This is a genomic window from Flintibacter muris (assembly GCF_943192995.1).
GTDB lineage: Bacteria > Bacillota > Clostridia > Oscillospirales > Oscillospiraceae > Lawsonibacter > Lawsonibacter muris.
In genome coordinates this window covers 1-45,550 of sequence record NZ_CALPCP010000028.1, presented here as the reverse complement: position 1 = coordinate 45,550, position 45,550 = coordinate 1, and the positions used below count along the sequence as shown (strand labels likewise).

Genomic DNA, 45,550 nt, shown 5'->3' with positions numbered 1-45,550 from the left:
GCTCGCATACCTGCGTCTCTCATTTTTCTGTATCATACCCTCATTATAGCACCTTTTTATCTATTGGTACAGCTTCTCAGTTCTGCATCAGCTCATCCCGGTGCATCTCACCCCAGGCCAGTACAAACTTCAACTGACGGATTGCTTCCATCTGTGGTCATTATAGTGAAAACCTTTTATCCCGTCAAGACAAGACACGGCCCTCCGAATATTTCGGAGGGCCACAGACTTATCCTTTTTTCTTGGAAGCCTCCCGCATACGGGCGCCGTGGTCCAGCAGGCGCTTGCGGAGCCGGAGGTTTTCCGGGGTACACTCCAGCAGCTCATCGTCAGCCAAAAACTCCAGGCACTGCTCCAGGGAGAGCTGGCGGGGGGTAACCAGACGCAGGGCCTCGTCGGAGCCGGAGGCACGCATGTTGGTCAGCTGCTTCTTTTTGCACACGTTGACGGAGATGTCCTCCGCCTTGGGACACTCACCCACGATCATACCGCCGTAGACGGGGGTTCCGGCACCGATAAACAGCGCGCCCCGCTCCTGGGCGTTGAACAGGCCGTAAGTCACCGCCTCGCCTGTCTCAAAGGCCACCAGGGAGCCGGTGGACCGGCGGCTGATCTCCCCCTTGACAGGGGCGTAGGAGTCAAAGACAGAGGCCATGATACCCTCGCCCTTGGTGTCGGTCAAAAATTCGCTGCGGTAGCCGAACAGGCCGCGGGAAGGGACCAGGAAGTCAATTTTCATCCGGTCGCCCACCGGGTTCATCTCCAGCAGGTCACCCTTGCGGGAACCGATCTTTTCCATAACCGCACCCACACAGTCGGCGGGCACGTCTACCACCAGCCGCTCCAGGGGCTCGCACTTTACACCGTCGATCTCCTTGTACAGTACGCGGGGGGGAGACACCTGGAGTTCATAGCCTTCCCGGCGCATAGTCTCAATGAGGATGGACAGAGACATCTCGCCCCGGCCCGCCACATTGAAGGAGTCGGTGGAGCCCTCCACCTCAGATACCTTCAGGGACACATCCTTCAGCGTCTCCCGGAACAGCCGGTCCCGAAGCTGACGGCTGGTAACATACTTGCCCTCCCGCCCGGCAAAGGGGGAGTCATTGACAGAAAAGGTCATCTCAATGGTGGGGGCAGAAATCTGGACAAACTCAATGGGCTCCACCGCGTCAGGGGCGCAGACGGTATCGCCAATGGTGACGTCGCCAATGCCGCTCATGGCCACAATGCTGCCGGCCTCCGCCTCCTGGACGGGGACCTTGGCCAGGCCGTCAAACTGGTACAGGGCGGTGGCCTTGGCCTTCTGGGGGGCGGCGTCTGGATCGTGGTAGTTGCACACCGCGATCTCCTGGTTCTGCTTCACCCGGCCCCGCTCAATGCGTCCAATGGCGATACGGCCTACAAACTCGTTGTAGTCAATGGAGGACACCAGCATCTGGAAGGGGGCCTCCAGGTCCACCTCGGGGGCAGGGATATAGTCAATGATGGTATCAAAGAGGGGCTTTAAGTCGCTGCCCGCCACGTCGGGCTGGACAGAGGCAGTACCCTGACGGCCGGAACAGAACAGCATGGGGGAGTCCAGCTGTTCGTCGGTGGCATCCAGATCCAGCAGCAGCTCCAGGCACTCGTCTATCACTTCGTAAACCCGTTGGTCGGGACGGTCGATCTTATTCACCACCACAATCACCCGGTGGCCCAGCTCCAGCGCTTTGGACAGCACAAACCGGGTCTGGGGCATGGGACCCTCAGCGGCGTCAACCAAAAGGATAACTCCGTTTACCATCTTCAAAATCCGCTCCACCTCGCCGCCGAAGTCGGCGTGGCCCGGGGTGTCCACAATGTTGATCTTCACATCACCGTACTGCACGGCGGTGTTCTTGGCGGTGATGGTAATGCCCCGCTCCCGCTCCAGGTCCCCCGAGTCCATCACCCGGTCGGCTACGGCCTGGTTCTCCCGGTAGACACCGGACTGCTTGAGCATCTCGTCCACCAGGGTGGTCTTGCCGTGGTCCACGTGGGCGATGATAGCGATATTTCTTAATTTCTCATTTTTCATGGGAATGGCACCTCAAATCTGTGGATTTCTCAATAAGCCAAAGCATTATACCCCCATCTCCCCAAAAAATCAACACAAGCCGCAAAAAAACACATACAAAGGGAACCTTTTTTCCCTTTGTACGTCTGTATAATATAGTAGTAGGGGGGAAGTGCCCCAATGGCGGCAGATCGGGACACTCGAACAAATTTTTGATATTTCTCTTGACAATTTCGAACAAATGTTGTATATTCCTGATTATAGCAATCATCAGCTCTGCTGCCACATGCAGGGGCAGCCACAGGCCGGACATAGTAATAGTCCGGTTTTTGGGACAGCTTTTGGTCTAAACTTACCCTATCATTAAAAATATGGAGGGGACATCTATGAAGACCATATACCATAAAACATCTAATGTTTTTCCCTGTTCCGGGAACATTATCAACCTGGATGAGCTCCGCCGCCAGCATACCCTGACCCAGAAAGACAGTCTGGCCCGCCAGCCCGAAGAGGAACAGTGGATTTTGGAGGAGGAGCCCGCCTTCCGCCCGGTGGTGCTCACCCTGACCCCGGAGGAGCGTCGCCGGGCCCGCCGGGAACGGCAGGCCTGGAGGCTGGACGCCTGCGCCAGCGTGGCTGTTGTCCTTATGACGCTGGCCTTCGCCCTGCGGATGCTGCTGTAACCACAATATCTTGGGCTATTTGTCACTTTATACACAATTTTGAAAAAGAACGCCGTATATTTTTATGCGGCGTTTAAATTTTGTACACTTTTTTTGTGAACTTTTTGTTTCAAGGCGAAAAAAGGGGTTGACTGTAGACGGGAAAACATGTATATTATTGTTACCATTTTGTAACTCTTATTTCATAATTGTCATTTTTCCCTCGGAACAAGAGGTGATTTCCATGAACCAATCTCAGGATCAGAGCTGGACTGCCCGCCTTCCCGTTGTGGGGCAGGAGCAGCCCAAGGGGCACAACCCGACTATAGCGCCCCAACAGGCCCAGCCTCCGGTCCAGGCCCCCGCCGATACGGACTGGCGGGCGGAGTTTAAGCTCTATGTCAAAGGTATGCGGGAGTGGGCTCGTATCCATTTCCGCCGCTGGGCCCATCTGTTCCACGGCGCCGCCGCCGGTACGCTGGCGGTGGGACCCGTCTCCTTTCTACTGGTAGCCGGGGCTTTGGGCACCGCCCTCACGCTTACCACCCTCTACTCCACCAGCTACGCCGTCATTGTGGACGGCCAGGAGGTGGGCGTGGTAGCCGACCAGAGTGTGGTAGACCAAGCCATCCGGACGGTGGAAACCCGGGGCAGCCAGTTGCTGGGCTACGATTACCAGGTGGACAGCAACATTGATTACAGCTTTGCCCTCACCCTGAAAAGCGACCTGAGCCGGGAGCAGGACATCAGCAACTACTTCTACGGACAGCTCAATGAGCTCAGCGACCAGCTGCGGGCCTATCAGGTCATGCTGGGCGGTCAGGTTGTGGGCGTGGTGAAGGACGAGACTGCCCTGAATACCATGCTGGACGGCATTAAGGCGGAATATGTCACTGATGCCACAACCTCCGTGGAATTTGTGGAGGACCTGTCCGTTAGCCCCGTCTACGCGGTGGACAATTTGATGAGCGTAGGCCAGATCGAGGAGGCCCTGAAGGCCAACACCACCGGCGAGACCACCTACACCGTGGTCAAGGGTGACACCTACAACGGCATTGCCTACCGCAACGACATGTCCCTCAGTGACCTGATGGAGCTCAATCCCCAGGCCAATATTAACCGGCTGATGGTGGGCGACGTACTAAACGTAAAGGAGATTGTCCCCGCCCTTTCCGTTCAGACCACAGAGCACATAACCTATACTGAGGCAATCGCCTGCCCGGTGGAGGAAGTCAAGGACGACTCCATGTATAAGGGCGACTCCAAGGTCATCACCCAGGGCGAGGAGGGGGAGGCCCAGGTTCAGGCTGACGTGATTTACGTCAACGGCTATGAGCGGGAGCGCACAGTGACGGATACCCTTACCCTTCGGGAGCCCACCACTACGGTGAAGGCCGTGGGGACCAAGGAGAAGCCCAAGACCGCCTCCAAGGGCACCTATATCTGGCCTGTCAGCAGCCACCGCATCAATTCTTACTTCGGCGGACGGAGAATTTTTGGCAGCTACAGCTACCACTCCGGAATCGACATCCACGCCACCTATGGTGAAGCTGTCCACGCCGCGGACGGCGGCACGGTCATCAAGGCCGGTTATAACGGCAGCTATGGCAATCTGGTTGTGATCCGCCACGACAACGGCGTTGAAACCTACTACGCCCACAACTCCAGTCTGGTGGTTTCTGTGGGTCAGAAGGTTTACCAGGGCCAGACCATCGCCAAGGCTGGCTCCACCGGCCGCTCCACTGGCGTACACTGCCACTTTGAGGTCCGCGTTGGCGGCACCGCAGTGAACCCGCTGAATTATCTGAGATAAACAGGAAATACCCCCGGCCAATGGCCGGGGGTGCCCTTTGTCCTGAAAGAAGATTCACCAAACCATGTGTTCAGGGCTCAAAGCTTAAAACCCTCCGTATTTTATCAGTAGAAAATACGGAGGGTTTAATTATTTATATTTTAGGCAGCCCATACACATAAAATCGTGTCGATGGCAAAATCAATAATCAATAGGCCAGCTTTTCCTCCAGCCAGGTTTTCAGCTGGCTGATGGGCACACGGACCTGGTCCATGGTGTCACGGTTGCGGATAGTGACGGCGTTGTCGGCCTCTTCGGTGTCGGAGCCCACGGTCTGGAAATCCACGGTGACGCAGTAGGGGGTACCGATCTCGTCCTGGCGGCGGTAGCGCTTGCCGATGGAGCCGGCATCGTCAAAGTCCACCATAAAGTATTTGGACAGCTCGGCCTGGATTTCCCGGGCCTTGTCGCTCAGCTTCTTGGACAGGGGCAGCACAGCGCATTTGAAGGGGGCCAGGGCGGGGTGGAAGTGGAGGACGGTGCGGACATCATTCTTGGCCTCATCAACCACTTCCTCGTCGTAAGCTTCACACAGGAAGGCCAACGTCACCCGATCGGCGCCCAGGGAGGGCTCAATCACATAGGGGATATAGTGCTCGCCCGACTCCTGGTCAAAGTAGGTCTGGTCCTTGCCAGAGGTGGTCTGGTGGGCCTTCAGATCAAAGTCGGTGCGGCTGGCCACCCCCCACAGCTCACCCCAGTCGGTGAAGGGGAAGGCAAACTCAAAGTCGGTGGTGGCGTTGGAGTAGTGGCTGAGCTCCTCGGGCTCGTGATCCCGCAGGCGCAGGTCCTCGTCCTTCATGCCCAGGCCCAGCAGCCACTCGTGGCAGAACTTTTTCCAGTAGGCAAACCATTCCAGCTCGGTGCCCGGCTTGCAGAAGAACTCCAGCTCCATCTGCTCAAACTCACGGGTACGGAAGGTGAAGTTGCCTGGAGTGATCTCGTTGCGGAAAGACTTGCCGATCTGGCACACGCCAAAGGGCAGTTTTCTCCTGGTGGTGCGCTGGACGTTCTGGAAGTTGACAAAGATGCCCTGGGCGGTCTCGGGGCGGAGGTAGACGGTGTTCTTGGCGTCCTCAGTGACCCCCTGGAAGGTCTTGAACATCAGGTTAAACTGGCGGATTTCGGTCCAGTTGAACTTGCCGCAGGAGGGGCAGACAATCTGGTGTTCGTCAATAAACTCCTTCATCTGGGCCTGACTCATAGCGTCCACGCTGTGGCCCAGGTCAAAGCTGTTCTCCTGGCACCAGTCCTCAATCACCTTGTCGGCACGGAAGCGCTCATGGCACTCCTTGCAGTCCATCAGCGGGTCGGAAAAACCGCCCACATGGCCGCTGGCCACCCACACCTGGGGGTTCATTAAAATGGCGGCGTCCAGGCCCACGTTGTAGGGGTTCTCCTGGACGAATTTCTTCCACCAGGCCTTCTTGATGTTGTTTTTCAGCTCCACCCCCAGAGGGCCGTAGTCCCAAGTGTTGGCCAGGCCGCCGTAAATCTCCGAGCCGGCAAAGATGAAGCCCCGGCCCTTGCACAGGGCCACAATTTTTTCCATGGTCTTTTCGCTGTTTTTCATGTTGGATAAGCTCCTTTTCATTTATTCTGGGTCAATTGTGTGGAAAATTCGTTTTAATCCTCCGTTTTCGTACAGAAACTCAAGCTGTAACGTCAGATAGGTCAAGTCTCCGCCGGAGGTCAGCTCGTAGTCCACTGCAAAGCCGCTGCCGTCCTTGTACTCGAAAAACATCACCTCATGGTGGTACTCATACTGGGGCTTGAAGCTGCAAGGGACGCCGTATTCGTCAAACACGTCGAAGTCGTTTATCTCCAGTGTGCCCTGGATGCACTCCCGGATTTCCTCCGTGTTGTCCCACTCCATCTTGTCCACGCAGGAGGGCAGGTCCTCGTACCGCTTCTCGTGGAGGACGTGGCAGATGTTTTTTACCACCTCAATGGCCTGTTCTTTGTGCTGATCGGTCATCAAATCACCCCTTTCCAAACAAAAACGCCCCGAGCCGCTTCGGCTCAGGGCGAACAAAATTTGTCCGTGGTTCCACCTGAATTTCCCCATTGGGGACACTCCTGCCCGGTAACGGCGGGGGCCGGCAGGGCATTTCCTCCCCGCGCTCCAGGGGGCCTTCCCACCGCGCCTTTGGAGGATTTTCACCAGCCATCCTCTCTCTGCCGCCCGGCTGCGGGGTACTGTTCCCTGTCTTCACTTTATGTTTCCCTATTGTATGCCAGCCTTTCGCCCCTGTCAAGGGGATTTTTGCAATTTTCAGGAATTTTTCGCCCGGACATAGTAAGTAGCTCCGTTTTGGCATACCTCGTTCAGCCGTCCGGTGTCCACCAGGTACTCAATAAAGAATCGGACATTCCGCTCAAAGCGCAGGGAGCGGGGGGGCTTGTGGGTGAAGAGCTTGTAGAGGACGCAGGCCGCCTCGTCGATCTGGCTGGCGGTCATGGGCCGGTCCACCAGGGCCAGGATCTCATCCGCCCGGCGGTGGACCAGGGCCTGGTTGGCGTCAATGAGTGCCCCAATTTCCTCGCCAGAGCAGACACCCCGGTGGGCCATGATATAGGCCTCACAGTCCAGGCGGCGCAGCTTTTCCCGGCTGGCCAGAGCCATCTGCTGGCTCAGGTTGTAGGGCAGTTTGGCCCCCAGCATCTCAGAGCTGAGCAGGGCGTCGGCGGTGTAGCACACGTTGTCCGGGGTGATGGTACAGACATGCCCGGCGGAGTGCCCCGGCGTGTGGACAATTTGGAAACGGGCTCCCCAGGCGTCGAAGGGGCCGTCTGACATGGGGAGAAAGAGGTCGGGCTCGTGGATCATACAGGAGGACTCCCGCTCCACCGTGCCCGGGGAGAGGGTGAGGAAGTAGCACTTTAAATTGAGCAGAGAGGCGCACATCCCCGCCTCCGGGTAGGTGAGAGCAACTTCTGTGTTGTACTTCTCCTGAAAATACCGGCTGTTGGCGCAGTGGTCCACATGGGCGTGGGAGCACAGCACGCCCACCGGCGTCAGCCCGGCGGAGCGCAGTGTCTCCTCAATATCCTCCCGCTCCTGGAGCAGGCCGGTGTCCAGCAGGACACAGCGGCTGTCATCCAGCTTATACAGCGGGATATACTCAATCCCCTCAAGCACCCAGGTGTTTCCTTTTACTTGTGTCAGATTCATGAAAATACCTCCTGGATAGCACTAAAAGCCTCCCTTTGCAAGGGAGGGAGACCACCGCCAAAGGCGGTGGTGGAAGGTTTCCCCCTATCGAGACGTATCTGCTTCTATAGGAGAAAACCCTCAGTCAGTCTACGGCTGACAGCCCCCATTGCGAAGGGGGCCTCTTGCGCTGCGGCGGGATGGGAGAGCCCTACAGCTCCCGCTGCTTCAAATACACCATCAGCACCGCCACGTCCGCCGGGGACACGCCGGACACCCGGCCCGCCTGGCCCAGGCTTCGGGGGCGGATGGCGGCCAGCTTCTGCCTTGCCTCCAGCCGCAGGCCCTCAATAGACAGGTAGTCGATATCCTCCGGCATAGGCCGCTCCTCCAGCCGTTTGACCTCCTCCACCTGGCGCAGCTGGCGGTCGATATAGCCGGCGTACTTGATGGTGATCTCCGCCTCGTTGGCCACGGCGGGGGGCAGAGCGGGGCGGTCGGGGTCGAAGGGGGCCAAATCGGCGTAGTTCAGCCGGGGGCGGCGGAGCAGGTCGGCCAGCCGAGCCCCATCCTTCACCGGGGGCTCCCCCCGCTCCTCCAGCAGGGCGGTAAGCTCGGGAGTGGGCGGCGTGCCAGTGTGTTCCAGACGGCGGACCTCCCGGTCCACGGCGGCATATTTTTCCTGCACCGCCTCATATTGTGCCCGGGAAATCAGCCCCAATTCATAGCCGGCGGGGGTGAGCCGCCGGTCGGCGTTGTCCTGGCGGTGGAGCAGGCGGTACTCGGTGCGGGAGGTCATCATGCGGTAGGGCTCATTGGTGCCCTTGGTGACCAGGTCGTCAATGAGCACGCCGATGTACCCCTGGTCCCGGCGGAGGACAAAGGGCGGTTTGCCCTGTGTCTTCAAAGCGGCGTTCACCCCGGCTACAAAGCCCTGGACGGCGGCCTCCTCATAGCCAGAGGAGCCGTTGAACTGCCCTGCCCCGTACAGGCCGGAGACGGCTTTTACCTCCAGGGTGGCCTCCAGCTGGGTGGGGTCCACGCAGTCATATTCAATGGCGTAGGCACAGCGGGTCATCTCAGCCCGCTCCAGGCCGGGGATGGTGTGGAGCATTTCAATCTGCACCTCCTCCGGGAGGGAGGAGGAAAAGCCCTGGATGTACAGTTCCTCGGTGTCCAGCCCCATGGGCTCAATAAACAGCTGATGGCGGGTTTTGTCGGGGAAGCGCTCCACCTTGGTCTCAATGGAGGGGCAGTATCGGGGCCCCACCCCCTCGATAGTGCCGTCGTACAGGGGGGAGCGGGACAGATTGGCCCGGATAATTTTGTGGGTCTCCTCATTGGTGTAGGTCAGCCAGCACACCGCCCGGTTTTCCGGGGGAGACCCGGTCTGGAAGGAGAAGGCCAGGCCGTCCCCGTCGCCCTTTTGCAGCTCCATTTTGGAAAAATCCACGCTGCGGGCGTTGACCCGGGGCGGTGTGCCCGTTTTGAACCGGCGGATGGACAGCCCCAGCTTTTTCAGGCTGTCAGTCAGGGGCAGGGCGGCGGCCAGGCCGTCGGGACCGGAGTCCCGGACTACATCCCCCACCACAATGCGTCCCCCCAGGTGAGTGCCGGTGGCCACCACGGCGGCCTTAACCTGATATACCGCCCCGGTGTGGGTGACTACACCGGACACCGCACCGCCATCGGTGAGAATCTCCACCACCTCCGCCTGCTTTACCCACAGGTTTTCCTGTCTCTCCAGGGTGTGCTTCATTACCTTCTGGTACTCCCGGCGGTCGGCCTGAGCCCGGAGGGACTGGACAGCGGGGCCCTTGCTCCGGTTCAGCAGCCGGTACTGGATGCAGGCCCGGTCGGCGGCCTTGGCCATCTCTCCCCCCAGAGCATCCAGTTCCCGGACCAGGTGGCCCTTCCCTGTACCCCCAATGGCCGGGTTGCAGGGCATGTTGCCCACCGCGTCCAGGTTGACGGTGAAGCAAAGGGTTTTCATCCCCATCCGCGCAGCGGCCAACGCGGCCTCAATCCCCGCGTGGCCAGCTCCAATAACGGCAATATCAAATTGTCCGGCGTGATAAGTTTTCATAGAACGTGTCCCTCTGCAATGAATTCGACGGATATTGTATCACGGGATTCGCATTGCGGCAAGGGGCAACTTGTGATAGAATGGAAGACAACTTGTGATAGAATGGAAGAAAAGGAGGCGAAGCAGCGTGAAAAAATTTGAGTATAAGATGGCAGAAATCAAAACGTCGCTGGGCTTTGATTGGCAGAAAAAAATCCGGGAAGCGGAAGCCCGGTGGAATGAACTGGGCCGGGATGGCTGGCAGTTCTGTATGCACGGCGACGGCGTGATCGTGTTTATGCGGGAAATCGAAGAATGAACCACGAATATTTCATGGCCGAGGCCCTGTGTCTGGCCCGGGAGGCCATTGGGGACGGCGACGTGCCGGTGGGCTGTGTGATTGTGAAGGACGGGGAGATTATCGGCCGGGGCCGCAACCGCCGGGAGGCGGACCGGGATGCCACCGCCCACGCCGAGGTGGAGGCCATCCGGGAGGCCTGCGCCCGGCTGGGGAGCTGGCGGCTTTCAGACTGCACCCTCTACGTCACCCTGGAGCCCTGCCCCATGTGTGCCGGAGCCATCATCAACGCCCGCATCAAAGAAGTGCGCTACGGCGCCCGGGAGGAGAAGTCCGGGTGCTGCGGCTCGGTGCTCAATCTCTTTGAGGAGCGGTTCAACCACCACCCCCGTATCTACCAGGGCCCGCTGGAGCGGGAGTGCGAAGAGGTGCTCCAGGCGTTTTTTCAAAGTTTGCGATAATATTTAAAGCTTTTGTAACATCTTGAAAGAACTTTTGTAAAATCTTTTGACTATACTCATACTCGCAAGGCAAGAACATCTTTTCATTCTATCCTCCATTTTTGAAAGGCTGACGGGTCGCTCCGTTGGCCTTTCTCTCTGTTCAAGGAGATAATTGGTCAAGGTTACCTATTATTTCTGTACTGTAATATTCCTCGATGGTATGATGTTTTCCATGATTCCCGACATAATGTTCGCCCTCCCAGTCCAAATCCCGCAGACGCATGAGCGGGCAGCGCACCAAATTAGTTGCAGTTACTGTAACCGGTGTTCTTGCCGTACAGAACGGCAATATATCCTCTGCCCCACGAACCAACTGAACATCTTCGTTGGGCCATTGACCCTGCCTCGTTCCAGCATCAGTCCACAAATCATAGATCCACCCTGTGGGCACATAACATATCAACAAAACAATAATCATACAGCCGAAACACTCTATTGTCTTTTTGCTCTTGCAAAATGTGAAAAAGCGGTTCTTTATGCCCTTCATAATCCTCAATACCTGGTTTCCGCATCCATCTTAATATAAGCAAAGTATACTACATCATATGGGCAGCTTTCAACTGTCACTTAAATAGTTGCTGACAGTATTGTGGGCTCCACCCCGGCGCAGCAGACGCTTTGTCAAAAAAAGCCAAAGATTCCCCGCGCGCAGTTGAGAACTTTATACGATTTAATCCTTTTGTAACAACTGACGTTGGATTTGTTAATAAGTTTCCTGTAATATAAAATCTGCAAGAGACAGTTCGTTTCATTTTAATCCTCTTTTTCAACGGGAAGCCCCGGATACCTTGGAGCAGGTATCCGGGGTTTTTCGGTGTTTCGGAGAAAACGCAGCACGAATCAAAGCGCAAAAAGCCTCCCTTCGCAAAGGGAGGTGGCGCCGCCGGAGGCGGTGACGGAGGGTTTTCCCCTATCGAAACGCGCCTGTCTCTTGGAGAAAACCCCCACCGCCCTGTGGGTGGAGCCCCCTTTGTGAAGGGGGCCTTTTCGCCTGCGGGCGGGACGAAGGGAATCCCTCCTCTGAGGAATGGAAGCAAAAACCGGCCCGGGATCGCTCCCGGACCGGTTCTGCATGCTTCTCAATTCTTCTCTTTTGGTTTGTACTGCTCCTCGCCGGTTTCGACCCATAGGATGAAATCGTTGATTGCCTTTTCATCCCATCCAGCAGCACGAAGGCCGAGGATAATTCTGGAACTTTCAGACATGTTCATGTTATTATCCTCCCCTCTTAGGAATCAGCACTTCTCGAAGATGGTGGCAACGCCCATGCCGCCGCCGATACACAGGGTGGCCAAGCCCTTCTTGGCCTCGTCACGCTTGGCCATCTCGTGGAGCAGAGTGACGATAATCCGTGCGCCGGAAGCGCCCACGGGGTGGCCCAGGGCGATAGCGCCGCCGTTGACGTTGACCTTGCTCATGTCAAAGTTCAGCTCGCGGGCCACGGCGATAGACTGGGCGGCAAAGGCCTCGTTGGCCTCTACCAGGTCCATGTCCTCGATCTTCAGGCCGGCCTTGTCCATGGCCTGACGGGAGGCGGGCACAGGGCCCACGCCCATGATCTTGGGGTCCACGCCGCCCTGGCCCCAGCTGACCAGCTTGGCCATGGGCTTGAGGCCGTACTTCTCAACGGCTTCCTTGGAGGCCAGCACCAGGGCGGCGGCGCCGTCGTTGATGCCGGAGGCCTGGCCGGCGGTGACGCGCTGAACGTGCTTCTTGGCGTCGGCCTCGTGGATCTGGGTGGGCTGGAAGGTGTGGACGATCTCATCCTCAACGCCCTCGGGGCCGCAGGGGAAGGCGCCGCGCAGCTTGGCCAGCTTGTCAACGGGGGTCAGGCGGGGGAACTCGTCCACCTTGAACTCCACCATTTCCTTCTTAACCTTAATCATAACGGGGACGATCTCGTCGTCAAACTTGCCGGCGGCTATGGCGTCGGCGGCCTTTTTCTGGGAGTTGTAGCCGAACTCGTCCAGCTCTTCCCGGGTGATGCCCCATACGTCGCAGATGTTCTCGGCGGTGGTGCCCATGTGGTAGTTGTTATACACGTCCCACAGGCCGTCCTTAATCATGGTGTCCACCAGCTTGTTGTCACCCATGCGGGCGCCCCAGCGGGCGGCGGGAACGGAGAAGGGGGCGGCGGACATATTCTCCATACCGCCGGCGACCACGATCTCAGCGTCGCCGCAGCCGATGGTACGGCCGGCCTCAATGACGGACTTCATACCGGAGCCGCACACCATACCCACGGTGTAGGCGGGCACAGAGGTGGGGATGCCGGCCTTCAGGCTGGCCTGACGGGCGGGGTTCTGGCCCAGGCCGGCGGTGAGGATGCAGCCAAACATGACCTCGTCCACGTTCTCAGGTTTGACGCCGGCCCGGTTCAGGGCCTCCTTGATGACGGCAGCGCCCAGGTCGGCGGCGGGGACGTCCTTCAGGGAGCCTCCGAAGGAACCGATAGCGGTACGGCAGCAGTTGACGACATAAACTTCTCTCATGATGTGTGTGACCTCCTGAAATTTAATAGGGCGATCAGCTGAACGCCCGGGATGACCGCTCTTGCCTCCCATTATACCGGACAGCCGCCCAAAAAGCAATAAGATTTTCTGGTATTTGCGAGCAGTTTTCATAAGCAGAAAAAAGCCTCCCTTCGCAAAGGGACATCTCCCCCTGTCAGGGGGAGATGTCGAGCGAAGCGAGACAGAGGGGGTAGGGAGGCGGCACGGCGAAGCCGTGACAGAGGGTTTTCCCCGTTGAGACGCGTCTGTCTCTTCATGGAGAAAACCCCCAGTCAGCTTCGCTGACAGCCCCCTTTGCGAAGGGGGCCTTTTGGCGCTTTACCAGCTGGTCGTGTCCGGATACTGGGGGATATAGTCCAGTTCGTGCTCGGCCAGAGAGTAGCCCTCCTCAAAGATGCCGGTTTTTTCCAGAACGGCCAGGGTGCGGCGCGCCTGAGGGCTGAGGGTGATGGTGAGGGTATTGTCAATGTCGTAGCCGTTGGGGCTGACCTGGACAGTGTAACCTTCTGTATTGGTCCTTTGATAGGCGGAAAGGCCAAAAATCAAGTCTGTGTGGTAGGTGTTCTCGTTCCGCTCGCGGCCGGAATCAAAAAGCCAGCGCACACCGATATTGCCCTCGGCAAAGTCCTGCTGTACCGCGTCCCACAGCTCTTGGGCGTAGTTGTCCACATAAACGTTGTCATAATATATCTCGCCGTCCTTCTTCAGGCAGTCGAGCCAGGCGCCAGTGAGACGATAGCCGTTCAGCCGGGCCTCAAAATCATAGGCCTGGGCCACCAGCTCCCGGTCCTGAACCAGCTGCTGGGCCAGATAGGTGAAGCTGCCCTCCTTGTCCAGATCCTCCTGGTAGAGGGGAATGGAGCTGTAGCGCCGGTGCAGGGAGGAGCCGCCCTTCAGGGTGTACTCCAGCTGCAAGGAGCTGTAGTCATCTCCATGAGTGAAAGAGCTGCTGTTCCAGTCCAGCCGGTCCCGGTCGTCCACAACAGCCTGATGCAGCTCCAGGAATTTCTGGATGCTCTCCGGGTCAGTGAGGGTGGTGGAGAGAGAAGCCCCGTCGTCATTGGGGTAGCCGGTATTGAAATAGACGCTCAGCTGCTCCACCTGGTTCAGCTTGGGCACCCGGGTCTCCACGCCGAACAGGTCCATCATACAGCCCAGACACAGCACCAGCATAACCGCTGTCATAACCGCGCTGCCCTTCCAGGTTTTCAGGACCCGGAAGGATTTGCGCAAAAGCATCTCCGCCACGAAGTAGCCAACCACCGACCAGACCAGCACGCAGGGGATCAGGGCGGTCACGCTGCTCCAGCTAAAGAAGGCGGCGGTGAACATGCCCAGGCACAGCCCAGCGCAGAAGGACACCCCGTATTTGAACAGGGGGCGCACCAGGGGGATGGACACCACGTCGCCGGCGGTCTCCGCATGGCGGCGGCGGTAGACGTACAGGGATACAAGGGCCAGCGCCACACCCACGGCGGCGTAGACGGCCACCGTGCCCGGGGAGCGGAAGCGCTGCCCCTCCTCGCTGCTGCCAAACAGCACCAGCGCGTCCTTCAGGGCGTAGGCCGGGGTGAGGTACTCCACGATCTGAGCGGTCCCGGCGGACCCGGCGTAGCCGTAGAAGAACTCGTGGAACAGGCCGTCCAGCAGGGTGTAGATGACGTCGGCCAGCACGTTGAAAATACAGTAGAAGGCGGGCAGGGCCAGGATGTTTCCGGTGAACATGGCGCAGAAGGCGGCGAAGGAGAAGAAGAACAGGCATATTCCACTCTGGGCCAGCAGCCAGGTCAGCAGGGCGTACAGGGCTTTTCCCCAGCTGTCCATGGGCAGAAAGGCCAGCTCGACCATAGCCGTCAGCGCGGCGGTCACCAGCTGGGGCAGCAGCAAAAAGGACAGCCCCGCCAGATACTGGGTGGTGAACAGGGCCTCCCGCCGCATGGGCAGGGCGTGGAACCAGCAGGAGGACCGGCTGTTATACAGGTAGCCGAACACCGCCATGGCGCAGAGAATGGCGAAGAATCCAGCCAGGAACAGCCCAAAAGTGGCCATTTCGGGCAAATTGAGCGCCTGATTCAACATCCGCCGGTAGGGCGGGGAGTTGGAGTAGCGGTTGAAATACATGTTGAGCATGTTCAGCGGAATAAAGAACAGCCAGATCACCCCATAGCCCGCCCACAGGGGCCAGAAGCGGGCCAGGGTTTTGCGGTAGAGAGTGCCGTTAAAGTACAATGTCGCGGACCGCATAGTCCTCACCTCCCAGTTCATAGATGAAAATTTCCTCCAGAGTCAGGGGCAGGGCCTCCATGAGGATGGGGGCGAAGCCGGCCATGCGGGTTTTGATCTCCGCCGGGCTGCCCCGGACGATAAGGGTGAACACCCGCCCGATCTGGGAGGTATGGAGCACGTTCAGGTCGCGGGGCAGCTGGGGCAGCTTGCCGTCGGCGAAGGCGATCTGCAGCTTGACCACGTTGTCCTGCAGGTCGGTGAGGGAGCGCTCCAGCAGAACCTTGCCGTGGGACAGGATGCCTACATGGTCGCACACGTCCTCCAGCTCCCGCAGGTTGTGGGAGGACACCAGCACCGTGGTCCCCCGCTGGGCCACGTCCCCCATGAGCAATGTCCACACCTGGCGGCGCATCACCGGGTCCAGGCCGTCCACCGGCTCATCCAGCACCAGCACCTCCGGGTTGCAGCACAGAGCCAGCCGGAAGGCGGACTGCTTCTGCATTCCTTTGGACAGCCGGCGGATGGGCTGGCGTTCGTCCACCTCGGGAAAGGCCTCGGCCAGGGCCTCGTACCGCTTTACGTCAAAATTGGGGTACATCCCCCGGTAAAAGCGCATCATGTCCCGGGTGGAGGCGGAGTTGAAGTAGTACAGGTCGTCAGGGATAGCGGCGATCTTGGCCTTGACCGCCGGGTTTTCATAGACCTGGTCGCCATCCACCAGAATAGAGCCGGAATCCGGGCGGTAGATGCCCATAATGTGCCGCAGGATGGTGGACTTGCCCGCGCCGTTGGGCCCCACCAGGCCGTAGATGGAGCCCTTCTCCGCCGTCAAAGTCAGGCCTTCCAGGGCCCGAAAGCCGTCAAAGGATTTTACCACATTGATGACCTTGATCATGCTGTCTCTCCCCCTTCCAGGGCCCGAATCCGGGCCCAAAGCTCCTCACCGCTGACCCCCAGGAAGAGCAGTTCCCCCGCCGTCTGGTCAAAGCTCTGGAACAAATTCCATTTCCGCCCCTCGTCCACCCCGGTATTGGGGGCGGCGAAGGAGCCCTTGCCGGGCACCGAGTAGACGTAGCCCTCCGCCTCCAGCGCCTCGTAGGCCCGCTGGATGGTGTTGGGGTTGATGGCCAGCGTCCCCGCCATGGTGCGTACCGAGGGGAGCTTTTCCCCCTCCTGGATGACTCCGGTGACCATCAGCCGCCGCAGGCCGTCCTTCACCTGCTCGTAGATGGGACGGGCATCCCGGTAGTCTAAATTCAACATCACAGCTCCTCCTTTTCGAGTACTGTACTAACTGTATTAGTACGGCTAGTATATAGCGGCGGCGGGGGAAATACAATTAAGAATTGATTAAGTATTTTTTAAGAAGGAAAAAATCTGTACTATCCTCCGCTTTCATGTTATAATCAGACCAAAAGACCCCACAAGGAGGATTTGTTATGTATCACACCATCGGCTTTATCGGCACAGGCAGCATGGGCTCCGCCATTGCCAAGGCGGCGGCCAAAAGCGCTCTGGCGGAGACCATCCTGCTGTCCAACCGCACCCCGTCCAAGGCGGCGGCGCTGGCGGCGGAGCTGCCCGGCGCAGCTGTGTCCAGCAACGAGGAGATTGCCCGTACCGCCCAGCTCATTTTCCTGGGGGTGAAGCCCCAGATGATGCAGCTGGTGCTGGACCCTCTGGAGCCCATTCTGCGCAAGCGGGAGGACCGCTTCATTTTAGTCACCATGGCCGCCGGCCTGACCTGTGACCGGATCCAGGACATGGTGGACATGGACTGCCCCGTAATCCGCATAATGCCCAACACCCCCTCGGCCATTGGAGCGGGAGTGGTGCAGTACTGCGGCCAGCTGGTGACGGTGGAGGAGCTGGACGCTTTTGCCGCCCTGCTGGCCCCCGCCGGGCTGGTGGACCCGGTGCCCGAGGGACTGATTGACGCGGCCAGCGCCGTCTCCGGCTGCGGGCCCGCCTTTGCCTATCTGTTTGTAGAGGCCCTGGCCGACGGCGGCGTGGCCTGCGGACTGCCTCGGGACAAGGCGGTGGCCTACGCCGCCCAGATGCTGGAGGGCTCCGCCCGCATGGTGCTGGAGGGCGGCCAGCACTCCGGCGCCCTCAAAGACGCGGTCTGCTCCCCCGGCGGCACCACCATTCAAGGCGTGCGCGCGCTGGAGAGAGGCGGCTTCCGCTCCGCCGCCATGGAGGCGGTGATCGCCGCCTATGAGAAAACCCTGAAGCTGCGGTAAAAAGCGGGCCCCCTTTGCAAAGGGGGCTGTCAGCCGTTAGGCTGACTGGAGTTTTCCCTAAGAGCATTTCAGTAGAAAACCCTCCACCACCGCCTTTGGCGGCGGTCCCCCTCCCTTTGTGAAGGGAGGCTTTGCCGCCTGCGGGCGGGACGAAAGGAGTACAATTATGCGTATTGTAGTAAAAGTGGGCACCTCCACCCTGGCTCATGCCACCGGGCGACTGAATATCCGCCATGTGGAGGAGCTGGTGAAGGTGCTGTCCGACCTGAAAAACGCGGGGCACGAGATGATTTTGGTGTCCTCCGGAGCCATCGGCATGGGGGTGGGCAAGCTGAACCTGCCCGGCAAGCCCTCCGACATGCCCACCAAGCAGGCCGCCGCCGCTGTGGGCCAGTGCGAGCTGATGTACACCTATGACAAGCTCTTTTCCCAGTACAACCACACGGTGGCCCAGATTCTGCTGACCAGCGAGGACATTGACCACGAGGACCGGCGGCAGAATTTTGAGAATACCATGGCCCGTCTGTTGGAACTGGGGGCCCTGCCCGTCATCAACGAGAACGACACCGTGGCCACCGCCGAGATCAAGGTGGGGGACAACGATACCCTGGGCGGCATTGTGGCCTGCTCGGTGGGGGCGGACCTGCTGGTTCTCCTCAGCGACATTGAGGGGCTGTACACCGCCGACCCCCGGAAGGACCCCTCCGCCCGGCTCATTCCCACTGTGGAGGCGGTCACCCCGGAGATTGAGGCTCTGGCGGGGGGCAAGGGCAGCGACCTGGCCACCGGCGGCATGGAGACCAAGCTGCGGGCGGCCAAAATGGTCACCGCCCAGGGCTGCGACATGGTGATTACCAACGGCGAGCACCCGGAGCGCCTGTATGACATTGCGGAAGGCAAGGCGGTAGGCACCCGGTTTTTGGGGGGCAAAAAGGGGGAAAAGAGATGAACCGGGAGCAGTTGAAAGCCCTGGCCCAGGAGACGCTGGAGATCAGCCAGGCGGGGCGCTATGCGGCAGAGGACCAGACCGTCCGTATCGGGAGAACTCAGCTGTACACCGCCCAGGACCTGGAGCGGCTGGAGGCAGAGCGGTTTCGGGGTATTCCTCAAAGCGGCTTTGACACCGTTTATACTGTGCGCCGGGAGGGGACGGTGGACACCGTTCTGAATATGGCCGGATGGGAACGGCGGGTGCCTGTGATCGGGGTGCTAAACTTTGCTTCCGCCAAAAATCCGGGGGGCGGCTTCCTCAACGGCGCCATGGCCCAGGAAGAGAGCCTGGCCTACTGCTCCGATTTGTACCTGATCCAGACCACCGGCCCGGGGCCCCGGTATTATGAGATCAACCGGGCCTGCCACGACCCGGTGTACACCGACACCATGCTGATGGGTGACGTGACCTTTTTCCGAAACAGTGACTTTACCCTGACCCATAATCCGGTCACCTGCAAGGTGCTCACCGCCCCTGCGGTGAATATGGGCATTGTGATGCGCAACGGGGACAGCGTGGAGCGGGCCAAGGCGGTCATGAAGGGGCGGATGCGGAAGGTGTTGGCCCTGTTTGCCCACTGGAACTGTACCCGGCTGGTGCTGGGGGCCTACGGCTGCGGCGTGTTCCGCAACGACCCGGAGGACGTGGCCCGTTTCTGGCAGGAGCTGCTGATGGAGGAGGGCTGGGGAAGGTACTTCCTGGAGATAAACTTCTCCATTCTGGCCAAGTCCGATGAGGACAGAAACATTGTCCCCTTCCGCCGCCTGTTCGGCTAATCCAGCTCTTCCCGCAGCAGATTTATGAACAGCTCCATGGCCGGGGTGACCCAGCGGTTTTTGTGCTGGGCGCACAGGGCTGGAAATCGAACCCCGGAGATGGGGGCAATGAGCTCCACCAGCCGGCCGGAGGCCAGCTCCTCCTGAACGGCAAACCGGGGCAGATAGGTAAAGCCCAGGTTGGACATGACGCACCGCTTGATGGTCTCAATGCTCCACAGCTCCAGGGTGGCGTCCAGCGTAATGTTTCGGGCGCGGAGGTAGGCCTCCAGACGGCGGCGGAAGATGCTGTCCGGCTCGTCTGTGACCAGAGACACCGGCTTGTGCTGTCCATGGATGACGAAATCCGGGTGGCAGAACTCCGATGAGGCCAGCAGGATTACTTCATACTCCCCCATGGGCTCCACCTCCAGCACGTCCCGGCTCCAGTCCATGTCGTAGCCCACCCCCAGGTCACAGGCGCCGGTGCGGACATTTTCCGCAATGTCTAAACAGTTCCGGCTGCGGATAATCAGCCGCACCTGGGGGGCCAGCTTGCGGAATTTTTGAATGACCGCCTGGGTTTTGTAGCACAGCAGGGTTTCGGCCATGTCTACCCGCAGGGTACCGGCCAGGGCGTTGCCCTCCTGCCCCAATCCGGCCAGCCTGTCCGCAGCCAGAAGAAGCTCCCTGGCCTGGGCCAGGGCCCGCTCGCCGATTTGGGTGAGAGCCATCCGCCGGCCTGTTCGTTCAAAGAGGGGGACGCCCAGCTCCTCCTCCAGCTGCTGGATATGGACGGTGACGGTGGACTGGGTGTAGCCCAGGCGCTCCGCTGCCCTCTGGTAGCTGCCCTGGTCCACAACGGCCTGAAAGGTGCGCAGATTTTTCAGCTCCATGGGGAGACCTCCAAAACATTGATTTTATCAATATGATACTTCAAAAACATTCACTTTTCAAATGTTATATTTTCTGGTAGGATAGAGCCACCAAAGAAAAGGATGGTGGCGGATATGCCGGTGTCATTGATTCCCAGCTTTTTGATTTACTGCTTTGTGGGGGGTATCACCCCCGGGCCCGCCAACCTGTGTTCCCTGGGCGCCGCCCTGCGGTACGGGCGGGGGCCTGCGCTGAGACAGTGGCGTGGGCTGTTCTGCGGCTTCTTTCTGGACTCTATGGGGGCGGTGGTCCTCACCTGGCTGCTGGGAGCCGCGCTGAACGACTATGTGGGGATGCTCTCCTGGGTAGGGGCGGCCTATCTGCTGTGGATGGCCTGGCACATGCTCCGCTCCAGCGGGCTGAACCCGGACCGGGACCCGGCGGCCCCCTCCTTTGTGACAGGACTGCTGGTCAACCTGACCAACGTGAAGGTTATTATCTTCTGCATCGCCGCTCTGAGCAGCTACGTGCTGCCCTACTCCCGGTCCCTGTGGGCGCTGCTGCCGGTGGGGCTGTTTCTCCCCTTCACCGGACCGGCGTGCAATCTGGTGTGGCTCTTCGCCGGGGCATCCCTCCAGACGCTCTTCGCCAACCACCGGAAAACGGTGGATCTTGTCATGGCCCTCTCCCTGGCCCTGTGCGCGGTCAGTTTGGTGTGGGGACATTGAGGGTGATATGTAGGGGCGGCCTTTGGCCGCCCGCAGAAAATTCGACTGCCCGTTACAGGCGGGCGGCCAAAGGCCGCCCCTGCACGATAAATTGAGGTGATAGATATGACAACACAGGAGCTGCTGCAAAAGGCCAAGGCCGCCAAGCGCGACATGGCTGCGGCGGACACAGAAACCAAAAACCGGGCCCTGTTGGCCATGGCGGACGCCCTGGAGGCCCACTGTGGGGATATCCTGACCGCCAATACTCTGGACCTGGAGGCGGCCCGGGGGACCATCTCCGATGTGATGCTGGACCGGCTGGCCCTGGACGAGGGGCGGATTGCCGGTATGGCCCAGGGCATCCGGGAGGTGTCAGAGCTGCCCGACCCGGTGAAGGCGGTGCTCAGCCGGGTAGAGCGGCCCAACGGGCTGGTTATTGAAAAGACTGCCGTCCCCATGGGCGTGATTGCCATCATCTATGAGAGCCGCCCCAACGTCACCTCCGACGCCGCCGCCCTGGCCCTGAAGGCGGGCTCCGCCTGTGTGCTGCGCTGCGGCAAGGAGGCCCACCGCTCCGCCGCCGCCATTGTGGCCGCCCTGAAGGAGGGGCTGTCCGCTGCCGGACTGACACCAGACGCCCTCCAGCTGGTGGAGGACATCTCCAGGGCTTCCGCCAACGAGCTGATGCAAGCCCGGGGGCTGGTGGACCTGCTCATCCCCCGGGGCGGGGCGGGACTGATTCGGGCCTGTGTGGACAACGCCGCCGTCCCCGTGCTGGAGACGGGCACCGGCATCTGCCACATCTATGTGGACACCTGCGCCGACCTGGACATGGCCCTGGATATCATCGAGAACGCCAAATGCTCCCGGCCCAGCGTGTGCAACGCCGCCGAGGTCTGTCTGGTAAATCAGACCGTCGCGGAGGAATTCCTGCCCATGCTGCGCCAGCGGTTGGTGGACCGGCGGGCCGCCCGGGGTCTGCCGCCGGTGGAGCTGCGGCTGGACCCCAGAGCGGCGAAAATCATCCAAGGTACCCCCGCCGGGCCAGAGGACTTTGACACCGAGTTTCTGGACTACATCCTGGCCGTCAAGGTGGTGGAGCATCAGCGGGAGGCCATCGACCACATCGCCGCCCACTCAACCGGCCACTCGGAGGCCATTGTCACTGGGGACGAGCGAAACGCTTACGCCTTCCTGGGCCAGGTGGACAGCGCGGCGGTGTACTGGAACGCCTCCACCCGCTTTACCGACGGCGGGGAATTCGGCCTGGGCTGTGAGATGGGAATTTCCACCCAAAAGTTGCATGCGCGGGGGCCTTTGGGGCTGGCGGAGCTGTGCAGCTTCAAATTTGTTGTAAAAGGCGGGGGGCAGACCCGATAAAATTGGTAAAAATTTTCAGATGACAATTTTCCGGACTTCGTGTATGATGTGGACAGAACACATAAAGTCCCAGACGGGACAGAAAGGACTGATTCCAATGAGCCATGAAACGCGAAGGCTGCGGGAGCGGGAATTTGTGGACCTGACCCGTGAGCTGCTGAACTCCGACCAGGTGCGGATGATGGGCCGGTGGAAGCATCACGGCCCGGTGACCACCCTGGACCACTCCCTGTTTGTGGCCTTTTCCACCTACCGGGTGGCCCGGCTGCTCCGGCTGGATGTGCGCTCCGCAGTCCGGGGGGCCCTGCTCCACGATCTGTACCTCTACGATTCCCATGACAAGACCGCCCACCCCGGCAACCAGTGCTTTGACCACCCCCGGTTTGCCGCCCGAAACGCCGCCACACTCACCCCCCTCACCCCCAAGGAGCGGAATATCATCCTCTCCCACATGTGGCCGCTGGGGGGCGCGCTGCCCCGGTCTTTGGAGGCCTGGATGGTAGACCTGGTGGACACCATCTGCGCCGGACTGGAGATGTCCCGCATCTGCCGGCCCTCCCGGCTCCGGGAGCGCCTTGGGGTGCGTCCGCTGGTTCCTGTGTGCCAATAAAAGACATTTGACCGCCCTCCCCGGAAACAGGGGGGCGGTTTTTGTCAGCTTTTGAATGCGTTCAATGAAAAATTGGCATTTTCAGCTGAATGAAAAAAATTCCCTAAAGGTGGAAATGCGGACAAATATATGTTATAATGGCCCCTGGACGTATGGGTCCTGATTATAGGAGGAACACTATGAACGACTATTCCGCTTCCCTTCAAGCAAAACGGGAGCAGCTGCTGGCAGCGGGGGTGTCCATGATGGACCCCGCCGCCGTATATGTGGAGGAGGAGGTCACGGTGGGAGCGGGCACGCTTCTGCTCCCCGGCACCATTCTCCGGGGCAAGACGGTGATCGGCCCCAACTGCACCATTGGCCCCCAGGTGATGATAACAGACTGTACCGTGGAGGAGGGCTGTACCGTCAACGCCTCCCAGTGTGAGGAGAGCACTATTGGGAGAAACTGCCAGATCGGCCCCTATACCCATATCCGGCCCCACTGCGTGGTAGGGGAGGGCTCTAAAATAGGGGCCTTTGTCCAACTGAAAAACTGCAACCTGGGCAGGGGAACCAAGATGGCCCACCTGACCTATGTGGGGGACAGCGACGTGGGTGAGGACTGCAACTTTGGCTGCGGCACCGTCACCTGCAATTACGACGGCTTTCACAAGCACCGCACCACCATTGGCAGCCATGTGTTTGTGGGCTGCAACACCAACTTTATAGCGCCGGTTACCGTGGAGGACGGAGCATTTATTGCCGCCGGCACCACGGTGACAGATCTGGTTCCGGAGGAGGCTATGGCCATCGGCCGGGCCCGCCAGCAGGTCAAAAAGGGCTGGGCCAGGGAGAACCGGATAGAAAAAGAAACTCAGTGAGCAGCGGCCTCACAGCAAGGAGACATAAGAAACGGCCGGGGAGCCGATATAAAAAATGGGAGGATATAGTACATGATTGCACATGGCAAGGACATCAAAGTCATCACAGGCAACTCCAACCCCGCACTGGCCAAGGACATCTGCAAGGAGCTGGGTACCCCCCTGGGGAACTCAGAGATAGGCGCCTTTTCCGACGGGGAAAACTACGCCTCCATCTATGAGACGGTCCGGGGCTCGGACGTCTTCGTGGTGCAGTCCACCTGCGCCTTTGTCAAGGATGGAAAGGCCAGCACCGTCAACGACGCGCTGATGGAGCTGCTCATTATGATTGACGCCCTGAAGCGGGCCTCCGCCGGCCGGATTACCGCCGTGATCCCCTACTTTGGCTACGCCAGGCAGGACCGGAAGACCAAGCCCCGTGACCCCATCTCCGCCAAGCTGGTGGCCAACCTGATTACCACCGCCGGCGCCGACCGGGTGCTGACCATGGACCTCCACGCCAACCAGATCCAGGGTTTCTTCGACATTCCCGTGGACAATATGCTGGGATCCCCCATCTTTGTGGACTACTTCAACCGCAAGTTTAAAGACAGCAAGGAGGACACCATGGTGGTCTCCCCCGACGTGGGCTCCGTAGCCCGGGCCCGGGCCTTTGCCCAAAAGCTGAATATGCCCCTGGCCATTGTGGACAAGCGGCGGCAGAAGGCCAACTCCTCTGAGGTTATGAACATTATCGGCGATGTGCGGGACAAGCGGGTTATCCTCCTGGACGACATGGTGGACACCGGCGGCTCCCTGTGCCACGCGGCCAAAGCTTTGGTGGAGATCGGCGGCGCCAAGGATGTCACCGCCTGCGCCTCCCACGGCGTGCTCTCCGGCCCCGCCATCCAGCGCATCCAGGACAGTGTGCTGGACGAGGTGGTCTTCCTGAACACCATCCCCGCCAGGGAAGGTGTCCAGTGCAATAAGATCCGCTACATCTCCGTGGCCCACCTCTTTGCCGAGGCCATCAGCCACATCTATATGGAGACCTCCGTGTCTCCCCTGTTCCTCTAATCAAAAAAGCGGCCATGCCGCTTTTTTGAGGGAGCTGCGGCCGACTGCGCGCGCCTTTCGGGCACACTTGCGGCCGAGAGAAGTGTTTTTGGAACGGCAAAGCTGCCCCAAAAACCGATTTAAATTCATTTCGCCGCCTGCGGGCGGCGAAATTTCTGCGAGGAATCCGCTATGTTTTTCAAAAAAGATGCCGGCGGTGTGAGCTGGCTGCTGGTCTGCCTGGGCAACCCGGGGGACAAGTATGAAAATACCCGCCACAATGTGGGCTACATGGTGGCCGACGAGATTGCGGAGCGCCAAGGAAAACCCATCCAGCGGCTGAAATTCAAGGCGCTGACCAATGTCCTTGCCATCAGCGGGGAAAAGGTGCTGGTGATGAAGCCCGTCACCTATATGAACCTGTCCGGAGAGGCGGTGCGTCAGGCGGTGGATTTTTATAAAATCCCCCCCGACCATGTGCTGGTGGTGTCTGACGACACCGCCCTGGCCCTGGGACGGCTGCGCATCCGGGTGAAGGGGTCCGCTGGAGGGCACAACGGGCTGAAAAATATCATCCAGCACCTGGGCACCGACCAATTTCCCCGGCTGCGGGTAGGCGTGGGAGAAAAGCCCCACCCCGACTACGACCTGGCCGACTGGGTGCTGGGCAAGTTCGTTGGCGAGGATAAGAAGACCATTGACGCCGCCGTCAAACGGGCCGCCGACGCCGTCGAGTGCGTCCTAGCTGAGGGCATTGACCGGGGGATGGGAAAATTTAACGGATAACCCTGCCCGCTCACAGGCAAAAAAGCCTCCTGTTGAAAGGAGGTGCCCCAGTTCGCAAACTGGGGCGGAGGATTGTATTTTGCCGCAGGCGAAATGTGCAAAGCAAATGAGGTCTGTGCAAGCTCTGTTTACTTCGTATGTTTTGCTTCGAAAAACGCAATCCTCAAGAATTGGTGTAATCTGTAGGGGGCGGCCACAGGCCGCCCCTACGTTAAAATCTGCGAAAGGGCATTCCCCAAATTTATTTTGTCATCATCATCCCCGGTGTCTGCTGGTCCAGCAGGTACAGCAGCAGGGCGTGTTCGGCGGAGCTGTCCAGAATGGCGGCCTCCGCCGCGGTGGAGCGGAGCGCCTCCAGGCAGTGCTCCACCATGGGGGCCAGCTCCCCGGCCACAAGGCCGGCGGACAGCAGCTCCTCCGCCCGTCTGGCGTCCATGCGGCCCGTGGACAGCTGGTTTTCCGCACCCATGGGGGTGAGGTATACCAGATAGTCCGTGTCCTGGGGCAGCTCCTCCCCCGGCTGGAGCAGAGACACCTCCATCCCCACAGTACGCAGGGCGTCCACATCCTGGAGCAGGCCGCCGTCGGGGGCGGCGCACCGGACCGCCGCCTTTTTTCCGCTGTGCTTTTTCAGCGCGGGCAGCAGGGAGAGCAGTCCCCGTACCTTGGCCATGCCATCCAAGCCATGAGCGGCGTCGTACTCCTGGAGAAAGCTGCGGACATACTCCACATCAGTGGGCACCTCCACATATTCCTGTCCCCGCTTCTGCCTGGTCTCCTGCCCTTTTCCGGTGATGAGCAAAACGGAGGGCTCCTGACAGCTCAGCACAGCCTGGCGGATGGCCTCGCCCCGGTTGGTCTCGATCAGGTATTGACAACCCTGCTGTGCCACATGCTCCGCGATCTGCTGGCAGATGGACAGGGTGTCCTCCTCCCCGCTGTCCTCCTCGGTGAGGACGACAAGGTTGGAGTGCTTGCCGGAGATTTCCCCCAGGTCACGCCGCCGGTCCAGGGCTTTCAGGCCGGGACAGCCAAAAACGGCGACAATCCTCCGCCCGGGGTACTCCGCCTGGACGGAGCGGAACAGAGTTTCGAAGCTCATGCGGTTGTGGGCGTAGTCCACAATAGCGGTGACAGTCTCGTCGGCGTTGGAGTAGACCTCCATCCGTCCCGGCACCCTGGCCCTCATCAGGCCCACGTAGATGTGTCGCTGAGGAACCCCCAGCGCCTCGCACACCGCAATGGCGGCCAGGGCGTTTTCCACATTGAACAGCCCGGGCATGGTCAGACGGAACTCCCGCTCATACCGCCGGGTGCGTACCCGAAAAAGGATGTCCCCTCCCCGCTTGCGGATCTGTGAGGCGAAGACGTCTGCCTCCCCATCCCTCTGGGAGAAGGTGTAGACAGGGCTGCCCGCCCTCTGGGCGGCGGCCAGGACACGGTCTGCGTGATCGCAGTCCAGATTGACGCAGTTGATCGCCCCCTGGGAGAAAATCCGCAGCTTTGAGGAGAAATAATCCTCAAAATCCGGGTGCTCAATGGGCGAGATGTGGTCCAGGCCGATATTGAGGAAGCAGGCGGCGGCGAAGTCGGTACACAAAGAGCGGTGATATTTCAGCGCCTGGCTGGACACCTCCATGGTGAGATATTCCAGCCCGGAGCAGACCGCATGGTCAAAATGCCGCTGGAGGTCCAGCGCGTCAGGGGTGGTGATGTGGGACTCGAAGCGGTCCACCCCGTCGTAGGTGTCAATGGAGGAGATAATGCCGCTCTCCGGCCTGCCCTGTTCCGCCAGATACTCGTCCAGAATGGACTTTAGATAGTAGGCGGTGGAGGATTTGCCCTTGGTTCCCGTCAGGCCGATTACCTTCAGCTTTCCCGAGGGGTGGCCGTAAAACCGGTCGGCCAGAGGGGCAATGGTAAGGCGCATATTGTTCACCAGGATGCATGGCAGGGGCGACTGGGGATAGGCCGTCTCGCTCACATAGGCTATGGCCCCTCTGTCCTGGGCCATTTTCAAAAACTCCGCCTTGAAGTGAGCCCCCTTGCAGATAAACAGCGTGCCGGGAACCACCTCCCGGGAGTCGTAGGACACCAGTTCCACAGCGGCAGACCGGTCCAGGGTCTCCGGGACGGGTCCGGCCAGCAGGGAGCGCTCCTCCAAAAGGGCGATATAGTCGTTGAGGGAAGTTTTAGCCATAGAGGTCACTCCTTGGAGTATTATTTAATAAAAATATGCCGCAGAGGCTTGTGACATGCCTCCACTGCCCGCTGGGCCAGCACAGCCATGGCGTCGGTGTAAAAGGGAGGCAGGTGGTGCTTGTCGGCAAAGACGGACAGCTCTGTACAGGCCAGCACGCCGCAGTCGCAGCCCTGGGCCAGCAGGTCCCGGTGAATGTCGGCAAATTTTTGGGGGTCGCCGTCCCGCCCGGCCTTTACGTCGTCGTAGATCAAAGACATCACCAGCTTTTGGGTCTGAGGCGAGGGAATTACAGCCTGGATTCCTACGGCGGAAAATTCCTTTTGGTATAGCCCGGTCTGGATTGTGCCGTCGGTAGCCAGGATGCCGGGCCGCCTCAGCCCCTGGGAGGCCAGCAGCCGGGCGGTCTCCCGGATCATATGGATGATGGGGATGCCCACATGATCCTGCACCCGGTCCAAAAAGAAGTGGGAGGTGTTGCAGGGGACGGCAATGCAGGTACACCCCGCCCGCTCCAGCAGCCTGGCGTCGTCCAGCAGGCGCCGGTAAACCGCCTCCCGGTCCTGCTCCCCGCCCAGGATGGCGGCGGTGCGGTCGGGCATGTCGCTGTCAGACAGAATCAGAGCGTTGACATGCTCCTGGTCGGACCGGGCGTCGGTGCGGTCAATGACAAACTGATAAAAGGTGTTGGTGGCCTGGGGGCCCATGCCGCCCAAAACGCCAAGACGGTAATTCATAACGGTATCACATCCAAAGGCCCCTCATCCGCCCCCCTCGGGGGCACCTTCCCCTAAAGGGGAAGGCTTTTGGGGGTGTATTTTAATCGCCTTCCCCTTTAGGGAAAGGTGGCATTTGCGGAGCAAATGACGGATGAGACTTTATTCCTCCGGCACCTTGTTGTACTGGTCAAACCGCTTGATGTTGCCCAGGTGGTTTTTGCATATCCGCAGGCGGCGCTTGAGGGAGGCGTCCTTGGAGTAGACCAGGGAGTGGGAGTCGGCCCCCGCCCTGATGAGGGCGCGCATCTCATCATGGTACTGCCTGGGGGTGAATTTAAAGGCCACCTGTTTGGGTACCATCCGCCACAGGGAGCGGTTTTTGGTCATCTGGAAGGGGAGCTCCCTGCCCTCAACCCAGTCCTCCACCACCATTTTGGCAATGTTGTGGCCCGCGCCGGTAACGTAGTAGTTGCTCCGGCCCTGGCGGCAGTTGATCTCAAAGGCCTTGTACTTGCCGTCCCGCCGGTCAAGCTTGATGTCAAAGTTGGAAAAGCCCACAAAGCGCAGCGATTCCAGCAGGCTCTTGATTTTCAGCTCCAGCTCCTCGGCGCACTCGGTGAGGATGACGGCGTGGTTGCCGATACCGTGGGGGGAGTGCTCCTCCAGCAGAACGTGGCCCAGGCACATGGTGGTCACCCGGGCGTTCCGGTCAGAGTAGCTGGTGAGCACCCGCATGTAGCTGTCGTCCCCGGGGATGAATTCCTGAAGGACCATGTGATCCTGATAGCCGGCGGCATAGACGTGATCCAGGCTCTCTAACAGCTCCGCCCAGCTCTGGCAGATATACACCTTGGCCAGGGAGTGGTCGCCGCAGGCCCAGTAGGCCACGCTGTCGGCGGGCTTGGCGATATAGGGCGGCCCCCAGGGCAGGGTGAAATCGTGGCCCATGGATTTGTCGTAGATAAAGGTGGCCGGGTGGTCAATACCGTGCTGGTCGCACAGCTGGTAGAATTTTTCCTTATTGATGAGGGTATCCAGCAGTGCCCCATCAATGTAGGGGGCAATTACGTTGGCGGGCAGGGAGTTTTTGCAGCGGGCGGCCAGTTGGACATAGCTGTCCCCGCAGCCCAGCAGGATAACCTTCTTGTGAGCAAACTCCGCCGCTACCGCCTGAGCATTGCGGCGGAAGGCCTCCTCCGACTCGTTGTCCGGGCACACCCGGTAGTCAATGATGGCGCTGTTGTGGCAGGGGAAGGAGGGGTATTTGCCAAAGGCAATGGAGCGCACCCCGTAGGCCTCGTGAAAGGCCCGGGCCACGCTGTATACGTTGATGTCGCCGCCGAAGAGCAGCGGCTGAAAGGGGAGAGTGTTGGACATAGGAAAAGACCTCTTTTGTCATATATTGTATTTGCACGGGCCGCCCCCCCTGGGCGGCCTGTGGATCGAACCGGCGGGCCGCCGAGGGCGGCGGCCCCTACCGAAATTCCCTTACAAATCCCCGGGCAAAAATGGGGTCGATATCAAAGACGGCCAGATCACCGGCGGAGCACTTCACATTGGTGACGTTGAGCAGCGTCTCGGTGGCGCCGATCGGGCCAATGACCCGGACCTTCTGGCCGCCCACACGGACGGTGCGCTTTTTGGACCGCCGCCACTGGGCCCACAGGGCCCAAAAGCCGGTCTCCCTGGGCCGGACAACCCCAAGGCCGTTTTGATAGCCCACAGGGAGCACCGCCACCCGGGTGGGCTTTTTCAGGACAATGGGCCTGTCGGCCCCCACCGAATGGCCCTTGGGCAGCCAGCGGACCTCGGAGAGGGGGGCCTCGCCGCAGCCCACGGTTTTAAGCCGGTCGTCCTTGGTGCGGCGGCACCGGCCCAGGATGGCCGACCCGGCCCGCACGCCGTCCAGCCGGGCGCTGTCGTTGTGGAGCAGGGCGAAGGAGCCGGCGGCGTGGACGGTGCCCGTCTCAAAGCCGGCGGCGTGGATGGTGTCCAGCACATAGTGGAACTGGTCCAGCTGGTGGGCGGACTCCGGGTCGCCCACCTTCATGGCGTGAAGCTGGGTATAGATGCCCTCCAGGGCCACATTGGGCAAAGAGCGGTAGGCCAGCAGAATCTTGTCCGGGTCGCTGACCAGAAAGCCGCCAAAGCCCATGCCGGTGTCAATCTGGATGTGGGCGCAGGCCACAGTGGCCCGGTTTTCAGCCAGGGCGTTGAGGGCCAGCCCCGTGTCCACCGAGGAGATGGTGCATACCACGTTCAGGTCTACCAGCTGCTCCAGTTCCTCCCGGTCGGTGGTGGAGCGGAGCATGAGGATCTCCTCATCCTCAAAGCCGGCCTCCCGCAGTTTTTTGGCCTCCTGAACCTCATACACGGCAAAACGGCCAATACCCTCCGCCCGGAGCAGCTTGGCCAGCGGGACAATGCCCGCCCCTCCGCCGTCGCCGGCGAGCACGCCGTAGATGACCGCACCGGCGGCCCGCTCCTTGATAACGGACAGGTTGTGCTTGACTGCGGCCCGCTCAATGACCAGCTTGCGCATAAGGATAGCCCCCTTCTGTCTCTGATGGGAAATACCTGTTCAGTCTGCCCATGCCGGTGGGCATGTCATACCAATTCATGTTATTTTACCACTCCTTGGCGAAAATAGCAATCATCAGAATTGATGTGATCTGCAGGGGCGGCCACAGGCCGCCCCTGCGAAATCAATGTTCAGAACATCCAGCCGTATTTACAGGGCGGAAACTGGGCACGTCCCTGATTGGCAGTTTTTGCGGACGGCGTGCCAGGGTCGTTGTGCCCTACAGTGGCAAAATTGATTTTCGTGGTGTGCTGAACCAGTTGCAATCCGGGAATAATTGGTGTAAAATACACTTACGATACTTTAGATTGGAGGAGTATGGTTATGGACGACAAGGTAAAAGCCCTGCTGGACCGGGTGAAAGGGACCGCCAACTACGCGGCTGACGCCGCCGCAGACGGAGCGCGGGCGGCGGGCAAACGGGCGGGCCAGATGGTGGACGTGGCCAAGCTGAACGTCCAGCTTTTCGACCTGAACGGGGAGTACAATGACCTGATGCGCCAGCTGGGCCAGGTGATGTACGACACCCACAAGGGCGAGGTGCCTGAAAACGACGCGGTGAACCAGCTTCTGGCCCAGGCGGACGAGAAGGCGGTAAGGATTGCCGAGCTGAAAGGCCGCATCTCCGATTTGAAGCAGGCCCTCACCTGCCCCGGCTGCGGCGAGCCCTGCGGCAAGGGGGACAAATTCTGCCGCCACTGCGGCACTCAGCTGTAAGGAGGCGCTTATGGACTACACAATGGAACAATACCGGGCCAGCGCCCAGGTGATCCGGGACCGCCTGGGGGACTTTGTCCCCAAGGTGGCTATGGTGCTGGGCTCCGGACTGGGCTATCTGGGAGATGAGGTGGAGAACGCCGTCGCCATTGACTATAAGGACATCCCCCACTTTAAAGCTTCCACCGCCCCCGGCCACAAGGGCAGGCTGGTCTTTGGAATGCTGGAGGGCCAGAAGGTGGCCGTGATGCAGGGCCGGATGCACCACTATGAGGGCTACTCCTACGAGGCGGTGTCCTACGCCCTGCGGGTGCTGCGGCTGCTGGGGTGCGACACGCTGATTGTCACCAACGCCGCCGGCTGCGTCAATACCCAGTGGAAGGCCGGCGACCTGATGCTCATCACCGACCAGATCAAGATGTTCTCCGAATCTCCCCTCCGGGGAGAAAATCTGCCTGAGTTCGGCGTCCGCTTCCCCGACGCCTCCCACCTGTATACCCCCCGCCTCCAGGAGCTGGCCCGCCAGACCGCTAAAGAGCGGAATATCCCCCTGCGGGAAGGGGTCTACTTCTACTGCTACGGCCCCCAGTACGAGACCCCAGCGGAGATCCGGGCCGCCCGTATCCTGGGAGGGGACGCCGTGGGTATGTCCACCGCTCCGGAGGTCATTGTGGCCGGTCACTGCGGTATGGAAATCCTGGGTCTGACCCTGCTGTCCAATATGGCCGCCGGCATCCTGGACCAGCCCCTCAGCGAGCAGGAGGTGCTGGACGCCGCCGCCGCCGCCCGGGAGAAATTCTCCGGACTGGTGCGGGCCTGCCTGCGGAAGATGTAAAAAGCCCCCCTTTAACAAAGGGGGCTCCCGGCGAAATATCGCTCCAAAGGCCCCCTTCGCAAAAGGGGCTGTCAGCGAAGCTGACTGGGGGTTTTCTCCCAACAAGGACAGTTGCGTTTTCGATTGGGGAAAACCCTCCGTCACCGCCTTCGGCGGTGACGCCTCCCTTTGCGAAGGGAGGCTTTAGATGGGAGGAAACCTGAAATGTCTGTTCTCTTTGAAAATGTTACCGCTGTTACCATGGATTCAGCGAATCCTGTCCTCAAAGACGCCCTTGTGGCGGTGGAGGGGACCAAGATCGCCTCAGTGGGGACGGAGCGCCCCGCCGGGGAGTTTGAGCGGGTGATCGACTGCGCCGGCAAGGTGCTGATGCCCGGCTTTGTCAACGCCCATACCCATGTGCCCATGACCCTCATGCGGGGTTACGGCGGGGGCTGTGACCTTCAGCACTGGCTCAACGACTACATCTTCCCCGCCGAGGCCAAGCTGGACGAGCGGTGCGTGGCCGCCGGGGCGGCCCTGGGGCTGGCCGAGATGATCGCCTCGGGCACCACCTGCATTGCCGACATGTATATGAAGACGGAGACCATCGCCCAAACGGTGCTGGAGGCGGGAATTTCCGCCAATCTGGCCTGCGGAGCGGTGTACTTCGGAAATCCAGCGGATTTTTCCCCGGAACAATGCAGCGACTGCGCCAACCACATCCGCCTCTATGAGAACTGGCACAACGCTGGGGAGGGACAGATCAAGGTGGACGCCTCTATCCATGCGGAGTACACCTCCTGCGCTCCGGCGTGGAAGTGGGTGGCGGACTTTGCCCAGAAGCACGGCCTGCGGATGCATGTCCACGTGTCCGAGACCCATTTGGAGCATGAAAAATGTATTGAGAAATACGGTGAGACCCCTGCGCAGGTGCTGGATCAATACGGCGTGTGGCAAAACGGCGGCATTGCCGCCCACTGCGTCTACCTGTCCGGAGGAGATGCGGAGCTGCTGGCCAAACGGGGGGTTGCCGCCGTCCACAACCCGGCGTCCAACCTGAAGCTGATGTCCGGGGTGGCCCCCCTGTTCTTCCTGCGGGATCAGGGGATGGACGTCGCCCTGGGCACCGACGGGGTGGCCTCCAACAACAGCTACAATATGTTCGAGGAGATGAAGGTGGCCGCCTTGACCCAGAACTGGAACTTTGGGGAGGACCACGGCCAGCTGTCCGCGGCGGATATCCTGGCCATGGCCACCGTCAACGGGGCCCGTGCCCTGGGCCGGGATACCGGTGTGATTGCTCCGGGAAAAATTGCCGACCTGATTCTGGTGGATTTTACCCACCCCAACCTCTTCCCCTGCCATGACGTGATGGAAAATCTGGTCTATTCCGCCGACCCCTCCAACGTGGTGATGAATATGGCCCGGGGAAAAATCATATATGAGAATGGGCAGTTCCTCACCCTGGACATGGAGAAGATCAGGGCCGAGGTGCAGGACTACGCCCTGCCCCACATCTTTGGAGGGAAGTAAATGCCCGCCTACTTTGAAATGTCCCTGCAATTTCTGAGGAAAGACCTCTATCCGGACTTTATCGCGGACTTCGACGCCCATCTGGCCAAGACTGGCCTGAAGTTTTTGGATGGCTACTGGGGTGATGAAGGGCTGTCGCAAACAGAGATCGCCGCCTGGAACCAGCAAAAGCTGGAGGCGGATTTCGTCCTGGAGCCCACCACCTACCGCTCCTGCGACTACAAACAGACCTTGTACCGCTTCGGAGATTACAGCGAGGTCCGGGGCTTCTGGATGAATCAATATCCGGATGAGGGACTGTTCAACTGCTCCATCATCATCCCGGAGAGTGAGGTGGTGGACGAGGGCAATTACACCATCTTCCTGCCGGAGCAAGCGGGGCGGCTGCGGGAGCTGGCTGAAAAGCTGTGGCAGTTCCCGGCGGTAAGGGCTATCCAGACCGGGATGGAGGAGGACGAGCATATCAGCCTGCGGGAGCTGCGAAAGGGCGTTCCAGCCTGCGTGTGCCCCTTCGCTATCGTGGAGCGGGACTGCCACCCCTATGACGACGGCTCCCGGGTTATAGAGCTGACCCGGGGCAGGCCGGGGCTTCTTCTTCTGGAGGACGACAATCTCCCGGCTCCACTTGGTCAGTAAACCCAATACATCAATTTAGGAGGCGGCCTATGGCCAGATATGATGCGCCCTCCCGCGGAAGCGGAAAACAAAATACCTTCTTCGGCGGGGCGGCCATCCTGGCGGTGGGCATCCTGGTGGTGAAGCTGATCGGGATGTTCTACAAGATCCCCCTGGTCAACATTATCGGCGCCCAGGGGAACACCGACTTCACCAACGCCTACAACATCTACGCCGTGCTGCTCACCATCTCCACCGCCGGACTGCCTGTGGCGGTGTCCAAGCTGGTGAGCGAGGCCAACGCCCAGGACCGGCGGGGGCAGGTGCGACGCACCTTTCAGCTGGCTTTAGGGATGTTCCTGATTCTGGGCGTGATCTCCTTTTTGGTAATGTACTTCAGGGCCGACCTGCTGGCCGAGATGATGCACGACACCAAGGCCGCCCCCGGCATCCGGGCCCTCTCCCCGGCGGTGGTGTGCGTGGGCTGTCTGGCCGCCCTGCGGGGCTATACCCAGGGGCACCTGAATATGACCCCCACCTCCATCTCTCAGATTATCGAGGCCCTGTGCAAGCTGTTCATTGGTCTGTCTCTGGCCTGGTGGCTGATTAAGAACAACCAGCCCCCGGAAACCGCCGCCGCCGGCGCCATCACCGGCGTGACGGTGGGTACTATGGTGGCCCTGGTCTACATGGTGCTGAACTATACCTTTAAGGGGGATGTTGGCATCCCGGCCCGGGATGAGCCGGACGCCCCGGCGGTCATTGTGAAGGATATCCTGCGTATCGCTATCCCAATCACCCTCAGCTCCTCTATGGTGGGCATTGTCACGGTAATTGACTCCTCCCTGGTCCAGGGCCAGCTCCAGCGGGTGCTGCTGGAAAACCGGAACTGCTGGGAGCTGTATTCCGGATTTGCTTTTATCGACTTCGCCCCCCTGGAGGAGGCCATTGCCAACTGGAAGGCCCTTCTGCCCACCGGGACCGCCGCCACCATGGCCACCCTGTCCAAACAGGTGGATGCGGCCCAGGCCGCTCAGGCGGCGGGGACCGCCCTCACCGGGCTGGACAGCGCCGCCTGGGAGGTCCACGCCCTGCTGGAGTCTTTGAGCCGCTCCCTCTATGGCAACTACGGCGGTGCGCTGAACATCTACAACCTGCCTACCTCTTTGATGGCGGCCATCACCGCCTCGGTAATTCCCGCTGTCTCCGGGGCGCTGGCCCGCCGGGACCGGCGGGGGGCGAGCCGGGTGTCCAGCTCCGCTCTGCGGGTGACCGCCCTGCTCTCCTTCCCCATGGGGGTGGGCCTGTTTGTCATGGGCAAGCCTATTATGACGCTGCTCTACCCCGCCCTGGAAACGGAGCTGGCCGGGCCGTTGCTGTCTACCCTGGGGCTGGCCACAGTGTTTGTGTGCATGATGCTGGTGTGCAACTCAGTGCTCCAGGCCCACGGCTTTGTCAACCTGCCCATTTTGGTGATGGTGGTGGGGGGATGCCTGAAGATTTTTGTCAATTACAATGTGGTGGCCATGCCCAAGGTGGGCATCTATGGTGCGCCAATGGGGAATATTCTCTGCTTTGGGCTGTGTTTGGGGCTGGACCTGTTCCTCATTGCCCGGGTGATTCCCCGCCGGCCCCGGTATCTGGAGGTCTTTCTGAAACCCTTCCTGGCCTCCGCCCTGATGGGCGGGTCGGCCTGGGCGGTGTACGGCCTGGGGTCCAGGGTGTGCCTGTCCCTGGGGGCGAAGAGCCTGAAGGCGGCACTGGCCGCCGGCGAGCTGCCGGGAGGCCTTGGAGCGAGGCTGTGCAGTCTGGACGCTGAGGCCGGACTGGTGCTGGGCCTGAGCCGCACCGGCAACGCCCTGATGACGCTGGGAGCTATCGGTGTGGCGGTGGTCATCTACGCTGTGCTGGTAATTGCCCTGCGGGCTATCTCCCGGGATGACCTGGCCCTGATGCCCAAGGGAGACAAGATTGCCCGCCTGCTTCGGCTGTGACGGCCATGTAAAAAGGGAAACTAAGAGGAAAATGATGCAAGTTTCCCTGCAAAGGCGAAAAATGATGAAAAACACTTGATAAGGAAGCGAGATTGTGGTAGATTTTCAAATGGCGGAACATTACAGCATGGACGATCTGAAAAAAATCATGGAGCTGCTCCGCGCGCCCGGGGGCTGTCCCTGGGACAGGCAGCAGACCCATCAGTCCATCCGGGAGAACATGCTGGAAGAGGCCTATGAGGCCGCCGACGCCATCGACCATATGGACATGGATAACCTGAAAGAGGAGCTGGGGGATGTACTGCTCCAGGTGGTGTTCCACTCCTGCATGGCCCAGGAGGCCGGGCAGTTCACCTTTGATGATGTGGTAGACGGGGTGTGTAAAAAGCTGGTCTACCGCCATCCCCACGTTTTTGGAACGGTGGAGGCCAGCGATTCGGAGGGGGCCCTGTCCGCCTGGGACGCCCGGAAGCGGACCGAGAAAGGCCAGTCCACCAACGCCGACGCGCTGGACAGTGTGGCCAGGGCCCTGCCTGCCCTGACCCGCGCCTCCAAGCTCCAGAGTAAAGCCCGCAAGGCGGGCTTTGACTGGCGGGAGGTCTCCCCCGCTCTGGACAAGCTGACTGAGGAGCTGGAGGAGTTTCAAAGGGCTGTGCAAGAGGGCTCTAATGTGGAGGAGGAGCTGGGAGATCTGCTCTTTGCCGCCGTCAAGGCGGGCCGGTTTGCCGGCGTGGACGGCGAGACCGCCCTGCACAAGGCCTGCGAGAAGTTTATCCGCCGCTTCCGCCGGGTGGAACAGATGGCAGAGGGTCCGCTGGATCAGATGGATGTCCCGGCGCTGGAGGCGCTGTGGCGGCGGGCCAAGGAGGAAGAGAGGGCTTAAATACCCGGAACGGATTTGTATTCACAGCCCGCAAGTGTGGGAATGGCAAGACCTGCCTGACATTTTATGGCTGTGAATACAGATTCCCGACGGGGATTAAGTATATATTTTCGGCGGCCGGCCGAGGCGGGCTGTCAATATGATGCACAGGAGGAGACAATATGAACAAAACTGAACTGATCGCGGCGGTAGCGGAAAAGGCTGAGATGTCCAAAAAGGACGCCGAGACGGCGGTTACCGCCACCATTGACGTCATTTCCGAGGCCCTGCGCAGAGGGGAGAAGGTCCAGCTGGTGGGCTTTGGCTCTTTTGAGGTAAAGACCCGCGCCGAGCGGATGGGCCGCAACCCCCAGACCAAGGAGCAGATTCCCATCCCCGCCTCCAAGGCCCCGGTGTTCAAGGCCGGCAAAGCCCTGAAGGACGCGGTTGCCCGCTGATTGAATTAGCTGTGTAATGAAGAAGAGGGGCGCCGGAACCCGGCGCTCCCTTATTTTTTGGAGGAAAGATCATGCGACTGGACAAATGGCTGAAGGTATCCCGCCTGATTAAGCGCCGCACCGTGGCCAACGAGGCCTGCGACAACGACCGGGTCAGCGTCAATGGCAGAACGGTAAAGGCCAGCTACGATGTGAAGGTGGGCGACCGGCTGGAGCTGAAATTCGGCGCCAATACCGTCAAGGTGGAGGTGCTGGTGGTGGCCGACAACGTAGGCAAGGCGGACGCCGCCGCTATGTATAAGGAGATTTTATGAAAAAAAGGCTGCTTTGCACCCTGCTGGCGGCGCTGTGCTTGCTGACGGCCTGCAAAAAGGTCCCGGAGCCGGTGGAATTTTCCACCTTCGCCATGAATACGTTCATGAGCTTTACCTTTTATGGCAAGGGTGAAACGGAGAACCAGCGTGTGCAGGATCAGATAAATGTGACCCTGAGAAGGCTGGACAGTCTGTTTTCTGTAAACAATGAATGCGGCGATGTGAATCAAATCAACCGCTCGAAAGGTCAGAGGGTGGAGGTGGACGCACCTACGGTTGAACTGCTGGTCCAAGCCCTAGAGCTGTGCGAGATTACGGACGGGGCCCTGGACATTACCGCCTACCCCGCCGTGAGGGCCTGGGGCTTTACCCAGGAGGAGTACCGGGTGCCCTCCCCTGCCGAGCTGGCGGAGCTGACGGAGAAGATCGACTACACTGTGGTCGAACTGGGGCTGGAGAGCCATTCCGTTCCGGTTGGCCCGGACGGCGAGCCCGACTGGTCGGTCCATGCGGAACGAGATACAGTGACCCTGCCCGCCGGGATGGAATTGGACCTTGGGGCGGTGGCCAAGGGATTTGCCGGAGATCAGATAGCGGCCTCCGCCCGGGGGTCGGGTATTACCTCCGCCCTGCTGAATCTGGGCCAGAGCACCATTGCGGCGGTGGGGGCCAAGCCGGACGGCTCCCCCTGGCGGGTGGGCATCCGGGACCCGGAGGGGGAGGGCTATTTCGCCGTGGTGGAGCTGACCGACATGGCCATGGGCACCTCCGGGGGCTACCAGCGGTATTTTGAACAGGACGAGGAAATCTACTGGCACATCCTGGACCCGGATACCGCTGCCCCCGCCAAGTCCGGACTGAGTTCGGTGACGGTGGTGTCCCCCTCCGCCCTCACCTGCGACGGACTGTCCACCGCCCTGTTTGTCATGGGGCTGGAGAAGGGAACCCAATTCTGGAGGGACCACCCCGAGCTGGAATTTGAGGCTGTGTTCGTCACGGAAGAGGGCGGAATTTACCGCACCGCCGGACTGGAGGGCCGCTTCTCCCTGGCGGAGGGCTATGAGGACCGGGAGGTGACCGTGCTGGAATGAGGACCAAGGCGATACTTCTTCTCCTGCTGGCGGCTTTGGCTGCCTCAGCGGGGTTTCTCCTGCTCCAAAACAGGGGGACAGCTTCCCCCGTGGCCCGAATCACCCGGGACGGCGTTCTGCTGGAGGAAATTGACCTGAATCAGGTGGAGAAGCCCTACTCTCTCACCCTGGAGGACGGGAGCGGGAGCAATACTGTTTTGGTGGAACCGGGCCGCGTCCGCATCTCAGAGGCCGACTGTCCCGACCAGGTCTGTGTGAATCAGGGCTGGATATCCGATGGCGCTGTGCCCATTGTCTGTCTGCCCCACAGGCTTATCGTTGAAATTGTGGGGGCTGGAGGTGAGCTGGATGGCGGGGCCGGTTAAGGGAGCGGGACGGATTACCCGGCTGGCTCTGCTGACCGCCATTGCCCTGACCATTTTTATGGTGGAGGCTCAGATCCCCGCCCTGACCACCATTCCCGGCGTCAAGCTGGGCCTGGCCAATGTCGTCACCGTGTACGCCATGTTCGCTATGGGGCCGGGGGACGCCCTGCTGGTGCTGTCCGCCCGAGTGTTTTTGGGGGCGGTGTTCTCCGGGCAGATGATGACCCTGATTTACAGCGCCGCCGGAGGCGTTTTGAGCTGGTGTGTGCTGTGCCTGCTGCGAAAGCTGCTTACCGAAGAGCAGATCTGGCTGGCCAGCCCTGTGGCAGCCGTCTTTCACAATTTGGGCCAGCTTCTCGCCGCCGCCGCCGTTATGCGCAGCTGGGCGGTGATGGCCTACCTCCCCTATCTGGTGATTGCCGCTGTGCTTGCCGGGCTGTTTACCGGGATTGCCGCCCAGGCGCTTATCAAACAGCTGAACAGAATACAAAAATAGCGGACCGCTTGGCGGTCCGCTGTTTTGTTTGCTCAGGATTCAAACTGGGGGTTTGGAAGAGCGAGGGCGATGGATTTTGGGATGACGGCGTCGGGAGCGGGATTGGATTCCGCCTGGATCGCGGTCAGGATGAGAGAGGGAAACGCAATTTCAGGCGTGACGGTGAACACGGTGTCCGTTGTGAGCTCCCGTCCAGTTCCCTTTTCCCGGAGGGTAGCCTGGACGGTGACCGATTCTCCCTGGTAGCCGGGCAGGGTCAGGGATGCCTTGCCGGTTTTCGGATCGGCGGTCAGGTATTCGGTACGGGGCGGAGGGGCGTCATCTTCAGGCTGCCCCCCATTCAGCCACCAGATCGGGGCCCGGCTCTGGATTATAGCGGTATAGCCGAGTACACTCCAACCCTTGAACTGTTTTACCGGACGCAGGGTGAAGTCCAGGGTCAGATCCTGGTCCCCTTCATACCAGGGGAACCCCAGCTCAATGTCGCTGAGCCGGCACTCCGCTGTCTGGAAAAGCTCCCGGTGATAGCAGGAGACATATTCCTCGTTCAGAGCGGTCTGCCGTTCCAGCGACAGAACCTGAGACCACAGCATCCCCACCAGAACAGCCAGAATGAGAAGGGCCGCTCCCATCCCGGCCAGAAGCGCTTTTGCCCGCCCGGACGGTTTAAGCGGGGCCGCAGGCGGAGCGGGGACGGGCTGCTCCACCCCTAAGAGCTGGCCCACGGTGAGGCCGAAGAGCTTGGACAAAGGAATGAGCTTGTCCAGCTCTGGGATGGCCTGGTCCCCCTCCCACTTGCTGATGGCCTGGCGGGATACTCCCATCTTTTCCCCCAGCTCTTCCTGGGAGAGGCCAAAACTTTTTCGCAGCTCCTGAATGCGCTGGCCCAATGTCATAGTGGACACCTCCTTGCTTTTTCTGCTCTCAGCATACCCGATTGACACAAATTTGACAACCAGCCGCCGGGTTCTTTTTGTCAACTGCGGGTTGCGGTCCTTGAGACACAAGGTTTTGGAGGAAAAAAGCCAGGGAACGCGCCCCGGCCCGCTTTGCAGCTATTTGTCTTTGCTGCCGCTCTGGTTTGCAATCAGCTTTTGAATTTTCTGCTTTGCCTTGATATAAGCATAAACCGGCCTTTCTTTGGCATACTATAGCAAACTGCAAAATTGCTGACACCGAAGCGGTAGGGGCGGCCAAAGGCCGTCCCTGCATGTAGCAGCAAATCTGATGATTGCTGTAAGCCCAAAGGAGGGCGTTTTTATGTCCAGACAGAGTGAAGCCAACGCGCCCCACCCCAGGCAGGAGCCCCGCATCCCCGGCCCGCTGTCGCTGGCGCGGCTGGAGGAGGTCTTCTCAGACTGTGTGGACTTTTCCAAGCGGGAGGTCTACCTCCATGGAGACGCCAATCGAAAGGCCGTGGTCTGCTATGTGGACGGTCAGGCCCGGTCGGAGCGGCTCAACGACTATGTTCTGCGCCCCCTGGCCCAGGACCCCATGCTGGCTACCGCCCCGGAGAGCCAGCTTTTCGACCTGATGGAGCGGGGGGCCCTCTACGCCCACGGGGCCAACCGGGAGACCGAGCTGGACAAGGTGGTCTTCGCCCTGATTGGCGGCAGCTGCGCCCTTTTCCTGGAGGGGCGGGATGACGCTTTGATCTTTCCCGTGGCCACCGAGGAGAAGCGGTCTGTGGGCGAGCCGGAGAACGAGCCCGCCCTGAAAGGGGCCCGGGACTCCTTTGTGGAGAGCCTGCGCACCAACACCTCCCTAATCCGCCGCCGCCTCCGGGCTCCGGAGCTGAAGATCCGGGAGCACATTGTGGGCCGGCAGTCCCTCACCCCGGTGGATGTCCTCTGGCTGGACGGTATTGCCGACCCGGACACAGTGGCCCAGCTGGAGCGGCGGCTGGAGGCCATTGATATCGACGGCGTAGAGGCGGCGGGCAATTTGGAGGAGTACCTGGTGGATGCGGCCAGGTCCCCCTTTCCCCTTATGCCCTACACCCAGCGTCCTGACCGCTTCTGCCAGGGGCTTTTGGAGGGCCGGGTGGGCCTCTTTGCCGACGGCATCCCTTTGGGCTGGCTTCTGCCCGGCACCATCGACCAGTTTTTCAAGACCGGACAGGACCGGGCCTACCACTGGCTGGTGGCCTCCGCCCTCAGTGTAATCCGCTGGATGTGCTGTCTGATTACCCTGCTGGTGCCCGGGCTGTATATCGCCCTGGTCACCTTTCATCCGGAGGCCATTCCCCCGAAGCTGGCCCTGTCTATTGTGGCGGCCAAGCGGGAGGTCCCTTTTTCCACCATATTTGAGGTGCTCATTATGCTTCTGGCCTTTGAGGTGATTCAGGAGGCGGGACTGCGCCTTCCGGGGCCGATCGGCGCTACCGTCTCCATTCTGGGCGGACTGGTGGTGGGCAATGCGGCGGTGGACGCCCATATTGTCTCCCCCGCCGTCCTGATCGCCGTAGCTATAGCGGGTGTGGCCGGGTACACTCAGCCAAGTCAGGACTTTGGCAACGCACTGCGGCTGTGGCGTTTTCTGCTGGCCATTCTGGCCAGCCTGGGCGGACTGACCGGCCTGGCCCTGGGCTGTGCCGCCCTGATCTACCACCTGGCGGAGCTGGAGTCCTTCGGTGTGCCCTATTTGGCCCCCTTTACCACAGGGACCAGAGTGCCCCGGGGACATCCCAGTCTGTTCCGGCTGCCCCTGCCCGACATGAAGTGGCGGGATGGCCCCATCAAGACCCAAAACAGGAGGAACCAGAGATGAAAAAAGGATGTATTCTCCTGCTGGCCGCCTGTCTGCTCCTGGCTGGCTGCGGCCAGCTTCCCTCTGCCCGGGAGATGGGGGATATGGCCCTTCTGCGAACCATGGGTATTGACGTTGCCCCCGGCGGGGTGACCGTCACCGGTTCCACCGGCCCCAGGGCCAAGGGCATCCAGGCTGAGGACGAGCCAGCCCTGGTGCTGTCCGCCGCACGGGAGTCTCTGAGCGGAGCCTGCCTGGCCATGCAGGGGCAGAGCGACAGCTACGTCTTCTTCGGCTATGTGGACCAGCTGCTCATAGGGGGAGAGCTGGCGGAACAGGGAATTCGTCCGGTGCTGGACTACTTTGCCCGGGACGTGGAACTGGGCCTGGGGGCTCAGCTGTGGCTGGTGCAGGGGGCCGCCGCCGGGGAAGCGGTGGCCGCCGGCGGTGATGAGGGGGTGGACAGCCGCCTGGAAACCCTGCGAAACGACAGCGAAATGGGAATCGCCGCCCTCACCCGCACCGCCGGGGAGGTATACACCGACCTGCTGGAGCTGGGCTCCTCCTTTGTCCCCGCCCTCTCCCCCGTCGGGGACGAAACCGCTGTCCTCACCGAACGGGGCTACGGAATTTTAAGAGGGGATGCCCTGGCCGGCTTTTTGGAGGGTGAGGCGGCCAAAGGGCTGGAGCTGCTGGCAGGGGGTCCTGCCGCCGACATTCTGGTGGAGGAACTGTCCGATCAAAAGGTTTCTGTCAAAATTACTTCCGCCCACACCCAAAGCAGGCTGGAATTTCAGGGAGACACCCCTTTCGTCCTGAAATTGACCTGCAAGGTGGAGGCCCGCCTGTCTGAGTACCGCCGGCGTCTAGAACAGGAGGGTCTGGAGCAGCTGAAAGCAGGGCTGGAGGCGCGGGAACAGGCCCGGCTGGCGCTGGCGATGGAACAGCTTCAGGCGCTGGGGACGGACTGCGCCGGCCTTGGAGCTAAAGCGGGGATGTTCCACCCCGCAAAGTGGCAGGCGGTCCGGGAGGACTGGCCGGAGTGGTTTGGCCGGGTGCCAGTGGAGATACAGGTTGAGGTAAAAATTTTGTAGAAGCGGATACAATCCGTCTCTGTGCAAAATAGACGACAGGTGGAGGAGATATGAGAGACAGCAAAATTTCCCGCACTCAGCTGATGGCCCTGCTGTGGGCAGGGGTGATGGCCCCGGCGGCGGAGCTGCTGCCCGCCCTTCTCCTGCCCGGCGCCGGCAAGGGGGCCTGGCTGGCGGTGGTGCTGGCCGCGCCGCTGGCGCTGACGGCGGGGTGGTTGATGGGGGCGTTGGCGGATCAACGAGGACTGGCCGCAGCCGTCACCGAAGTGCTGGGGCGTTGGCTGGGCGGCGGGGTGCTCCTATTATATATAGTATGGGCGCTGTTTCTTCTATCCCTTCGCTTGCGGTTGTGCGCCCAGCGGCTGCTGGCCTCCGGGGAGCGGGACGGCTCACTGTGGTTTTTCCTGCTGGCGATGGCGGCGGTGCTGCTGTGGATTGGCAGGGGCCAGCTGCCCGCCTTTGCCCGGGCGGGACAGCTTTTCCTCACCGCCCTGCTGATAACCGCCGGAGTGGTACTGGGGCTGTCGCTGTTCCAGTCCAAGCCGGAGCGGCTGTTTCCCATTTGGTGGGCTGACGCCGCCCCGGTACTTCAAGCGACGTTGTCAGCCGCCGGGGTAATGGGGTGGGGACTGTTCCTGCCCTTTCTGATGGGAGAGGTCCGGGATCAGGGTGAACGGAAAAATTGGCACTGGCTGTTCTGGGGGCTGGGGGGCGTGCTGCTGCTGGCGGCGGCCCAGGCCATTATTCTGGGTAACCTGGGCGCGGAGCTGGCGGCCCGCCTGGACAACCCCTTCTTCTCTCTGGCCAAAAGCGTAGGGGTGGAGGGTGCCTTTCAGCGGGTGGAGGGTGTGGTGGCCGCCCTTTGGACCTTTGCTGACCTGACCATGGGGGGCATACTGGTTTTTTCCGTCCGCGCCATGGCAGACCAGCTGCTGCCGGGGAGAGGGATGAGATGGGCAGGCTGGGGGACTGTTCCATTGGCCGCCGCCGGGGCGCTGCTTCTCTTTCCCACTATAGGAACTGCGGAGGAGTGGAACCGCCACATGGTCCCTGCGGGAAACCTGGCGCTGGGATTTTTGTTGCCGGCACTGCTGCTTGCTGTGGAAAGCCTCCTTCGAAAAACCGAGAAATATGGCACATCTTGTAGAAAAAAGTGAAGTAGACCAAAGATATAGGGGTCAGGAAAAATAAGTCAAAAAAGTTTGAAAAATTTGAAAAAAACCCTTGACAAAAAGGGCGGGGAGTGGTAATCTATGCAAGTCGCCCGGCAAGAGCGGCAAACCACTGCGAGAGCTGCGGATGAGAGCTGAAAAAGATTCAAAAAAATCTAAAGAAGTGCTTGACAAAGCGAAACTGATGTGGTAAGATAATCCCCGCCGCTGATGA

The 45,550-nt window shown here is 60.4% G+C and carries 44 protein-coding genes and 1 other annotated feature; of the genes, 27 read left to right on the top strand and 17 right to left on the bottom strand.

All coding sequences use genetic code 11. From position 1 onward, the window contains the following. Nucleotides 1-229: 229 nt before the first annotated feature. Nucleotides 230-2,059, bottom strand: coding sequence for a translational GTPase TypA (typA, locus tag NFS22_RS17030; RefSeq protein ID WP_251318908.1), 1,830 nt, complete (start codon nt 2,057-2,059; stop codon nt 230-232). A gap of 365 nt (nt 2,060-2,424) precedes the next feature. Between typA and NFS22_RS17025 the strand changes: the two genes are divergently transcribed. Further along, nucleotides 2,425-2,721 (top strand): hypothetical protein, encoded by a 297-nt coding sequence (locus NFS22_RS17025; RefSeq protein WP_251318907.1) that lies wholly within the window; start codon nt 2,425-2,427, stop codon nt 2,719-2,721. A 223-nt stretch (nt 2,722-2,944) separates the two neighbouring features. Next, the gene (locus NFS22_RS17020; protein WP_251318906.1) at nt 2,945-4,513 is read left to right on the top strand and encodes a M23 family metallopeptidase; all 1,569 of its coding nucleotides are present in this window, start codon (nt 2,945-2,947) and stop codon (nt 4,511-4,513) included. Nucleotides 4,514-4,700: 187 nt separating this feature from the next. Here the strand turns inward: NFS22_RS17020 and NFS22_RS17015 are convergent, their stop codons facing one another. From NFS22_RS17015 to mnmG, 4 genes are all read right to left on the bottom strand, one after another. After that, nucleotides 4,701-6,125 (bottom strand): glycine--tRNA ligase, encoded by a 1,425-nt coding sequence (locus NFS22_RS17015; protein WP_251318905.1) that lies wholly within the window; start codon nt 6,123-6,125, stop codon nt 4,701-4,703. A gap of 21 nt (nt 6,126-6,146) precedes the next feature. Then, on the bottom strand, nt 6,147-6,530 hold the full coding sequence (locus tag NFS22_RS17010; protein WP_251318904.1) for a DUF7668 domain-containing protein: 384 nt from the start codon (nt 6,528-6,530) through the stop codon (nt 6,147-6,149). 42 nt (nt 6,531-6,572) lie between these two features. After that, nucleotides 6,573-6,774, bottom strand: a binding site (T-box leader). Between the two features lie 53 nt (nt 6,775-6,827). Further along, the gene (locus NFS22_RS17005; RefSeq protein WP_251318903.1) at nt 6,828-7,727 is read right to left on the bottom strand and encodes an MBL fold metallo-hydrolase; all 900 of its coding nucleotides are present in this window, start codon (nt 7,725-7,727) and stop codon (nt 6,828-6,830) included. 190 nt (nt 7,728-7,917) lie between these two features. Next, a complete protein-coding gene (gene mnmG, locus NFS22_RS17000) occupies nt 7,918-9,792 on the bottom strand; it encodes a tRNA uridine-5-carboxymethylaminomethyl(34) synthesis enzyme MnmG (RefSeq protein ID WP_251318902.1) in 1,875 nt (624 codons plus the stop codon). 127 nt (nt 9,793-9,919) lie between these two features. On the opposite strand from mnmG, the gene NFS22_RS16995 reads away from it, so the two are divergent. After that, nucleotides 9,920-10,090, top strand: a complete 171-nt coding sequence (locus NFS22_RS16995) for a hypothetical protein (protein ID WP_251318901.1) — start codon at nt 9,920-9,922, stop codon at nt 10,088-10,090. After that, nucleotides 10,087-10,530, top strand: a complete 444-nt coding sequence (tadA, locus tag NFS22_RS16990) for a tRNA adenosine(34) deaminase TadA (RefSeq protein ID WP_251318900.1) — start codon at nt 10,087-10,089, stop codon at nt 10,528-10,530. The genes NFS22_RS16995 and tadA overlap by 4 nt, the downstream gene beginning before the upstream one ends. Nucleotides 10,531-11,651: 1,121 nt before the next feature. Here the strand turns inward: tadA and NFS22_RS23780 are convergent. From NFS22_RS23780 to NFS22_RS16970, 5 genes are all read right to left on the bottom strand, one after another. Then, nucleotides 11,652-11,783, bottom strand: a complete 132-nt coding sequence (locus tag NFS22_RS23780; RefSeq protein WP_277614840.1) for a hypothetical protein — start codon at nt 11,781-11,783, stop codon at nt 11,652-11,654. Nucleotides 11,784-11,807: 24 nt separating this feature from the next. Next, on the bottom strand, nt 11,808-13,064 hold the full coding sequence (locus NFS22_RS16985; protein WP_251318899.1) for an acetyl-CoA C-acetyltransferase: 1,257 nt from the start codon (nt 13,062-13,064) through the stop codon (nt 11,808-11,810). A gap of 339 nt (nt 13,065-13,403) precedes the next feature. Then, complete coding sequence (locus tag NFS22_RS16980; RefSeq protein ID WP_251318898.1) at nt 13,404-15,329, bottom strand: hypothetical protein; 1,926 nt, start codon at nt 15,327-15,329, stop codon at nt 13,404-13,406. Further along, on the bottom strand, nt 15,304-16,206 hold the full coding sequence (locus NFS22_RS16975) for an ABC transporter ATP-binding protein (RefSeq protein ID WP_251318897.1): 903 nt from the start codon (nt 16,204-16,206) through the stop codon (nt 15,304-15,306). Before NFS22_RS16975 ends, NFS22_RS16980 begins: the two co-directional genes overlap by 26 nt. Further along, a complete protein-coding gene (locus tag NFS22_RS16970) occupies nt 16,203-16,574 on the bottom strand; it encodes a GntR family transcriptional regulator (RefSeq protein WP_251318896.1) in 372 nt (123 codons plus the stop codon). The genes NFS22_RS16975 and NFS22_RS16970 overlap by 4 nt, the downstream gene beginning before the upstream one ends. Nucleotides 16,575-16,750: 176 nt before the next feature. Here NFS22_RS16970 and proC point away from each other — a divergent pair, with 176 nt between their 5' ends. The 3 genes from proC to NFS22_RS16955 all read left to right on the top strand — a co-directional run bounded on the left by proC (nt 16,751) and on the right by NFS22_RS16955 (nt 19,321). Then, complete coding sequence (gene proC / locus NFS22_RS16965) at nt 16,751-17,554, top strand: pyrroline-5-carboxylate reductase (RefSeq protein WP_251318895.1); 804 nt, start codon at nt 16,751-16,753, stop codon at nt 17,552-17,554. 166 nt (nt 17,555-17,720) lie between these two features. Continuing rightward, nucleotides 17,721-18,503, top strand: coding sequence for a glutamate 5-kinase (gene proB / locus NFS22_RS16960; RefSeq protein ID WP_251318894.1), 783 nt, complete (start codon nt 17,721-17,723; stop codon nt 18,501-18,503). After that, the gene (locus tag NFS22_RS16955; protein ID WP_251318893.1) at nt 18,500-19,321 is read left to right on the top strand and encodes a TIGR02452 family protein; all 822 of its coding nucleotides are present in this window, start codon (nt 18,500-18,502) and stop codon (nt 19,319-19,321) included. The genes proB and NFS22_RS16955 overlap by 4 nt, the downstream gene beginning before the upstream one ends. Here the strand turns inward: NFS22_RS16955 and NFS22_RS16950 are convergent. Continuing rightward, complete coding sequence (locus NFS22_RS16950; RefSeq protein WP_251318892.1) at nt 19,318-20,196, bottom strand: LysR family transcriptional regulator; 879 nt, start codon at nt 20,194-20,196, stop codon at nt 19,318-19,320. The two genes, NFS22_RS16955 and NFS22_RS16950, sit on opposite strands and share 4 nt — an antisense overlap. 114 nt (nt 20,197-20,310) lie before the next feature. On the opposite strand from NFS22_RS16950, the gene NFS22_RS16945 reads away from it, so the two are divergent. From NFS22_RS16945 to pth, 6 genes are all read left to right on the top strand, one after another. Continuing rightward, nucleotides 20,311-20,904 (top strand): LysE family transporter, encoded by a 594-nt coding sequence (locus NFS22_RS16945; protein WP_251318891.1) that lies wholly within the window; start codon nt 20,311-20,313, stop codon nt 20,902-20,904. 105 nt (nt 20,905-21,009) lie between these two features. After that, entirely contained in the window at nt 21,010-22,266 is a 1,257-nt protein-coding gene (locus NFS22_RS16940; protein WP_251318890.1) for a glutamate-5-semialdehyde dehydrogenase, read from the top strand. Nucleotides 22,267-22,363: 97 nt separating this feature from the next. After that, nucleotides 22,364-22,876 (top strand): HDIG domain-containing metalloprotein, encoded by a 513-nt coding sequence (locus NFS22_RS16935; protein WP_251318889.1) that lies wholly within the window; start codon nt 22,364-22,366, stop codon nt 22,874-22,876. Between the two features lie 179 nt (nt 22,877-23,055). Beyond that, nucleotides 23,056-23,739, top strand: coding sequence for a GlgC family sugar phosphate nucleotidyltransferase (locus tag NFS22_RS16930; RefSeq protein WP_251318888.1), 684 nt, complete (start codon nt 23,056-23,058; stop codon nt 23,737-23,739). Nucleotides 23,740-23,811: 72 nt separating this feature from the next. Beyond that, the gene (locus NFS22_RS16925; RefSeq protein ID WP_251318887.1) at nt 23,812-24,795 is read left to right on the top strand and encodes a ribose-phosphate diphosphokinase; all 984 of its coding nucleotides are present in this window, start codon (nt 23,812-23,814) and stop codon (nt 24,793-24,795) included. 171 nt (nt 24,796-24,966) lie between these two features. Continuing rightward, the gene (gene pth / locus NFS22_RS16920) at nt 24,967-25,560 is read left to right on the top strand and encodes an aminoacyl-tRNA hydrolase (RefSeq protein WP_251318886.1); all 594 of its coding nucleotides are present in this window, start codon (nt 24,967-24,969) and stop codon (nt 25,558-25,560) included. A 241-nt stretch (nt 25,561-25,801) separates the two neighbouring features. On the opposite strand, the gene NFS22_RS16915 is transcribed toward pth, so the two are convergent. From NFS22_RS16915 to NFS22_RS16900, 4 genes are all read right to left on the bottom strand, one after another. Further along, nucleotides 25,802-27,760 carry a UDP-N-acetylmuramyl-tripeptide synthetase gene (locus NFS22_RS16915; protein WP_251318885.1) on the bottom strand — a complete coding sequence of 653 codons (1,959 nt, stop codon included), beginning with the start codon at nt 27,758-27,760 and terminating at the stop codon, nt 25,802-25,804. 20 nt (nt 27,761-27,780) lie between these two features. Further along, nucleotides 27,781-28,497 (bottom strand): cysteate racemase, encoded by a 717-nt coding sequence (gene cuyB, locus NFS22_RS16910; protein WP_251318884.1) that lies wholly within the window; start codon nt 28,495-28,497, stop codon nt 27,781-27,783. Nucleotides 28,498-28,638: 141 nt separating this feature from the next. Further along, nucleotides 28,639-29,856, bottom strand: coding sequence for a carboxylate--amine ligase (locus tag NFS22_RS16905; protein WP_251318883.1), 1,218 nt, complete (start codon nt 29,854-29,856; stop codon nt 28,639-28,641). 97 nt (nt 29,857-29,953) lie between these two features. Continuing rightward, nucleotides 29,954-31,021 (bottom strand): alanine racemase, encoded by a 1,068-nt coding sequence (locus NFS22_RS16900; RefSeq protein ID WP_251318882.1) that lies wholly within the window; start codon nt 31,019-31,021, stop codon nt 29,954-29,956. Nucleotides 31,022-31,384: 363 nt separating this feature from the next. Here NFS22_RS16900 and NFS22_RS16895 point away from each other — a divergent pair, with 363 nt between their 5' ends. From NFS22_RS16895 to NFS22_RS16845, 11 genes are all read left to right on the top strand, one after another. Further along, a complete protein-coding gene (locus NFS22_RS16895) occupies nt 31,385-31,777 on the top strand; it encodes a zinc ribbon domain-containing protein (RefSeq protein WP_251318881.1) in 393 nt (130 codons plus the stop codon). 10 nt (nt 31,778-31,787) lie between these two features. Further along, nucleotides 31,788-32,612 (top strand): purine-nucleoside phosphorylase, encoded by an 825-nt coding sequence (locus tag NFS22_RS16890; protein WP_251318880.1) that lies wholly within the window; start codon nt 31,788-31,790, stop codon nt 32,610-32,612. A gap of 204 nt (nt 32,613-32,816) precedes the next feature. Next, nucleotides 32,817-34,127: an amidohydrolase family protein gene (locus NFS22_RS16885; protein ID WP_251318879.1), complete on the top strand. Its 1,311-nt coding sequence runs from the start codon at nt 32,817-32,819 to the stop codon at nt 34,125-34,127. Beyond that, the gene (locus tag NFS22_RS16880; protein ID WP_251318878.1) at nt 34,128-34,763 is read left to right on the top strand and encodes a hypothetical protein; all 636 of its coding nucleotides are present in this window, start codon (nt 34,128-34,130) and stop codon (nt 34,761-34,763) included. A 29-nt stretch (nt 34,764-34,792) separates the two neighbouring features. Continuing rightward, on the top strand, nt 34,793-36,736 hold the full coding sequence (locus NFS22_RS16875; protein ID WP_251318877.1) for a putative polysaccharide biosynthesis protein: 1,944 nt from the start codon (nt 34,793-34,795) through the stop codon (nt 36,734-36,736). A 94-nt stretch (nt 36,737-36,830) separates the two neighbouring features. Further along, a complete protein-coding gene (gene mazG / locus NFS22_RS16870; RefSeq protein ID WP_251318876.1) occupies nt 36,831-37,619 on the top strand; it encodes a nucleoside triphosphate pyrophosphohydrolase in 789 nt (262 codons plus the stop codon). 161 nt (nt 37,620-37,780) lie between these two features. Beyond that, nucleotides 37,781-38,056, top strand: coding sequence for an HU family DNA-binding protein (locus NFS22_RS16865; RefSeq protein ID WP_251318875.1), 276 nt, complete (start codon nt 37,781-37,783; stop codon nt 38,054-38,056). A gap of 71 nt (nt 38,057-38,127) precedes the next feature. Continuing rightward, nucleotides 38,128-38,370: an RNA-binding S4 domain-containing protein gene (locus NFS22_RS16860; protein ID WP_251318874.1), complete on the top strand. Its 243-nt coding sequence runs from the start codon at nt 38,128-38,130 to the stop codon at nt 38,368-38,370. Continuing rightward, nucleotides 38,367-39,461 carry an FAD:protein FMN transferase gene (locus NFS22_RS16855; RefSeq protein WP_251318873.1) on the top strand — a complete coding sequence of 365 codons (1,095 nt, stop codon included), beginning with the start codon at nt 38,367-38,369 and terminating at the stop codon, nt 39,459-39,461. The genes NFS22_RS16860 and NFS22_RS16855 overlap by 4 nt, the downstream gene beginning before the upstream one ends. After that, a complete protein-coding gene (locus tag NFS22_RS16850) occupies nt 39,458-39,826 on the top strand; it encodes a NusG domain II-containing protein (protein ID WP_251318872.1) in 369 nt (122 codons plus the stop codon). Before NFS22_RS16855 ends, NFS22_RS16850 begins: the two co-directional genes overlap by 4 nt. Next, the gene (locus NFS22_RS16845; RefSeq protein ID WP_251318871.1) at nt 39,810-40,322 is read left to right on the top strand and encodes a Gx transporter family protein; all 513 of its coding nucleotides are present in this window, start codon (nt 39,810-39,812) and stop codon (nt 40,320-40,322) included. The genes NFS22_RS16850 and NFS22_RS16845 overlap by 17 nt, the downstream gene beginning before the upstream one ends. Before the next feature lie 32 nt (nt 40,323-40,354). Here the strand turns inward: NFS22_RS16845 and NFS22_RS16840 are convergent, their stop codons facing one another. Continuing rightward, entirely contained in the window at nt 40,355-41,218 is an 864-nt protein-coding gene (locus NFS22_RS16840; protein WP_251318870.1) for a helix-turn-helix domain-containing protein, read from the bottom strand. Nucleotides 41,219-41,582: 364 nt separating this feature from the next. Here NFS22_RS16840 and NFS22_RS16835 point away from each other — a divergent pair, with 364 nt between their 5' ends. Genes NFS22_RS16835 through NFS22_RS16825 form a run of 3 tightly spaced genes read left to right on the top strand, consistent with a single transcriptional unit; the run spans nt 41,583 to nt 45,321 of the window. After that, complete coding sequence (locus NFS22_RS16835; RefSeq protein WP_251318869.1) at nt 41,583-43,091, top strand: spore germination protein; 1,509 nt, start codon at nt 41,583-41,585, stop codon at nt 43,089-43,091. Continuing rightward, nucleotides 43,088-44,164: a Ger(x)C family spore germination C-terminal domain-containing protein gene (locus tag NFS22_RS16830; protein WP_251318868.1), complete on the top strand. Its 1,077-nt coding sequence runs from the start codon at nt 43,088-43,090 to the stop codon at nt 44,162-44,164. The genes NFS22_RS16835 and NFS22_RS16830 overlap by 4 nt, the downstream gene beginning before the upstream one ends. A gap of 50 nt (nt 44,165-44,214) precedes the next feature. Then, a complete protein-coding gene (locus NFS22_RS16825; RefSeq protein ID WP_251318867.1) occupies nt 44,215-45,321 on the top strand; it encodes a GerAB/ArcD/ProY family transporter in 1,107 nt (368 codons plus the stop codon). Nucleotides 45,322-45,342: 21 nt separating this feature from the next. Here NFS22_RS16825 and NFS22_RS16820 read toward each other — a convergent pair. Then, nucleotides 45,343-45,550 (bottom strand): hypothetical protein (locus NFS22_RS16820; RefSeq protein ID WP_251318866.1); only part of this gene is annotated, 208 nt, incomplete at its 5' end.

Excerpts from the sequence above, each read along its gene's own strand:
- NFS22_RS16940 (WP_251318890.1), top strand. The coding sequence starts at position 21,010 with ATGACAACACAGGAGCTGCTGCAAAAGGCCAAGGCCGCCAAGCGCGAC.
- NFS22_RS16830 (WP_251318868.1), top strand. The coding sequence starts at position 43,088 with ATGAAAAAAGGATGTATTCTCCTGCTGGCCGCCTGTCTGCTCCTGGCT.
- NFS22_RS16840 (WP_251318870.1), bottom strand. The coding sequence starts at position 41,218 with ATGACATTGGGCCAGCGCATTCAGGAGCTGCGAAAAAGTTTTGGCCTC.
- NFS22_RS16875 (WP_251318877.1), top strand. The coding sequence starts at position 34,793 with ATGGCCAGATATGATGCGCCCTCCCGCGGAAGCGGAAAACAAAATACC.
- cuyB (WP_251318884.1), bottom strand. The coding sequence starts at position 28,497 with ATGAATTACCGTCTTGGCGTTTTGGGCGGCATGGGCCCCCAGGCCACC.
- proB (WP_251318894.1), top strand. The coding sequence starts at position 17,721 with ATGCGTATTGTAGTAAAAGTGGGCACCTCCACCCTGGCTCATGCCACC.
- NFS22_RS16945 (WP_251318891.1), top strand. The coding sequence starts at position 20,311 with ATGCCGGTGTCATTGATTCCCAGCTTTTTGATTTACTGCTTTGTGGGG.
- NFS22_RS16835 (WP_251318869.1), top strand. The coding sequence starts at position 41,583 with ATGTCCAGACAGAGTGAAGCCAACGCGCCCCACCCCAGGCAGGAGCCC.
- proC (WP_251318895.1), top strand. The coding sequence starts at position 16,751 with ATGTATCACACCATCGGCTTTATCGGCACAGGCAGCATGGGCTCCGCC.
- NFS22_RS23780 (WP_277614840.1), bottom strand. The coding sequence starts at position 11,783 with ATGAACATGTCTGAAAGTTCCAGAATTATCCTCGGCCTTCGTGCTGCT.
- NFS22_RS16855 (WP_251318873.1), top strand. The coding sequence starts at position 38,367 with ATGAAAAAAAGGCTGCTTTGCACCCTGCTGGCGGCGCTGTGCTTGCTG.
- NFS22_RS16930 (WP_251318888.1), top strand. The coding sequence starts at position 23,056 with ATGAACGACTATTCCGCTTCCCTTCAAGCAAAACGGGAGCAGCTGCTG.
- NFS22_RS16975 (WP_251318897.1), bottom strand. The coding sequence starts at position 16,206 with ATGATCAAGGTCATCAATGTGGTAAAATCCTTTGACGGCTTTCGGGCC.
- NFS22_RS16880 (WP_251318878.1), top strand. The coding sequence starts at position 34,128 with ATGCCCGCCTACTTTGAAATGTCCCTGCAATTTCTGAGGAAAGACCTC.
- NFS22_RS16905 (WP_251318883.1), bottom strand. The coding sequence starts at position 29,856 with ATGTCCAACACTCTCCCCTTTCAGCCGCTGCTCTTCGGCGGCGACATC.
- NFS22_RS16895 (WP_251318881.1), top strand. The coding sequence starts at position 31,385 with ATGGACGACAAGGTAAAAGCCCTGCTGGACCGGGTGAAAGGGACCGCC.
- NFS22_RS16850 (WP_251318872.1), top strand. The coding sequence starts at position 39,458 with ATGAGGACCAAGGCGATACTTCTTCTCCTGCTGGCGGCTTTGGCTGCC.
- NFS22_RS16845 (WP_251318871.1), top strand. The coding sequence starts at position 39,810 with ATGGCGGGGCCGGTTAAGGGAGCGGGACGGATTACCCGGCTGGCTCTG.
- NFS22_RS17025 (WP_251318907.1), top strand. The coding sequence starts at position 2,425 with ATGAAGACCATATACCATAAAACATCTAATGTTTTTCCCTGTTCCGGG.
- NFS22_RS16860 (WP_251318874.1), top strand. The coding sequence starts at position 38,128 with ATGCGACTGGACAAATGGCTGAAGGTATCCCGCCTGATTAAGCGCCGC.
- NFS22_RS16985 (WP_251318899.1), bottom strand. The coding sequence starts at position 13,064 with ATGAGAGAAGTTTATGTCGTCAACTGCTGCCGTACCGCTATCGGTTCC.
- NFS22_RS16955 (WP_251318893.1), top strand. The coding sequence starts at position 18,500 with ATGAACCGGGAGCAGTTGAAAGCCCTGGCCCAGGAGACGCTGGAGATC.
- NFS22_RS16885 (WP_251318879.1), top strand. The coding sequence starts at position 32,817 with ATGTCTGTTCTCTTTGAAAATGTTACCGCTGTTACCATGGATTCAGCG.
- NFS22_RS16825 (WP_251318867.1), top strand. The coding sequence starts at position 44,215 with ATGAGAGACAGCAAAATTTCCCGCACTCAGCTGATGGCCCTGCTGTGG.
- NFS22_RS17015 (WP_251318905.1), bottom strand. The coding sequence starts at position 6,125 with ATGAAAAACAGCGAAAAGACCATGGAAAAAATTGTGGCCCTGTGCAAG.
- NFS22_RS16915 (WP_251318885.1), bottom strand. The coding sequence starts at position 27,760 with ATGGCTAAAACTTCCCTCAACGACTATATCGCCCTTTTGGAGGAGCGC.
- NFS22_RS16925 (WP_251318887.1), top strand. The coding sequence starts at position 23,812 with ATGATTGCACATGGCAAGGACATCAAAGTCATCACAGGCAACTCCAAC.
- NFS22_RS16950 (WP_251318892.1), bottom strand. The coding sequence starts at position 20,196 with ATGGAGCTGAAAAATCTGCGCACCTTTCAGGCCGTTGTGGACCAGGGC.
- NFS22_RS16900 (WP_251318882.1), bottom strand. The coding sequence starts at position 31,021 with ATGCGCAAGCTGGTCATTGAGCGGGCCGCAGTCAAGCACAACCTGTCC.
- NFS22_RS17005 (WP_251318903.1), bottom strand. The coding sequence starts at position 7,727 with ATGAATCTGACACAAGTAAAAGGAAACACCTGGGTGCTTGAGGGGATT.
- typA (WP_251318908.1), bottom strand. The coding sequence starts at position 2,059 with ATGAAAAATGAGAAATTAAGAAATATCGCTATCATCGCCCACGTGGAC.
- NFS22_RS17020 (WP_251318906.1), top strand. The coding sequence starts at position 2,945 with ATGAACCAATCTCAGGATCAGAGCTGGACTGCCCGCCTTCCCGTTGTG.
- NFS22_RS16865 (WP_251318875.1), top strand. The coding sequence starts at position 37,781 with ATGAACAAAACTGAACTGATCGCGGCGGTAGCGGAAAAGGCTGAGATG.
- mnmG (WP_251318902.1), bottom strand. The coding sequence starts at position 9,792 with ATGAAAACTTATCACGCCGGACAATTTGATATTGCCGTTATTGGAGCT.
- NFS22_RS16890 (WP_251318880.1), top strand. The coding sequence starts at position 31,788 with ATGGACTACACAATGGAACAATACCGGGCCAGCGCCCAGGTGATCCGG.
- tadA (WP_251318900.1), top strand. The coding sequence starts at position 10,087 with ATGAACCACGAATATTTCATGGCCGAGGCCCTGTGTCTGGCCCGGGAG.
- NFS22_RS16935 (WP_251318889.1), top strand. The coding sequence starts at position 22,364 with ATGAGCCATGAAACGCGAAGGCTGCGGGAGCGGGAATTTGTGGACCTG.
- NFS22_RS17010 (WP_251318904.1), bottom strand. The coding sequence starts at position 6,530 with ATGACCGATCAGCACAAAGAACAGGCCATTGAGGTGGTAAAAAACATC.
- NFS22_RS16970 (WP_251318896.1), bottom strand. The coding sequence starts at position 16,574 with ATGTTGAATTTAGACTACCGGGATGCCCGTCCCATCTACGAGCAGGTG.
- NFS22_RS16980 (WP_251318898.1), bottom strand. The coding sequence starts at position 15,329 with ATGCGGTCCGCGACATTGTACTTTAACGGCACTCTCTACCGCAAAACC.
- pth (WP_251318886.1), top strand. The coding sequence starts at position 24,967 with ATGTTTTTCAAAAAAGATGCCGGCGGTGTGAGCTGGCTGCTGGTCTGC.